Below are 57671 nucleotides of genomic sequence, written 5' to 3' on the forward strand. Positions count from 1 at the left end.
AACAGCGAGCAACCCTTGCCGATCTAGCGGCGATGGTGGTTGATGAGCTAGAGTTGCGGCTGGCTGCACACAAAATTGCTCAGATGGATGCTGCCCTCATTGAGGTGACGAAGGGAGTTTCGGCAGCGACAGGGGAGGCGTTTTTCTACTCCCTGGCGCAACACCTCACCAAGGCATTGGATGTTGATTTCGCTTTTATTGGGGAACTAGCGGGGAAAGACGAAGATAAAGTCAGCACGATTGCTCTCTATGCCCAGCATGAGATTGCAGACAATATTGAGTATTCACTGCTGAATACACCTTGCAAACAGGTGATTCAGCAAGGAAAGCTATGCTGCTATCCCCGCAATCTCCAAGCGCAATTTCCTGGTAATCTTTTGCTTGCCGAGATGGACGTTGATAGCTATATCGCAACTCCGCTTTTAGGCTCCACAGGGAGAGTGTTGGGATTAGTGGGGGTGATGGCTCGAAAACCGTTGGAGTATACCCATCTGGCAGAATCGCTGCTGACAATCTTTGCCACCCGTGCGACGGCAGAACTGGAGCGCAAGCGAGCGGAGGAAGAACGTGCCCGACTGTTGGCTAGCGAACAAGCGGCACGCGCCGAGGCAGAGGCGGCGAACCGTATGAAAGACGAGTTTTTGGCGGTACTTTCTCACGAATTGCGATCGCCCCTCAACCCAATTATCGGATGGTCGGGGATGCTTCGCACTCAGAAGTTGAATGCAGCAACGACTGCTCGCGCCCTGGAAACCATTGAGCGCAACGCTAAGTTACAAGCAGAGTTGATTGAGGATCTGCTGGATGTGTCGCGGATGATTCGAGGCAAACTTTCCTTGAATGTGTGCCCGGTTAATCTGATCTCAATTGTTCAAGCGGCGATGGAGACGGTGCATCTAGCCGCAGCGGCTAAATGCATTCGACTGGAATCTGTACTCGATCCCGCCGTTGGTTTGGTTGTCGGCGATCCAAACCGCTTGCAGCAGATTATCTGGAACTTGCTCTCGAATGGGATCAAGTTCACACCCTCCGGGGGACGAGTGGAAATCAAGCTCGATTGCACTGATTCTTATGCCCAGATTGAGGTGAGCGATACAGGCAAAGGAATCGAGGCTGACTTTCTGCCCTATGTCTTCGAGCGCTTCCGTCAAGCTGATAGTACCAGCACGCGATCGCAAACAGGGCTTGGTTTGGGTTTGGCAATTGTTCGTCACCTCACCGAACTACACGGCGGAACTGTCTGTGTTGACAGTCCTGGGGAGGGGCAGGGGGCAGTCTTTACGGTGAAACTGCCGCTGATGATGAAGACTGAGTTGAAAGGACTCAAGCCTGAGCTAGAAGCCCCAGTTAGTACACAGCCTTCATCAAGCTTCAGCACTGTACTGGAAGGGTTACAGGTGTTGGTTGTAGATGACGAGGCTGATAGCCGAGATTTTCTCGCGATCGCGCTTGAACAGTATGGAGCGAGGGTAACAGCAGTAGCATCAGTACAGGAGGCACTCTTAGCGCTGCAACAGGTAAAACCAGATGTCTTAGTGAGCGACATTGGGATGCCCGATGAGGATGGCTACACGTTGATCGGCAAAATTAGAGCAATGACGCCAGAGCAAGGAGGACAGATTTCAGCGGTAGCACTGACGGCGTATGCCAGAAGCGAGGATTGCGAGCGTGCGATTTTGGCAGGCTTCCAGCAGCACGTCACAAAGCCTGTCGAGGCAGCGGCATTCGCTGCAACAATCGCTAGCTTGGCTAGAAATTCTTTCAATATAGTCTCCTAGTTGGGGATGCGATCGCGTTGTAACTGAGGTCAAGGGCGATCGCGCATTCATGCAGTAAATTTTTGGGTTTTATAATGCCCCGGTGATCATTACTGACATCTTCACATTTCCAACATAATCCTCTGCAAGAAATGCCAGTGTTTATTCGGATGGCATAGTTCTGTGTTTATTCTTATGGTTTTGATGTTGCTGAATTAAATTCCTGTCGCCAATCTAAATTCTTATCAGGAAATATCTTAGCGTCCGAAAACCTAAGTTTAGGAGTGTTTCATGATCTTTGTTATACCGATTATTTTAGGGGCAGTTGCTTTAGCGACTGCCGCTTTCGGTGGAGTCAAAGCGGCTGAAGGCATTGGCAACATGAATGAAGCCAAGGAAATTGGTGAACGTGCCCAAAAACGTTATGAACAAGCTGTCAGTGAGTTGAAAGCAGACTGGGAAGCTACTAACAAGCTAGCAGAAGAGTATGGTCAACTTCAGCTTGATGTCATGATGCGTACAATTGGACGCTTTGTTGCTTTTATTGAGCGTATTGGTCAGCGGAATAAAAAAAGTGAAAAGGAATTTTTGGAGGGGTTGGAAGGAATTTCAATTCAACAACTCCAGGAGTATAAAACTGCGGCGATTGAGGCTCAGGAATTTTTCATCGGCGGCGCTAAGGCTGTTGGGGCAGCAGCAGCAGGATACGGCGGTGCAATGGGTCTTGCTACTTCTGTGGGAGTTGCAAGTACCGGAACACTTATAGGGGGGCTTAGTGGTGCCGCTGCTTGGAATGCGACTTTAGCATGGCTAGGCGGCGGATCGCTGGCGGCGGGCGGCGGAGGTATGGCTCTTGGTTCTATTGTGCTTGGTGGTATCACTGTTGGCCCAGCTGTCCTGATTGGTGGTTTTGTGCTGGCTGGTGAGGGTGAGAAAGCTTTGACAAAGGCACGGGAGTACGAAGCTCAAGTCAACAGTGCGATTGCAAAGATTAAGGCTGCAAAAGACTTTATGCAACAAGTCAAACGGCGAATTAATGAGTTAAGGAATTTGCTTGAATCTCTTAACAACCGCGCTGTTTTGAGTCTGAACGAACTTGAATCTCAATCATCATTTGACAAAAACAGAGATTCTGGCAAATTTCAACAGGTAGCACTTCTAGTCACGGCACTTGCAGAAATCATGAAAACCCCTGTCTTAGATAAGGAAGGGCATCTGAATCCTGCGACTGCATCTATCAGAGCGAAGTACTGTGCCCTTGGAGAAAACTAGCTATGTCAGTCCAAAAAATCGCTGTTGCATTAAACAAGGCAATAAATCCATCTGAATGCTTACCGCAAATCGTCTCTGAATGCTAAATCCATCTGAATGCTTACCGCAAATCGTCTCTGAATGCTTACAGCAAATTGTCTCAGGCTATACCGAATACAAGATTATTGCAGAGCAGGAACAGACTAAGCGCTGTGAAATCGAAGCTTGGGAAAAAGAAACAATAGCCAATATTAATGCCCAGCGCGACGTGCTAATGGCATACCTTGACCGTTCGTTTAATGAACGTGCAGAAAACTTTCGCGCTTTGTTCGGTGTCGTCGATCTAGCAATTACAACAGGCAATAACGAGCAATTAGCTCTAGCCTTGAACTCAATTACGGAAATAGCAAAGTCAAGCCCTTTTAAAGATATTGCCAACTTAGCTTCTGTCAAAGCAGCACTAAACGATCCAAACCATGAATGGTCGTTTTGATCGGGAGCATCCCAATGCTTGTAAAAAGGGCGAAAAGAATTCGCATTTATACAGACTAAACCCGACCGAAGCGGGTTTCAAAAGTTTCGCGTTGCTCGTACCAAAGGACGTTTGTGTAGCGTTTGTCGCCTTTTTGTAGCATTTTGAAGTATAGCTATCGCCAGTAGTTGTACAGCGACTTTTTATTTGACGTGGAGACATATTAGTGTCGTTAAAGAGTCAAAGCTTAGCCTGACTTGCTTTTTCGGCTCAATCTAAATTGGCAACGCTGATAGTCAAATGCTAGCTCATTGAGTAATTTTTCTGTGTAATCCTGCAATCGGGAAAGTTTTGCTCAGTGACACGAAATTGTCTCGACATCATTTAATTTGGCAGTGTACACAAACAGTCGTTTGTAAGGCAAAATCTTTTAGTCCCAATTGGAACCAAAACATAAAAAATACCCTGACTTTAAAAGCCAGGGTACCGGGTAGCATCGAAAATTAATCACAGTGAGTAAAATCAAACAATTACCTCTAATAATCTAACAATTACCTCTAATGAAGCTTTATTTGTATTTCTCTTCGACCCTAGCACTCATTGTCCTTTCCTCTTGCAGTTTACCGGGGATTCCACAGAAGCCACAATCTAATATGAATCAGGTGACTCAACCCCAACTTAGGGTGGTAACGTTGGATGAAAATAGTAAGATAGCGATGGGGCAAACTATCTATGTCCCTATCTATTCTCATATTTATTACGAAAACCAGAAGGAAGTTTTATATTTATCAGCCACTCTTAGTATTCGCAATACGGATTTGAGCAATCCCATCATTGTCACTTCAGTCCGCTACTATGATACAGAAGGAAAATTAATCAAGCACTATTTAGAGCGCCCTGTGGAACTTGGTTCTCTAGCTTCTACAGATTTTGTTGTAGCGAGAACTGACACCACTGGGGGGTTAGGAGCTAACTTTATTGTTGAGTGGATAGCTAAAAAGAAAGTTTCTGAGCCTGTCGTTGAAGCCGTTATGATTAGTGCTGCATCCAACCAAGGAATTTCTTTTGTCAGTCCTGGTAGAGTTATTAAAAGTCATAACAATAAGTAATTTGTATCAGTAGCTTTTTTTTGACACAAGGTTCATCGTCATGAAGATGGAATCGACCTAATCACGTCAATCATTAATAAATTTCGGTTTAATAGCTCCTTGCCGCCTGAGTTGAAACCATTCTGGAAACTCAGGAAATCTTTGCTCATCAATCACCTCTTCAACGTTGATGTACAGTGCCAAATTAAATTGCGTCGAGACAATTTCGTGTCACTGAGCAAAACTTTCCCGATTGCAGGATTACAGAGAAAGATTACTCAACGATCTAGCATTTGACCATCAGCATTGCCAATTTAGATTGAGCGGAAAAAGCAAGTCAGGTTTAGCTTTGCCTCTTTAACGACACTAATCCGATCTGTCTCCACGTCCAATAAAAAGTCACTATACAGCCTGTAAAAAGGGCGAAGAGAATTCGCATCTATACAGACTAAACCCGACCGAAGCGGGTTTCAAAAGTCTCGCGTTGCACGTACAAAAGGACGTTTGTGTAGCGTTTGTCGCCTCTATGTAGTATTTTGAAGTATATTGTATTCACCCAAAGGTGATGAGATGTACTGGTATAACGGCAACCTGATTGAGTCGGGAACCCTGGAGTTAGCGATTGACGATCCGGGGTTGCTTTATGGAGCGAAGGTGTTTACAACGCTGCGGGTTTATGAGCAGTCGTTGGAGAGTCCGCTGACTAACTGGAAGGGACATTGCGATCGCCTCTGTTGCAGCGTGCAAACGTTTGACTGGCAGCAGCCAGACTGGGAAAAATTACGACAACAAGCAGAAGCGTTAATCCCCCACTTCCCCGTTCTCAGAATTACCCTATTTCCCGATGGGCGAGAGTGGATTAGCGGGCGGTTTTTCCCGGATGATTTGACAGACAGACAAAAATATGGTGTTAAAAGTTGGTTAGCGGCAGAGCCGTTATTTTGCCGCTCAATTCCCGAACATAAAACGGGGAACTACCTGCCTGCTTGGCTGGCATTGGGAAAAGCTCAGCAGATGGGAGCGACAGAAGCAATTTTGGTCGATGATAAGGGAAATTGGTTAGAAACCAGTACGGGCAATCTTTGGGGATGGCGGGATGGTAAGTGGTGGACGCCGCCTCTAGATGCTGGAATTTTGCCGGGAATCGCGCGATCGCAACTGATCAACTGGCTGGCAAGTCAGAATCTAACCTCTGGGCAAGTACCTTGGGATGCTGACTTTGTGAAAGGATTGTCAGTTCTTGCTTATAGTAATTGCGTGGTGCAAGTCGTTCCGATCCATACCGTTCTTTGCCAAGAAGGTACTTTGACTTTTGACCCGTTACACAGCAGCCTAGAGCAATTGCAGAGCTTATTTCAGCGCTACCAAACCCATCAAGCTTCCCCCTGAGCGTAAAAAGCTCGACGACTGAAGTCGCGACTCCACAAACGAACCCTGTCTTTACAGGCTAGGAGACAAAGCCTGCGTAGGCAGGCTTTGTCTGTGTAGTCCCACCCTTCTAGGGTGGGGGACTATGTTGTGTAGCCCCATTTCTAGGGTGTGGGAGTAGATTGTTCCGGCTAGGATGGTTGTTTTTGTGGCGACGGTTACGATGAAGATAGATGACGTTGTTGAAGGTTTCTATGAACCAACCGTGTCAAGGAATTCTGAGACGGGTTAACATAAGTTAATACAAATAAAAATTCAAAGCGTCCCCATATCCTAGAGCTTAGGAGGAAACTCGGTGAACAAACGGTGGAGAAATGCAGGGCTGTATGCGCTGCTAGCAATAGTTGTAATCGCCTTAGGAACAGCATTTTTAGACAAACAACCCCAAAGTCGGGAAACCTGGAAATACAGCAAGCTGATTCAGGAAGTTCAAGACGGTCGGATTGAAAGAGTTGGTCTTAGTGCCGACCGCACTAAGGCGCTTGTTACAGCACAAGACGGCAGCAAGATTGTCGTTAACCTGCCTAATGACCCAGACCTGATTAGCATTCTGTCCACCAAGGGTGTAGACATTTCAGTTTTGCCCCAGAGCGATGACAGCTTCTGGTTCCGCGCCTTGAGCAGTCTCTTCTTCCCCGTTCTGCTTCTGGTTGGATTATTCTTTTTGCTACGCCGCGCTCAGAGTGGCCCAGGCTCTCAAGCGATGAACTTTGGCAAATCCAAAGCCAGAGTCCAAATGGAGCCACAAACCCAAGTAACTTTTGGGGATGTCGCTGGCATTGACCAAGCCAAGCTAGAGCTGAATGAAGTCGTTGACTTCCTCAAGAACGCCGACCGCTTCACCGCCATTGGAGCAAAAATTCCCAAAGGCGTGCTGCTAGTTGGACCTCCGGGAACGGGTAAAACGCTGCTCGCTCGTGCAGTTGCTGGGGAAGCAGGCGTGCCTTTCTTCTCTATCTCTGGTTCTGAGTTTGTAGAAATGTTCGTCGGTGTCGGTGCCTCTCGCGTGCGCGACCTGTTTGAACAAGCCAAGGCAAATGCTCCCTGTATCGTATTTATCGATGAAATTGATGCCGTGGGGCGTCAGCGGGGTGCAGGTTTAGGCGGCGGTAACGATGAGCGGGAGCAAACCCTCAACCAGTTGCTGACCGAGATGGACGGTTTCGAGGGCAACACGGGAATTATTATCATCGCTGCTACGAACCGCCCAGATGTACTTGATGCAGCACTGCTGCGTCCGGGTCGCTTTGACCGTCAGGTGGTCGTGGATCGTCCCGATTATGCCGGTCGCTTGGAGATTCTCAACGTTCACGCCCGTGGCAAAACGCTGGCGAAGGATGTGGATCTGGAGAAGATCGCTCGTCGTACCCCTGGTTTCACGGGTGCTGACCTCTCCAATTTGCTGAACGAAGCAGCGATTCTGGCGGCTCGTCGCAACCTGACCGAAATCTCGATGGATGAAATCAATGATGCCATCGACCGGGTGCTAGCTGGCCCAGAGAAGAAAGACCGGGTGATGAGCGAGAAGCGCAAAACCTTGGTGGCTTACCACGAAGCGGGTCACGCTCTCGTCGGTGCCTTGATGCCAGATTATGACCCGGTGCAAAAGATCAGCATCATCCCTCGCGGTCGTGCGGGTGGTTTGACTTGGTTTACACCGAGTGAAGACCGGATGGATTCTGGTCTGTACAGCCGCTCTTATCTGCAAAATCAGATGGCAGTCGCCTTGGGCGGTCGGCTTGCTGAAGAAATCATCTTCGGTGAAGAAGAAGTAACAACGGGTGCCTCGAATGACTTGCAGCAGGTGGCTCGTGTGGCGCGTCAAATGGTGATGCGGTTTGGCATGAGCGATCGCTTGGGACAAGTTGCTTTAGGTCGTCAGCAAGGAAATATGTTCTTGGGACGCGACATTGCCGCCGAGCGGGATTTCTCGGAAGCAACTGCGGCGACGATTGATGATGAAGTCCACAATTTGGTGGATCAAGCTTACCATCGTGCCAAAGCAGTGCTGGTGAATAACCGCCACATCCTGGATCAATTGGCTCAAATGCTCATAGAAAAGGAAACGGTAGACGCTGAGGAACTGCAAGAGGTTCTGGCGAATAACGATGTGAAGATGGCAGCGATCGCATAATTCGCTAATTGCTCATTGAGCATTAAAAAAATTGGGGCAGTTCTAGGATATTTTCTAGAACAGCCCCGATTTTTTTGTTTGCAAAGACGCTTTGGTTGCAAACAAAGATCGGCACCGCTTCACAGTTCCAGCAGCAGCGCGGCATAGATACCTGCACCCAGAGCGAAAGCCCAAAAGCGGCTATCGCGATCTTCCGGGAGTTCTTCCTTCAGCACGTTCAGGACGACTCCTCCGGCGAGGAAGGCAAACAAGACAGCGATCGCTGCCTCGTGAATTTCGGTTCCGCTGCCAATGACCCATCCCACGATAATCGCTGCCGCCAGTATCCAGCGCCCCTTCTTGTGATAGGCATCCTTATGGTGTTCGCGCAAGCCGTTGTCGTTGACCATGAAATGCAAAGCCATTGCGAAGAAAAACAGAAAAAGACTTTGAAAACCCGGTTCCTCCGGGTGGATTAACAGGTAGCCGATCAAAGCATTGTAAACGGCGAATGAAGCGATGTGCGGCCAGAAGACCCCAGCTTCTGTAACATCTCCATTTCCCGCCTTTTGGTTGCGCTGGCGCGACAGTGTAGCAGCTCGCTCCAGTCCATAAAACACGCTGACGCCTATGAGTGCCACCAGGTAAACGTGGTGTTCCAGAAAGGCAAACCCCCCGTCCAACGTCTCCTTAACTGTCTCCTGTGCCTGACTCAGTTCCGGGAGGATATGGACGAAAATGTAGGCGACAGATACGCCACTCCCGATAGAAAGCCAGATACTGCGAGGGGTGGCATCCAGAAAGCGCAGCTTACCGGAGTAGAGATGTACCAGAGCCAACGCGACTGCAAGGATTGCAGACAGGAAGCGTACATCAGGATTGAATACCGAAGACTCTGCAACTGCCAACAGCATCTTAGTTGAGAAGAGGGAATATTTTTTAGAATGAATATCTTGACTAAAAAGACACGCCACTCGTCAATAGCGGCTCTGAAATCAGTGCCCTTGCTCTTTAGCTTGATAGGATTTGGGCACTAAGGCGTCCTCCCCTTAGCCGATTTTTCTGATTCTTCAAGTTTTAAACAAGTTGATTGACCGATAAATTTTCATCTTTAGGCAAGGGATCGGTTCTCTCTCTAGGTGGGCGTATAACCAGAGCCAGTAGAGGTAGTGTTCTGGTGTGGGGTATCAGCTCCTTTTTGCAACATGAGACAGATATGCAAACTCACTCAGACACCCACTCACCTTCCCCAACTAAACAAAAAATCTCCAATATTTTTCGTCTGGTAGGCTGGATTGCCTTCTGGGTCGAATTAGGATTGGCAGTTGCTTCTGGCATCGCTTTATTATTTGCTATCTCTGGTCGTAACTTTGCCAATGAAGCAAATCCTGCCCTAGGAGTCGGTATATTTTGGGCAATTTGTGGACTTTTCGCACTGTTATTCGGTGTCTTCTTAGCTTTCCGCTACACTCGCATCGCTAAAGGTTTAGCAAATCCTAATTCGGCTGTGCATCCCTCCAAAGCCGATACCGTTCAAGTCCTGCGACTAGCGTTAATTACAGGTTTGGTGGGGATTTTGTTATGTCTGTTGGGTGGTGGAGCGAGTATGGGAGTCTTACTAGCAAAATCTGTATCCCAACCTCCAGGTGTGGCAATCACCGACCCCTACAAAATCATTCGAGCGCTTGATGTTTTTGTGGTGTTAGCGAATTTTAATGGGATTGCCGGTCACTTTGTAAATGTTGTCACTGCTCTAGGGCTGCTCAAGTGGGTGCATAATCAGTAAGAATTTCCCCCACCTCTGGGTCTTTGGTTTATTGCTGATGACTAATGACTCATGGCTTACAACTCATTAAAAATTTTTAACGGCGGCGCTTTGGCGATACTGATTGATCTTCGACAGTTGATTTTGGATGGACTCGCTCTTGTAGCGCCCACACGCTTACCAGTGCTGCCGTTAAAGCTCCAATGGTGTCCATAATCAGATCCACGATGGTGTCATCAAGGTCATTGATCACTTGCACCACCCATTCAAATATCTCCCAAAGAGCGCCGATGGCGATTCCGAAGCTAGAGATCGTTAAGATATACAGCAGTCGGTGGTAGCGGAACGGAGTCAGCATTGACTCATACACGAGAAAACTCAGCGCCAGCGTTACGGAAAAGGTTGTAAAGGCATGAGCAATTTCATCGTAGGGTCCCGGTGGGTAAAATAAACCCCAAACCCAGCCACCCGCATTGATCAAGGCTGCGATAACAAACAGAAAATCAAACAACGTTGGCAGTTGATTTTCGAGGGTCACAAACAGAAACGAAGCAGCCAGGAAGCAGGCGAGTGTAAATGAACCCACCCAGTTCCGGTGATACAATTCAACGGCGATCGCGATCGCGAGTAAAAACTGTCCAACCCAAGCGGCGATTCTATACCCTCGCCAATTGCTACTCAGCATTGCTTTTTCCTCATAAATGGGTCATGGGTAAAGAGAGTTTGCAGTATTGAGTTTTGAGTTAGAAGAAAGTTTTTTAATTCAAGACTTAAAACTTTTCCCCAATTAGTCATTACTAACAAACTATAAACGAAGCAATTAATTCAATTTCATATCATGCTTCTGGTTTCTGACGGGAAAGCGCCTGAATCTCAGCCCGCAATGCAACGATTTCTTCATGCAACGCGGCGATAGATTTAGCACCTGCTACTTCTGCTTGTTCGTCTTCCGCATCGCGTCCGACAAAGAAGGTGGCGAGGGTTGCCGTTACATAGCCAAACACTGCAAAAGCATATAACGATAGGATCAAGCAGAGTACCCGACCTTCTGGAGTCTGAGGCCAGTATTCCGACCCCATCGTTGTCATAATCATTGCTGTCCACCACAGTGCAGCACCGTAGTCATTCAGTCCGCGCCCATCAGGGGTATTGCTTTCAAAAGCATACATCCCTGCGGCTCCCACCAGCGTCACCACCAGCGTCAGCGCGATGATGTAGCCAAAACCACGACGACTCATGCTGGCTCGGAGCGATCGCATACCGCGATTCAGAGAACTGATGACACGTACCAGTCGCAGTCCCCGGCTGGCTCTCAGTAAGCGAAACACGCGGGTAATTCGGAAGACGCGCAACGCTGGCAACAGCAAGGAGAGAGCTGTGAGCCAGTTTTGCTTGAGATAGACAAATTTGTGAGGAGCCAGAACCAATCGTAAGGCGAAGTCTAGGATAAAGACGATCCAGATGACGTTGCTGATGATTGCCAGCAGGGGATTTAAGCCCCAGATCAGTTCGACGACCAATAATGCCAGCCACCCGAAGCCGAGCAATAGCATCGGTGTTTCTAGCCAGTCTTCCAACTGTTGCAGAAACTCACCTTGTTCTTTTTTGAGTTCCCGTTTTTCAGATGGACTCAGATTGCTCATAAGATTTTTAATGACTCCTACAGCAGTTTTGAAAGCGCTTGCCGTAAAGCTGAGCCAAGGGTACAGCGGTCAGACTGTGGGCAAATATCCAGGTGCATAGAAAACCCCAGCAGAGATTAGTAGAAAAGTAGTGAAATATGCCTCTAGCTAGAGAGCGAACTTCCATACTGTGCGAGATGGTACAAGGGACGCAGACTTAATATAGCCAGCCGCAATGCGCCAACTACTTGTACAGGTTCCCCGTGGGTATGGGAAAACAGTTCTGGATATCGCCCAAACTTGTGACGGAGCGAATCTTTCCCTGTTTGAAGCGACTGGAGCTGATGAATCGTTAGACGTGGTCATCGTTCACGTGCCGAATGGAAAGGTTGAGGAACTACTCGAACAGTTGCAATCGGTGCCAAAATTGAACGTCACGCTGCTTCCGCGTGGAGTCATCGCCTTGCAGCCACCGCCTTTTAAAGCAGCGCAGCAGGTGACAGATGTGCAGGCACGCAGTCCCATCGAAATTTTCCTTTCAGGGCTGCAAAGCGTTGGCTCGTGGAAAGGGTTTCTGGGATATGCCGCGGCGGCGGGTGTGGTGGTCTGGATCGGCTTGTTCACCAATACTAGCTATCTTCTCGTCGCTGCCATGCTGATTGCACCGTTTGCGGGGCCAGCGATGAATACAGCGATCGCTACGGCACGCGGCGATGGAGAACTTCTCGGACGGAGCCTTTTACGATACTTTTCAGCCCTGGCGGTAACAATCCTAGTCACTGGGGCACTCACCTTGATTCTGCGGCAGGAAGTGGTGACATCCTCCATGAACACAACCAGTACGGTTTCGGCAGTAGCCGTGCTGCTGCCACTGGTCGCAGGTGCGGCAGGCGCTCTGAATCTTGTCCAATCGGAAAGAAGTAGCCTTGTGTCTGGGGCAGCGGTGGGAATGCTGGTTGCCGCTTCACTGGCACCGCCTGCCGGAATGGTGGGGATGGCAAGCGCAATGGGTCGCTGGGATATGGCTGTAAACGGCGTCTTTGTGCTGTTGCTACAACTGGTTGGGATTAATCTATCCGCCTCCCTGATGTTCCGCGCCTATGGTCTGTCTGCTCAAGGTGCCCGTTATAACCGTGGCAAGCGCTGGATATTTCCATCTGCTTTTGCAGCGACTGCTGTAGCGCTCTTGGGCTTGCTGACTTGGCAGTTTTCCTCCTCCCCGGAACTTCAGCGCGGCAGCCGCGAACAGCGTGCCGTTGCCCAAATCCAGAAGGTGGTGAATGATAGCGGTTTGGCGAAACTGGTGGAAGCCAATGTTCGGTTCACCCCCTCGAATATCAAAGGTCAGAATACGTTGTTGGGTACCATTTATGTTCAGCGTCAGGCGGGTGTTACTGAGTCTTCGGAAGAGATTCGCTCTCGCATGACTCGCGCAATTCAAAGGCAATTACTTGGCAAAGGGTTTAACGTCACACCTTTAATTGATGTCAGCGTTCTGGAAGCGCCGCAATCGGAAAGTTAAGTTATTTTCAAGCTAAATTTCAAGCTAAATATGAGCAGCGTCATTTAAAACTCCTTTAGCGCTTTCACCGCTGCCAAATATCGCTCCTCAATATCCTTTCGGTCTAATTCCTCCGATACTTCCTCACAGCTACTGCGCTCGATCATTTGGGCATGACGTAGCAGCGCCGCCCGGTCTTTCTGGTTGCGGGTGTGGGTGGCGATGAGAGCGATCGCTTTGAGTAATCGAATTTTCACTGCTACATCCGATTTGCTGTACTGTCGAATCTGGTTAAAGGCAGCGTCAACTAACTCTGCAAACGTCACCGGATTTGCGATCGCTCGCAGGTTGTTGTCTTTGTCGTAGCGGTAGGGCGAGGGGAAATCTTTCTCCGCCAGACGGCAAAGTGCAGCGGTCATCTGGTTAATACACTGGATCGCCGTAAACGGATCGTTGATGCCAGGAGAAAGGGCGCGAGCGGCAATTTCAACTAACTGATCGATGGGAAATTCTACATCCTGTTGTTCGGTGCGTTGTTCGCCAAAAATAAATGCTTGGTTGAACTGCTGGGTGAGTTTTTTATTCACCCGTTCCCCAGGCCAAATCATCACCAGTTCGCTTCCTTCCACAATAAACTTGCCGGGGCGATATTTCAGACGCAGGAGGAGGTTTTTTGAGGTAGCGATCTTCATTAACAGCTCGTCATCAATTGCTTGAAGATAACCGCTTTCTTTCGCCAACATAGGAGCAGCTTCCTTCTCAAACCCGGCAGGGATTTCCGCCACCGACCGTTGCTTTGGTACTGATTTACCCTGCCCGATCTTCTGCGGAAACAAGCGATCGATGGCATTGTCCAACTCTCTGCCAACGTCTCTGATGATATGGGATGCCTGCATCGAGGTTGAGACATGATGGATAAAGTAGATCAGGACGCCAATACTGGCGAGCGCTAGCACCATGCCAATCGTGACGGAGATTTGCGGCACAAATACGTTGTAGTCATCTCCCCGCACGGTTCGCAGTACCAGCAAGCAGTAGATGAATGTACCGATAAACGTGCCCAGGACGACTTGATTGCCCGTATCCTGCATGAAGTTCCGCATCAGTCGCGGGCCGAATTGTGAGGAAGCGAGAGTAAGGGCAACAATTGTAATCGAGAAGGCAGTACCAGCAACGGTAATCATCGAACCAGCAACAGATGAAAGCAGCGTTCTCGCCCCATCTGGCCCGCCGGTGTAGATCCAGCCCAACGACTCTATGGGGCCAGATTTGGCTGCTCGATCGAGGCTTAACATTCCGAATGCCAACGCGATCGCGCTGAGCGCCATCAGGGTTGGCACAAACCAGTAGCTAGAGTGGAGCGAGTCCCACAGTTTGCCCAGCTTGATGTTTTTCATCAATTATTTTTCATCAATTATCGTCGGCAGTATGAGGGCGATCGGGGTTCTCGTCTCTATGGCTGCCATTTCCATCTCTTTGGGCACGCATTTCTGCTAGCTTCCGGAGGGAACCGCCGATACTGCGGGGTTTTGGCACTTCTTGTTTCCCCGCAGGCCATCCTTCACGCTGACGAGTGCGATCGCCATCTGTCTCTTCGGTTTGGTCGTGGAACAGGATTTGCTGCGTTGGGAAGGGCATATCAATGCCGTTAGCCGTGAGCTTATTCTTAATGGCAGCGAGAACTTGATCCTGCTTATCGAGAATATCTGCACGTCGCGGCGGCTGTACCCACCAACGGGCGCGGATATTCACCGTACTGTCAGCTAGATCCACTACAAGGGCGTCGGGAGCTGGATCTTCCAAAACACCATCGACGCTAGCGATCGCTTCCAGAATCAGTTGTTTTGCCCGGTCAATATCGTCGCCGTAACCAATACCCACATCGTACTGAAGGCGGCGGTTCTCGAAAGCAGTGTTCACAGTTACCGAGTTTGTAAACAGCTCAGAATTTGGAATCACGATGCGACGACCATCATAGGTTCTAATCGTCGTGGCTCGCGTCTGGATATTTTCAACCGTTCCTTCAAAGTCTTTAAATACGATTTGGTCATCGATCTGGAATGGCTCGGTCAACAGAATTAAAATACCAGCCAGAAAATTCTGGAGAATATCGCGGAACGCGAAACCAATTGCGACCCCACTAATCCCTAGCAGTTGAATTAAATCTCCGGCTTGAAATGTCGGGATAACGATGGATAATGCTACAAATAGACCAATTAAAATAATAATTCCCTGCGACAAACGACCTAACACCAGACCCAGATTCCGAGCTTGTCGATGCCTTCTGGTAAGCCGTCTGACCGTCGCCTTAATCGCTCTTGCTGCAAAAAAAAATAGTGTGAAGACGATTAGTGCTAATACAATATTGGGCAGCATGACAATCAGGCCATCGATCATTGCCTGAATTTTCCCCCATGCTGTTGATACCGATGTTTGAAAATTCATTCCTATTTTCCGCTTACAAAATGTTGTTGATTTTAATTAAAAATTCATAATTTTGACTCTGTCTATGGTCAGTATCTAGATAACACAGCTTCTATTATAAAAATAAATATATTCATAATTTATTTCTAAGGTTATAGCAATTCTCTATTGGATGTAGTACGGTTTAACCCCACCCCTGCCGCACCCCGTTCACAGGGAGGGGTTCAATATTCCTCAATATTCCCCCCTCTCCGTGAACGGAGAGGGGCTGGGGGTGAGGTTCCGAGTCTATACTGCACTCAAGTGAGAACTGCTATAGTTGATTTAGCGCTAAACCATGAATAATGATTTAACTTTTGAATAATTATCTAAATAGAGACAGATAAACTATAAAAAAATTATTTATATCTAGGAAAATATCGATAAAATACTGTTAACAAGTTCCTATAGTGCTAGATTGTAGCGCGATCGCACAAAGGAAGCCGATAAACATCTAATAGCCGCCCCCGCCAACACCCCCGTGAGTTATCGGGCATCTGCGACCGGCACCTGCCAAATTTTGATAGTACTGTCACCACTGCCAGTAGCAATCGTCTGCCCATCCGGGCTAATCACAATACATTTAACCCAGCTAGAATGCCCGGTAAGCGTGCGAATTTCTTCACCCGTTGAAAGATTCCAAATTTTAATTGTTTTGTCCGCACTGCCACTGACTAAAGTTTGTCCATCTGAGCTAATCACAACCGAATTCACATAGTTAGAATGCCGGGTGAGGGTGTGAATTTGTTTCCCAGTGTTTAAATCCCAAATCTTAATCGTTTTGTCAGCACTAGCACTGGCTAAAATCTGCCCATCCGAGCTAATCGCAACGGAATTAACAGGTTGAGAATGCCCCTGAAGTGTGCGGATTGCTTTGCCAGTAGAAATATCCCAGATTTTAATTGTTTTATCGGCACTAGCACTGGCTAAAGTCTGCCCATCTGGGCTAATTGCAACGGAATTAACAGGTTGGGAATGACCCTGAAACGTGCGGATTGCTTTACCCGTAGAAATATCCCAAATTTTAATTGTTTTATCGGCGCTGCCACTGGCTAGAGTCTGCCAATCAAAGCTAATCGCAACAGAATTAATAGGGTTAGAATGTCCCTTTAATCTATGGATTTCTTGACCCGTGGAGATATTTAAAATTTTAATTGTTTTATCGGCGCTGCCACTTATTAATGTATTTCCATCTGGGCTAATCGCTAGAGAATTTATGTAGCTATCATGCCCTTTTATGATGCGAATCTCTTTGGATGTAGACTTGTTCCAAATTCTAATTGTTTTATCTGCACTGCTACTGGCTAAAATTTGTCCATCCGGGCTAATCGCCAGAGAATTTACCTGGCTTTCATGTCCATGAAGCGTTTTAACTCCCGAAAGATTTTCATAAGCGATAACTTTGGGCGCGTCTTGGTAAGATAGTTGCCAAATTCCATATCCTCCTAATCCGACCAAGCAAGCAACGGCTCCCCCCACCAACCATTTATTTTTATTTTTCTTACTAACAATGATCGTTGGGGCTAATGAAGGCTTCCAAGGTGGAAGTATCCCAACAATTGCCCCGATACCAATCAGACTAAAATTAGGAGAAGGTTTATGTCTAGATAAAGACTGTGAAATTTTAGCGAGTTCATCTAAAATTTCTTGAGTATTTTTGTGCCGCGCTCCTGCGGTAGGAGCCATCAGTTTATCAATAAAATCTGCCAGTAAGGGTGAAATACCCGGTGCATGATTGCGCCAATTAAATTTATCTGTTAAAGGTTCATAAATTGCGCGATCTGTTGCTAGTTTGCCAGTCAGCAGATAAACAAAAGTTCTGCCCAAGGCATAGAAATCTGACTGGGGTACAGCATGACCTTTTTCTTGCTCTGGAGGTGTATAGCCAGCAGAACTAATCCTCGTGACACTGCCTGCGCCGCCGACTTCCGCAAGGTAAGTATAGGTCATCTCTCTGGCGGTGCCAAAGTCAATTAATACCAGATGCCCTGTGGAGCGCATCATGATATTTGCGGGTTTAATATCACGATGGAAATAGTTTTTTTGGTGGACAAGATGTAAAATCTCAGCGAGCTGTTTTAACCAGTCAAGAGCTAGCCGCTGATCGAGAGGGCGATCGCCCTGTTGTTGCATCCACTCTTTTAAGTTGGGACCATCAATTTTCTCCATGATGATGCCATATACTGGCTCTCGGCTGTTTCTGGGATAAAACTGAAAGTATCCATCAGGCTCAACTTTGGGGATGCCGGGATGATTTAGCTGGCTTAATACAATGGCTTCTTGCTGAAATAGCTCGACGACTCTGGCATTCGTGTTGTGATCTTTTTTGAGGATCTTCAGGATTTTGGGGGTTGCGCCCTCGTAGGCTTCATAAATATTGCCGAAGCCACTGTTGTCACTCAGTAGGCGCATGACCTGATAGCGCCCTTGTACCAGCAACTCTGAGCCACAATTGCGGCAAATACGGTTGTTGGCGTTGGCTGGATCGTTAGGTTTGGGGCAGCAGGGATTGATGCAGTAGCTCATAGATAGCTACAGAATTGTCATATCCCTAATATATGTTGAGAATTTTCAATCATCCACCCATTGCTGGAGGATGCAAGCCCAATAGTTGTTATCTATTAAGGCTTTTAGCTGACGACAAAAAAAAGAGGGACTGGTTTTTCTATCCTAAAGATTTAGTTTGAATTTATAGCATTTTCCGTTTGATATGCACCTCTTTGAAAAAATATCCTTGGCGAAGAGAACTTAAGAGGGATGCAAAGGAAGTCGGCTCTTGTCGCTCTCAAGGTATTTAAAAACCCCAAAATATCATATTGAATCTCAAAAAGGGGTAATTAGAGCAATTTTAGTTCATAAATGAATTAGGATTGCTTTAAAAGGATTGCTATCAACTAAACAAACTCGTTGATGCATAGCAGATGAAATTACGGCTCGTTTAAGTTTACCTGGAACGAGGGAAGCGATCGCAAGCAAGACGCTGTAATGACTAGAGAAGAAAGTCAAGCTGACATTTTAAAAAATATTTCATTGAGGCTTAACCCTACTCTATTACCCAGCCAACTTAAAGGGAATTGAAGCGATTGAAAAAGTATTGCCAGGTGTCCCTCAAGTGGTACTTTTTTATCGGGATATCTGCCCTAGATTCAGAGTGCAGTTGCAAAAGGCAACTAACGCGCTCAATTGGCGTTAGATGTCTATATCCATTCGCTTCTCAGGCACATTGGGGCGATGCTGACCCCACTCGGCAGTTTTGGGTTTAAAACTCGACTCGAAAAAATGAGCGATCGCCGATAGATGAAGACATTGCTAGCGACGAGTCAGCCATGCGCGTCTTAGTTGTGCAGGCACAAGAAGATTGGGCGATCGCTTACTACAAGTGCGGGCTAGAACCTGTCAAAAACAACCCTTGAAATACGCCAGTAGAGAAATTCAACAACTAAGTCAGGCAATTTAAATTGATAAAACTAACTTATCTCTACCTGTAAGAGCAGTAACGCCGCCTATTCCCATTAAAATCAAAGCAACTATAGCGTTCAATTGCTTGGAAGATACAAAGCCTCTGGGTTAAGCGTGGCATTGAGCGAATTGGGATTATCGCCGCACAACACCGTAGGCGTTGGCGATGCCGAAAACGATAGCGCCTTGCTGAACCTGTGCGAGTGTGGCGTCGCCGTCGTCAACGCCCTGCCCATGCTCAAAGAGATTGCCGATTTTGTCACGAAGGGCGATCGCGGTGCTGGGGTAATTGAATTGATTGACCATCTGGTGGCTTCGGATTTATCCGCACTTCAACCTTAGCGGCAATGACACAACATTCTGCTAGATAGCTCAGAAGCGGTCAACGTTTGTCTACCTGTCGTAGTCGATGGAGTCATTCCGCCTACCTTCTAGCTGCGGGGGCAGAAACTCAGAACGCCGTCTGTGGGATAAGGTTGGCGGAGGGGGCTGGATGGGGTGAATCACTTGTACTGTCCGGGGAGGACGCTGCTGTTGCGACAGCAACGCAAAGGCTGCTGCCAGCACAACCCCACTAATGACAGTGAGAACCATGCCTCCTACTGCCCAGAGGATGCCTGTCAGCATGGGATTTAGGGGCTGTTGCTCTTGAACAGGAGGCAAGGCTTGGGTTGGGTTGACCGGCGGAGGATAGACATTTGCTTTTGCCTGCGTAGTCAGAGCCTCAATCACCATTTGCTGATTCCGCAGCTGGGCTTTCACCTGCTCGGTTTCACTTTGTTGCTGTTCGAGCCGATCTTTTAGCCTTTGAGTTTCGCTCTGCTGCTGTAAGCAATAGGGAGTCGTATCCGGCGAGACACCAGCCGCAGTCGGAGGCGGAGGCGGCAGCTGCTGCATCGTGCCGTAGGGCTGTCCTGGCTGCGGTGGCGAGGGCAGGTAAGTCGGCAGGTTGGCTTGACTGGGATTCCCGCCAGTTCTAAGCAAGACGAAAGCTGCAATTCCGGCGAAGGCAGCCCCGGCCAGAAATGCTGTACTCTTTTCACTCATCGCTCTTGCTTTTCAACGGTAACTGAACCACAAATAGTCGCAACTGATGCACTCCGAGAATCATAACTTAACACCCTACTCAAATCGGGTTAACTTAGCAACTAAATTAGCAACTGAAGTAGATGGGATAGGGAGGCGTTTGTTACGACCTCGTATATGCTCTTACATTCAAAACCACATCATGTCAGTTGTCCAGCTAAAAAAAAATTGTAGAGATTTAAGAAGCGACGAATTGACATCCGTACTTTATAGCGGTTCTCACTCTGGCGTGCAATACACTTGGAACTTCGCCCTCAACCCCTCGCTATTCACCCAGCGGGGATATTGAACCCCTTTCTGCGGACGGGATAGAGTTAAACCGTAGTGCATCCAAACCAGAATCGCTAGATTTGCCACACCGCAGGGGTGAGATGCCTTCGTGTTTCTCTTGGGGTTGGGAAAGGCGTCGGGGAAAGTTAACTATAAGCAAAATTAATCGGTAGCTCTATAATAAAGCCGGTTTGACCCGATCCACTCTCAACCCAGATTTCGCCTCCTAAATGCTCTGTCAGTTTCTTCACAAGTGCCAGTCCCAAGCCAGTTCCGCCTTGCTTCCAGGGGTCAGCATTGGGAACTCGGTAAAATTTATCAAAAATACGGGTTAGTTCGCTCTGAGGAATTTCAGCTCCAGAATTTTTGACACTCAATTGAAGGGTTCCCGATTTCGCTTCGGCGGTAAGGACAATTTTTTCTCCTGGGGGAGTGTATTTACAAGCGTTGTTGAGCAACTCTGCGAGGATGCGTTCCAGACTAGATGAATCAGAGACTAAGCGAGGTAATTGAGAGGGGATGTCAACCTGCAAGATTTGTTGGCGGTTTTGGGCACGCTCTTGAAAAGGTTTTACAATTTGGGGCAACCAGAGATGAAGTTCGATGACGTCTAAATCCAAGGGTCGCGTCCCGGCCTCTAGGCGTTGTAAATCAAGCAAATCGTTGATTAAATCGGTTTCCCGTTTGCATTCCTTCTGCAATATCTGCAAGTAGAGACTGACTTTGCTGACCTCTGTAGGGGGTTTTGCTATTTTGGCATCCAAGACACCCTCGCGCTTGAGGGTGATTTCCAACATCTGAGCCGCCATTTTCATGTTGGATACGGGCGAACGTAATTCGTGAGAAACGGTGCTGAGGAATTCATCTTTGAGCCGATTGAGTTTTTCTAGTTCCTCTACTTGTGCCAGGGATGCTTGATAAAATCGGGCTTGACGGATTGCGATCGCGCATTGATTCGCTACTTGCTGCACTAGCCGGATCTCTAGTTTTTTGAAGGTATAGTCTGGGCGATGGAATAACCACAAATCCCCCAGCACTCCTTGATCGTCCAATATCGGGCAAGCCAACATCGCCACCTTACTCCGGACAAAGTCGGGACTGATTGAACAAGATTGGAAACATTTACCTTGTCGTAGAGGAGCGTAAATTTCCGGGAAGTCTGCCATTTGCATCACCTGACCCTGCGAGGAAGGCATTGAGGTGGCGTACTCGTAGCAAATTGTGGCAGTTTCTTGCTCCAGGTTGTAGAGCGAAGCATGACAGCTGCCCATATTAAATGAAAGCGCTAACTCTCGAACGGCTACCTGTAAAATCTGGCTTTCGTCGAGACTATCGCGGACTTTGTCGGTGATGCGTTTTAGCACGGCTTCAAAGCCAAGCGCTTTTTGCAGTTGGGTTGTGCGTTGTTGCACTTGGCGTTCTAAATTGGCGTTCAGCTGCTGCACCTGCTTAAACAGGGTGGATTGCCCAATCGCGATCGCTAGTTGAGCCGCGAAGGCACAAACCAGGTCTACCTCTGAGTCTTGCCAGTAGCGAGGACGACCTTCCATCGATAGTGTTAAGATTCCCCAGAGGTTTCCTTGAAAGTGTATCGGTACCAACAACCAAGCACCCGGATAAGCCTCTGCTAGAGGCTTATTCCCCTCATCCTCGATAGTCTGAGTATCGTGAATGGAAACCACTTGTAACTGCTTGAGTTGCCTTCCCAACAAATTGTCTACATCTGGAAATTCCATACCCAGCCTGCTCGACAAACTGGAACCTTGATAGTAAAGTGCCACATTCAGCCAAACCTGCCGCTGCGGAAGATATTGCAGGATGGAAACGTGGTCGATGTGCAAAAGCTGACCAATTTCCGTTGTGGCTGTGGCAAAAATTACTTCTAATTCTAGAGAGCTACGAATTTCAGAAATAGACCGATTCAGTGCTTGCTCGCGCTGAGCTTGCTGTTGCATTTGGTTGTAGAGTTCGGCTTGCTGAATTGCGATCGCTACCTGGGTTGCCAGTGAACAAAGCAAATCAATTTCCAACTGTTGCCACTGTCGGGGTTGCGAACAATCATGAGCAATTAGCAGTCCCCACAATTCCTCTCCTTGGAGAATCGGGACGATCAAGCTGGCTCTAACTTGAAGCCGATGTAGTAAATCGATGTGACACTGACTCAACTCGGCTGTATAAATATCTTCTATAGTTTTAGTGCGACCCTGTTGGTACTGGACATAGACTTGTTCAAAGCAAGGATCGTGGATTGTTGTTCCCAGGATTGGAGTCCAACCGTTGGCGACAGACTCCACTACCACGACTCCACTCCAGTCCGGCTGAAAGCGGAAAACGATCACTCGATCGGAGGCGAGAAATTGCCGGACTTCAGACACCGTCGTGTTGAGAATCTCTTCTAAATTTAAAGACTGACGGATGCGTTCTAGCATCGCCCTCAGCAGTCGTTCCCGCTCGGTTTGCTGTCTCAGTGACTCTTCAGCGGCTTTGCGATCGCTAATATCGCGCACAATGACTAAAACTTCATCTTCCCCACTGACAACTAGCCGCGCCTCGTAATCGTGCAAATAGCCATTTTTGGGAAGCTGATACTCGAAGATTTGGATTTCGTTCGTAGAAAGTGCTTGCTCCACATGGTATTTGGCTTTCTCAGCGACTTCTGTGGGCAAAACCTCGTCTAACTTTTTACCTAAGAATTCCTGAGCAGGTAAGAACGTATCAAAATCTCTTGCCGTTTTGACGTCCAAATAAGTGCTATCTTTGCTAATTCGGAAGATTAAATCTGGGATGGCACTTATAAGAGCGCGATTTTTTGCTTCGCTTTTGCTTAGTGCCTCTTCTGCCTGTTTGCGCTCGGTAATGTCAGTCTGAATCCCCACAAAACCGATTAGATTCCCTTGTGGACTCCCGATTGGGGAAAGATAGAGTTCGTTCCAGAAAAGGGTGCCATCTTTGCGATAGTTGCGTAAGGTGACATGGCATTCTCTCGCTTCCCTAATCGCCATTCGTAGCTCATCAAGTGCTGGCTGAGCAGTGTCAGCGCCCTGCAAGAAGCGGCAGTTGTACCCTATGATTTCCTCAGCAGAGTAGCCTGTTAAACGCTCAAAACTTGGATTGATATAAATAATTGGATTATCTGGTTGATTGGAGTCGGTAAGGACAATGCCATTGCAGCAATCACGGAGAACCTGCTCCAGTAAATGTAGACGTTCCTGTGCTTGTTTGCGCTCAGTTATGTCATCGCAAACCAGGAGGACAACTCTATCCGTATTCGTTCTTTGTACAATGCTAGCGGTAACATTTACCCAGAAAATGCTGCCGTCTTTGCAACAGGCGCGCAATTCCCAACTAGTAACCAAAGCGTTTGACTCGATCCCTGAACTCAACTCAAATGCTTCTTGAATTGCTTGTTGCAAAAACTGAGCAAACTCAGCTTTTAACTTTTCTCGCTCGTCAGGAGCAAAAGTGCTGAAAATTGTTTTTCCAACCAACTCTTGGACGCTATAACCAAGACGAGCCGCTCCAAACTGATTAACCCCAACAACGACTCCTTCTGAATCCAAAGTAAAGTGAATACAGGGAGTCTTGTTGTACAGTGTTCGGTATGCTTCTAGTTCAGCTCTCGTGTTCCGCAGTTCTTCCTCAAGTTGAGGACGTTCTACATCTGCACCCGCAATAGTTTGTTGTAACTCTCCAGAAGCACCTTCACCTTGTAAATAGTCATGCCCAATTGGCTGGTGATTTGCGTCCATTTTGTAATCTCTTACCCCTTTTTTTTATAGAGATAGAGGGACTAAATTTTTTATCTTTGTTTATCAAAAAACTAATTTAATGGACTAAATAGCAAGTTGTTTGATGGGTTTGAATGCCTCAGTTATGGCTATGTAATGTTAAATGCTATACTAACTCAATCGTTCGCTTTCTAAAAAGGCTATGTCTATCATAGATATTTGAGCCAGCAATTATAATAACTCATTGCAGCTCGATAAAAAACATTACCTCCTGAGAAAACCTAAGTAATGGCTCTTTTACGTTAGAATTTCCTAACTGATTTTAAAATTGGTTTTTGTTTATACTAAACAATATTTACTTTTAATCTCATAAAGAAATATATATTTATGTTTAATTTATTATAGTTGTAGAGCGGTCATAAAAGTAGCGAACCACGCTTTTCTCTACACTTTAACCATTATTTGCGAGAGAAGTGCTAGAAAATAGCCATTAAGAATAGACTAGGAACTGGAAATCAACCAAACTCTGCTAACCGTGAATGACTAATATGAGCGCACAAACAGAAGAACCAATTACCTACGAAGGCGGCTGTCACTGTGGCGCAGTCCGCTTTCGGGTAATCGTTGACGAACATAAGGCAGATGACTGCAACTGTTCCATCTGTAGGAAGAAGGGCTTTTTACATCTAATTGTGCCGTCCGAACGTTTTACCTTGCTAAGCGGTGCAGACTTATTGACAACCTACACCTTCAACACGGGTGTTGCTAAGCACACCTTCTGCCGTATTTGTGGGATTCACCCTTTTTATCGTCCCCGTTCCCATCCCGAATCTATTGATGTCAACGTGCGTTGTCTGGATGGGGATGTGGTGTCTCGCTTTCGCATTGTGCCTTTTGATGGGGTTAATTGGGAACAAAACGTACACCTAATTCGCTCTGAAGCATTGGACACGGATTAATAAATCCTCTTACCCAGCTTATCTATGATTGTAGGGTGGTTTGAGGTCATGTAGACGGAGTCTTCAAGAGAGAGTAACCCAACAAACACTAAGGGAGGTGTTGGGTTCCGCCTTTGTGCGAAACCCAGCCGGAAACTCTTAAGTGAGTGGTATTCAATTTAAGTAGCTACAATTCTGCGAAAAAAAGCATCTTGCCCTATTGACTACCATTTCTTGCAGTCCTCTCCAAACTATTGGGGAGAAAGCCAGCTTGGCGCTGAAATCAAGAGAATTGAGGAGCGTGAATCTTATCTGCCTGCATGAGGACAAAATAGGTAGGATTATTTTTATAAAATACGCTTATAGCTCCAAGGAAATTATTTTTAATTGTTAATTTTGTTTCAATATTGGCTGAATTATTAAATTGAAACTGTAAAAAGCTTAGCCGTCAACAAAGCCAGAAGAGAGTATAGAGTAACGTCTAATAAAAAATCCGAATTCAGGAGCAGACAAAAATTCTCATTATTCCTAGCAATGCGACCGATTTTAGCTTAAAAATCCTTCTTTTAGAGGAAAAACTAGAAGCAATGAGTCTATTTTTCTACTGTCTACTACCAACTTTGCCGTCTCTCCCCTCGCACGCTCAATTGCTAAAGAATCTGCCAACACCGAAACTAGCGATGAATGTACCTCAAGCGAAAGAACACGCAAAATAACCACTTAAGAAAGTTACCACCAAGACTTAAGTATGGTAAAGAAGGACTAGAGTGACAAAAGACTAAAGGAAAATAACCGAGCGATCGAAACGGCAGAGCGATACTCACAGTCAGTTACGAACACTAGAATGCAAATAGGGACAGGAGGCATTTATTTCTAAAAGCCATGCAGGCTTGAAGTGGCAAAAGCAGGCTGTTATCGGACAGCAGGGCTAGGGTAACGCAAGCAAATTTGTACGCTGTAAGTATTCCCATACGTCGTAGCGATCGCTTGTTAAGATCGGTAAGTTTTAACCATTCCAACCTTTTAATTAAGCTTTTTACTTTCTAACCTGACAACGTTCCTGTGATAGATCGGCTTTCAAAGGGGAATTTCCATACAGTGCGATCGCACCTAAGACGCACTGCTGCCTTAATCTTGGGACAACCAGCACTTGTGGTCAGTGTGGTGGTCTCCCTCTTAGTGCTGGGAGTCCGGCAACAAGGTCTGCTGGAGACGCTGGAACTAGGTGCTTATGACCAGATGATGCGGTTACGACCAGCCGAAGAGCCAGATCCCCGGATCTTGGTGGTCGCTGTCACCGAAGCAGACATCCAAACCTACAAGCAATATCCCCTGTCTGACGAACGAATGCATCAGATGCTGGCAAAACTGCTGGCAAACGAGCCGCGTACTGTCGGGCTAGATATTTATCGCGATTTGCCCGTAGAACCGGGTCATGCGGCATTCTCCAAGCTGATGAGTAGCGATCGCCGCATCGTTCCGGTGTGTGCCGTCAAAGACTCGGAAAGCCCCGGCATTCCACCACCACCCAATATTGCTGATGACCAGGCTGGCTTTGCCGATATCGGAAAGGCTGATTCTGATGGCGTTATCCGCCGGGGTTTGTTATTTGTCTCTCCATCCGTTTACAAACCTTGCCCTAACCCGAACTCCTTTAGCTTCCAACTGGTACAACGTTACTTACAAAAAGAAGGAATCGTTGCTTCAGACACCCCACCTCTCCGTTGGAACAACACTGTCTTCAAACCTCTAGAGGCTAACGATGGAGGATATCAAGGCATGGATGCGCAGGGGTACCAAATCCTCATCAATTACCGCTCTGCCAACCGTCCTTTTAACCAGGTAACGATGAGTCAAGTCCTCAACGGTCAGTTTGACCCTAGCTGGGTAAAAGACCGCATCGTTCTCATCGGGGTTACTGCTTCCAGCATTAAGGATGCCTTCTATACTCCCTACAGCGGCTCACAGAAGGGAAATCGGAAAATGCCTGGGGTTGTCACTCATGCCCATCTGGTAAGCCAGATGCTCAGTGCTGTCCTGGATGGGCGTCGTTTATTTTGGTTCTGGTCGGATTGGGGAGAAGCTTTGTGGGTATTGGGTTGGTCTGTAACTGGCGGGTTGATGGCTTTGCGGCTGCGGCATCCAGGGCACTTGTTACTGGGACAGGGAGCCGCGCTGGGTGTCCTGTTTGGGACGTGTTGGGTGCTGTTTACCCAGGCGGGATGGGTGCCAGTGGTTCCCTCTGCGATCGCGTTGGTGGGTACAGCTGCCGGTGTCGTGGCTTATAGCTCTCACCAAGCCGAACAAAATCAGAAAAAAATCGCGCTTCTGGTTCAGGAACAGCAATTCAACCTGGCGCAGATGCAAGCACTTCTCCAACAGAAGAATCAGGAACCACAGACTGAGGAAGAAGCAGAGGTAGCAACTGCGATCGCGCCAGCTCCCCTATCAGTTCTGCCTAATCGCGATGATTATGATGATGATGATGAGACTCAGCCGTGGCAGCCTAGCTTAGATGTAATTACAGAACCTGAGCGACTGGAGCGCCAGCGATTATTAGATTCCTCTCCCGTAAAGTACGGCGACTCCCTGCGACCATCTCTATTGATGGGACGCTACAAGATTCTTCGACCTCTGGCTTCGGGCGGGTTTGGTCATACGTATTTAGCCGAAGATACCATGCGACCTGGTAAGCCCCAGTGTGCGGTTAAGCATTTAATGCCTGCGCTTCGGGATGAAAAATTCTTGAAATTGGCAAAACGGCTATTTTTTACAGAAGCCGCCATTCTGGAAAGCTTGGGGCACCATTCTCAGATTCCGCAGTTACTTGCCTATTTTGAAGAAAACGAAGAATTCTATTTAATTGAAGAATTTATTAAAGGTCATCCGCTCACGGATGAACTATTGATAGATAAGCGCCTACCGGAAGCGCAAGTGGTGGAAATCCTGTGCGGGGTGCTGGAAATTCTGGTATTTATCCATGAAAACCAAGTCATCCACCGGGATATTAAGCCGAGTAATATTATTCGCCGAGAAAAAGACGGTCGCTTAGTTTTAATTGACTTTGGTGCCGTGAAACAGATTCAGCCCCAAGAAGAAAGCGAACAGGAAAACCGCACCATTGCTATCGGCACCCGTGGTTATACTCCGGCTGAGCAATACGACGGACACCCTAGGTTCAGCAGTGATATCTACGCCTTGGGCATGATTGGGGTGGAGGCAGTGACGGGGATACCGCCTAGTAAGCTGGAAACTGACCGGAACACCGGCAACATTAATTGGCGCGAATTTGCCTCAGTGCGAGACGAATTTGCCGAGATTTTGGATAAGATGGTGCACTTCCACTTTGTGACTCGTTACCAGTCAGCTACAGAGGTGCTACAGGAGTTGAAACGGCTTCCTAGCGCTCCCGCGTAAACATCATCCGGTAGTCAGGCGGTAGTCAGGATGTGGGTGCTACAGGTGAGGGGGGATTGACATCGTTTGAAAAATGTTTTAGACGAAGATTTGCCTAAAAAATGCGATCGCTTCAGAAAAATTGAACCCATGCCGTTTGGCAAAATACTGAATTCACTCATCTTCAATGGATTCGGAATTTTCGGTTCGGATGAAGCGAAAAGTGGCACAATGAAAGGCGGTGAATAATAAGATGGGTAACAATTCTGTGAGTCCGACAGCCTCAGCGTCCCCTACGGCACGCCGTGTCGTTTTTCCTTTCACTGCTATCGTGGGTCAGGAAGAGATGAAACTGGCCTTGCTGCTGAATGTGATTGACCCCTACATTGGCGGCGTGATGATTATGGGCGATCGCGGAACGGGCAAATCCACCACGATCCGGGCTTTGGCTGACCTGTTGCCAGAAATCGAAGTCGTTGCCGATGACCCCTTTAATAGTCATCCAAGAGACCCCGATTTGATGAGCGACAGCGTGCGCGATCGCTTGGCGAAACAGGAAGAAATTCCCGTCGCCCACAAAAAAGTGACGATGGTTGACCTGCCGCTCGGTGCGACAGAAGACCGCGTCTGCGGCACTATTGACATTGAAAAAGCTTTATCCCAAGGAGTCAGAGCTTTTGAACCCGGACTCCTCGCGAAAGCCAACCGGGGCATTCTCTATGTAGATGAAGTCAACCTACTTGACGACCACCTAGTCGATGTGCTGCTCGACTCAGCGGCAAGCGGCTGGAACACTGTCGAACGGGAAGGAATTTCCATCCGTCACCCGGCGAGATTTGTTCTAGTCGGTTCCGGCAACCCGGAAGAAGGCGAACTGCGACCTCAACTGCTCGACCGCTTTGGAATGCACGCAGAAATTCGCACGGTGAAGGAACCAGCGCTGCGAGTGGAAATTGTAGAGCAACGGGCTGAGTTTGACCAAAATCCCCCGAAGTTTCTGGAAAAATATCTTCCGCAGCAACAAGCATTGCAACAAAAGCTCGTCAGCGCTCAAGAACGCCTGTCCTCGGTGACGATGGACTATGACTTGCGGGTGAAAATCTCCGAAGTTTGTTCGGAGTTGGATGTAGACGGCTTACGGGGCGATATGGTTACGAACCGAGCCGCTCGCGCGATCGCTGCCCTAGAAGGACGCACTGAAGTCACCGTAGACGATATCCACCGCGTCATCACCCTGTGTCTGCGTCACCGGCTCCGCAAAGACCCCTTGGAGTCCATTGATTCCGGCTACAAGGTGGAAAAAGTGTTTGGTCGCGTCTTTGGACTGGAAGCGTCCTCAGCAGAAACCAACACAGCTACAGCGAATGGAGTTCGTCAGGGTGTTCGGTAATCAGGACTGAGAGTGTGTTGAGTGTTGAGTGATTAGAGAGTTTTTCGATTCAACGCCCATAAATTAAAATTAAAAGTTTTAATTTATGAGCGTTGAATTTTGAGTTATAAAAGAGTTCTTTAATTCAAAACTCAAAACTCAAAACTTTTTACCAATCCGCAATCTTTCTATGGCAGAGCCACTCATCGAACTAAAGGGAATTTCTAAATCCTTTGGCAACAATGTCATCTTAGATGGGGTCGATCTGACAATTTATCGGGACGATGCGCTGGCAATTATTGGCCCCTCCGGGACTGGTAAATCGACGATTTTGCGGATTATTGCGGGACTTCTGGCTCCTGATTCTGGTGAAGTTTATATCCTGGGAAAGCGACGTCGCGGCTTAATCGAAGATGCCGAAGATCCCCTTGGAATTGGGATGGTGTTCCAACAAGCGGCTTTATTCGATTCGCTGACGGTGGAAGAGAATGTCGGCTTTCTGCTGTTTCAGCGTTCTAAACTGTCACGTCGGCGGATACGAGAATTGGTGGAGGAAAAGCTAGAGATGGTTGGGTTGCCAGGGGTTAGCGATCGCTACCCCTCGCAATTATCGGGTGGAATGCGAAAGCGGGTGAGTTTCGCCCGTGCGATTATGTCCAATCCAGACCATCCCCAAGACAACCCAGAAGTTTTACTCTATGATGAGCCTACTGCTGGTCTTGACCCCATTGCTTCCACAGTGATTGAAGATTTAGTTCGTCAGTTGCAGCAAATACCAGACAGTTGTAGCAGTTATGTCATGGTGACGCACCAAGAAAGCACCATTCGCCGCACTGCTGACCGAGTGATATTTCTCTATCAGGGACAGGTACAGTGGGAAGGTGCCGTCAGCGAGATTGATACCACCCAAAATCCTATCGTTCAACAATTTTTTAGTGGAAGTGTAACCGGCCCAATTCACGTCATCGGCTAAAATCAATTAAAAATTAAAAATTAAAAAAGGCAGAATTTTTAATGTAAGCATTTTTAATTCTTAATTGTTAATGGTATGAGGAGAACAGATGCGATCGCGAACGGTTCGAGAAGGCTCCGTCGGTTTGTTAATCCTGCTGTCCCTTTTCTTGTTTGGGGGTCTGATTTTGTGGATACGCGGGATGAACCCCGGTAGCCGTAGCTACACAGTCGTGGCAGAATTTGTCAATGCTGGCGGGATGCAAGCTGGCGCACCCGTCCGCTATCGCGGCGTCAATGTTGGGAAAATTACTGCCATCAACCCAGGCTCGAATGGCGTCGATGTGGTCATGGAAATTGCACCGGCTGACTTACTGATTCCCCGTGATGTCGTCGTTGAAGCCAATCAATCCGGTCTGCTCAGCGAAACTTCGATTGACATTACTCCCCTGAAGCCCTTCCAGCCAGACGCGAAGGTCGCCAATCCGCTCGATCCGCAATGCCAGTCTAGCCTGATTGTTTGTGACGAGGATCGCGTGCAAGGTCAAATTGGTGTCAGTTTTGATGAACTGCTTCGCAGCACTACCCGCATCGCCAATCTCTACAGCGACCCCGCATTCTTTGCCAACCTCAACTCAGTTGCTAAAAATACCAGCGTCGCCGCCGTTGGGGTATCTCAACTTACCCGCGAACTCACGGGTTTGAGTCGCTCAGTGCAACAAGAAATTAAAAACTTCTCAGTCGCAGCCAATTCAGTGACGAGTGCTGCCAATCAAACCAGCAATCAAGTTGCTTTGGCAGCCAATCAGATTTCTAGGACCGCGAATCAATATAGCGGGACTGCGACCCAGGTAAATCGGCTCGTCGATAATATGAATAGTCTGGTCGTAGGCAACCGTTCGACTCTCGTCAGTACCTTGAACAACTTTAGCCAAGCCAGCGAACAGCTGCGCCTGAGTGCAAGTAACCTAACAGGGCAAGTCAACCAGTTTGGAGGTGGACAACTACGGCGTAACTTAGAACTCGTGTCTGCAAATGCGGCGCAGGCGTCCATCAATGCAGCGCAAGCATCTGCTAACTTTCGCGATCTTTCCACCGCTCTTAACAGTCCAACGAATTTGGTTGTATTGCAACAAACTTTAGACTCAGCGCGGATGACGTTTGAAAATGCTCAGAAAATTACATCTGACCTGGATGATTTGACAGGAGATGAAGCTTTCCGTAACAATTTGCGAAATTTGGTGAATGGACTCAGCAATTTGGTGTCTTCGACAGAAGACCTACAGCAGCAAGTTCAAGTGGCTGAGGTTCTAGAACCTGGATTGCCAGCAGTCAATCAGGGAACCGGGATCGGAACGCAGCAGAATAATTCTTTGCTCCCCCTTGCATCGCCTTCCTTGACACCCATCGCCCAAAAGAAGCAGTTAAAGTCTGTACAGCGCGAACCAATGGGAAAGGCGTTACCTTCTGCTTACTGGGAGGAAGAATCTATTCAGCCACTAGCTGACTCTGAAAATAAGAATTAGCAAGCCTCAGTTCCATGCTCTCGCCTGGAAGGAGAGAGGCTTTCAATGATTCCCCGTCCTTACAAGGCAATGCATCACCTACACCTGTTGGAATTATGTAGGGGTGAAGCATTCGCGCAAAAACATTTGGGTTTTAAAGATACTGTATCCAAACGAGATTTGCTCTAGCACGCTAATTCCAATCTTCTTCATCTTGCCGCTTGCTGCGACTTTTATAGACAATACTTGTGGCATGAATCTGACGAGTTTTTTCAAAGAGTGCATCTTCTGTCAAGTTCCACTGGCGGAGAATCATATCCAGGTCTTGTTGAATCTCCCTTGCCCCTGGAAAGCCACGATAGCGAATGCGTAGACGGGCGAGTTCCGCCAGATTGAAATCATTCATTTCCCCGGTTAAGAGGCTGTTAACGAGTTGGCGATCGCGTCCTTGGAGAGGATGCTGTTGATCTTTGTTTCCTGTCTCTGCCATATAATCTCTAATTTTTAGTTTTTAAGTGTTTGAATTTCCACTTCGTCTCCCACCTGTAAAATATTACCGGCTTCCGATTCAGGGATGCGCGTGTTTACCGAGAGCCGGTAAAAGTGATTAAATCGAGATGAATCTACCCAACTGGGCAAAGTTTCTTTCCGCGCTTGCACAAATAACTTTTGAAAATTAGGGTAAACCTCGCCCATTAGAGAGTCTCGTGTCGGCACCACACAACGCTGACAGGGATTGACCCCATTTATCTGCACATCTCGCACCAGAAACGGCACCACATCCTCTTGCGCCCCAAACAGCCGATCTTCCCAAAATGCCGGGACGCCTCCAATTTCCAGATTTGCCCGCAGGCGTCGCCGCAATTCATCCCCCGTCAGGGTAGGAAACCAGGAGGCGACTGTCTCCAGCGTGGCGGTACTGATGACTGTTGGCCCGGAGGCATTGGTATCATCTGGAAAGCCAGAGACTAAGTTCTGGCAGAGTTTTACGGGAAAGTCGAAATAGTTGCTCAACCAAGCTTCTAATTCAGTCCGTTCCCGATCGATGTGAAAAATGTGGGTTTGTTCTGTTCCTTGGACTTCTAAGCAAACACGAGTAATCTTCTCAGTATCCGTATCAATGTCAAAAGAAGTCCGCAGTAAGTGAACTTTCGGATTGCGCTTGGCATTCACGAATCGACCTTGAGCGTCACAAATAGAAAACTCTCGGTCATACTGTAATGCACCACTTTTAAGGATGGTTGCTTTGGTAACGGAAACACCATCTAGAGATTTGATTGGATAAACCAGAATGCGGGCAAGGTAAGACACGGTAATCAATTAGAAATTAAAAATGCTTGTATTAAAAATAGACAACTCTTTTTCAATAGAATTTTTGCTTTCATTAGACATTCCGAAAGCTTACCCTATCTTTCGGGAAACGGGAAGCCGCTTCGCTTCTACATCTGAGTTCATCTGTGTTTGAAAATTAAAAGTTCGGTATTTTTGTAAGAAGCCTATTGTTCATTTTTAATCTTTCTTGAAATTAGGCAATACTCTAATCAAACGCCCGCTACATACAAAAACGGTAGAGAAACTATTGCTTCTCTACCGTATAACACTAAAAATTAAAAATGAATCATGACAAATTCATTTTTAATTTTTAATCTTTAACTTTCAGCCGCTTGGGGAAGCAATTCTCGCTTCTGACCTTGCAGCACTTTCACTTCCTTCGTGGTTTCATCGACATCCACAATTGCCGTGTCTCCATCTGAGACGCGACCGCTGAGGATTTCTTCCGCCAAGCTATCCTCTAACAGGCGCATGATGGCGCGACGCAGCGGACGGGCACCATAGCTGGGGTTGTATCCTTCTTCCACCAGACGATCCTTGAAGCGTTCCGTAACTTCTAAGATAATTCCCTGTTCGCTCAACCGTCCGATCACCTCTTTGAGCATGATGTCGGCGATTTCCTTCACCTCGTCCTTCGTCAATTGGCGGAAGACGATGATCTCATCGAGACGGTTTAAGAACTCTGGGCGGAAGTATTGCTTCAGTTCTTCGTTCACCAGCGAGCGAATGCGGGTGTATTGTGCCTCTGCTTCGTTCTCTTGGGTATCGAAGAAGCCAAGCCCCGTTCCACCTTTTTCAATCACTTTAGAACCGATGTTGGAGGTAAGAATCAAGAGCGTGTTCTTGAAGTCTACTGTGCGTCCCTTGGCATCGGTCAGGCGACCGTCTTCCAAGATTTGCAGCAGCATATTGAATACATCCGGGTGGGCTTTTTCGATTTCGTCGAATAGTACCACGGTGTAAGGACGACGACGTACTGCTTCGGTGAGCTGACCGCCTTCGTTGTAACCGACATAGCCTGGAGGCGAACCAATCAGTTTGGAAACCGTGTGGCGCTCCATGTATTCGGACATATCCAAGCGAATCATCGCTTCTTCCGAACCGAAGAAGTAAGTAGCCAAAGACTTTGCGAGTTCCGTCTTACCTACACCCGTCGGCCCTGAGAAGACAAAGCTGGCAATCGGTCGGTTGGGGTTCTTTAAGCCGACTCGTGCCCGACGAATGGCTCTGGAAACTGCTTTGACGGCTTCTTCTTGACCGATCAGCCGATTGTGCAGTGTGTCTTCCATGTGCAGAAGCTTCTCAGATTCGGATTCGGTGAGCTTGTTCACCGGCACTCCAGTCCAAGAGGCGACAATGTGGGCAATGTCTTCCTCGGTGACGACGGGGGAAACATCATCGCGTTTGTCGGATTCGGTCTTTTTGCTTTGAGCGATCGCGCGAATTTCGGCTTTGATTTCCATTTCGCGATCGCGCAGTTCTCCTGCCCGGTCGAAGTCTTGACTCCGGACTGCATCATCCTTATCCTTGAGAACCTGACGCAGTTCTTTATCCAATTCCTTCGCTGCGGGGGGCAACTGAGAGTTGAGCAGGCGCACGCGGCTTCCGGCTTCATCAATCAGGTCAATCGCTTTATCCGGCAAGTAGCGGTCGGAAATATAACGATCTGAAAGCTTGGCAGCAGCTTCCACGGCTGTATCGGAGATTTTTAGCTTGTGGTGTTGCTCGTAACGTTCGCGCAATCCATATAAAATCTCAATCGTTTCGGCAACCGTCGGCTCACCCACCATCACCGGCTGGAATCTACGCTCTAGGGCGGCATCCCGCTCGATGTGCTTGCGGTACTCATCTAGTGTGGTTGCACCGATGCACTGCAATTCCCCTCTCGCCAAGGCGGGTTTCAGGATGTTTGCCGCGTCGATGGCACCTTCTGCGGCACCTGCACCAATTAGGGTGTGAACTTCGTCGATTACTAGGATGACATTTCCGGCGCTGCGGATTTCATCCATAATTTTCTTTAAGCGCTCTTCAAATTCACCCCGGTATTTGGTGCCCGCTACCAGCAAGCCAATATCCAGCGTGACTACGCGCTTTTCTTCCAAGATGTCCGGTACATCGTTGTTTGCGATGCGACTCGCCAACCCTTCAGCGATCGCGGTCTTACCAACTCCGGGTTCCCCAATCAGCACTGGGTTGTTCTTCGTGCGGCGTCCCAGGATTTGGATGACCCGTTCGATTTCTTTCGCCCGACCGACGACTGGATCGAGTTTGCCTTCTGATGCCATCTGGGTCAGGTTGGAGCCAAACTCATCTAATGTCGGGGTCTTGGTGCGCCCGCTACTTTGCCCCGCAGAGACTTCTGCCGTCTCTCCCAGCATTCTAATCACTTGCGTCCGCACTTTCGTGAGGTCAACCCCTAGGTTTTCCAACACTCTGGCAGCAACCCCTTCTCCTTCTCGGATCAGACCCAGTAGCAGGTGTTCCGTCCCTATGTAGTTATGCCCTAGTTGGCGAGCTTCTTCTAGAGATAACTCCAGGACGCGCTTGGCTCTGGGGGTGAACGGAATTTCTACCGCCACAAAGCCAGAACCACGACCGATAATTTTTTCCACCTCAATCCGAGCATCCTTGAGGTTGACGCCCATAGATTTCAGGACTTTGGCGGCGACGCCGGTTCCTTCTCCAATTAGACCCAGGAGGATCTGCTCCGTACCGACGAAGTTGTGTCCCAGGCGACGAGCTTCTTCCTGGGCCAGCATGATTACCTTAATGGCTTTTTCTGTGAAGCGTTCAAACATGGCGGATTTCGTTTCCCCTGCTGCGTGCCTGTAATGGTGATTCTAGCATAGGGTTTTTATCCGGCTGTCACATTGAAGATAGATGAAATCTATCCCGCGAGATTTTTCTGACTTTGTTAGTAGAACTCAGCGATCGCTAGTCTCTCGCTACTATCTAAAGTTAGAAACTTGACGGGGCACAAAAGTGAGTAAATTGACACATTGGCAAAAAACGCCAGTTGAACCACCATGTCCCCTACAACCTTATAACCGAACCTTATAACCGTCAACCTTCTATCCTTTAACTTCATCGGCTTCCAAGAACTGCCGATGAGAGTAACGGAAGCGATCGCCAATTGAGGAATGCCAGTCGCTTAAGGTTTGCGGAAATTCGGGTGCTTGAAGACCGCTACGCCACAAAATCAAAGCATCTTCGCCCGTATCTTTGTAATAGCGCCGACGCCTACCAACTTCCTGAAACCCAAATTTCTCGTAGAGAGACTGGGCAGGTCGATTCGATGCTCTCACCTCCAGCGTTGCCCACTCCAACCGGCGCTTCCAGGCTTTTTTGAGCAAGGCATAAAGCAGTGCCTGCCCCAAGCCCTGACCCCGATAGTTGGGATGCACTCCCAAAATCGTAATGTGTGCCTCCTCTAAGATTGCCCAGAGACATCCGATGCCCACGAGCGATCGCTCTAGAGGCGGATCTCCTTCCGGACTCAATGCAGTCGGGGCGGCGTTTTCCCCCACGTACTGAGTGGATTGACCGATTACCTCTGGTTCCTTGCCGCTAAATTCTTCTATAACTAGCAAGTCACTATTGGGACTTTCTAACTCTCGCTTGTAACCGTCTAGAGTCCAGAGTTGACCAAAACACAGTTGGTCTAGTTCCACTACCGCCAAGAGCTGCTCTGCTGTCAGCGGCTGAAGTTGCAAAAAAGTCACAGTTTTCAATTGTAGACTGAAAAACAAGACGCATTCACGCCTGTTAAGCATCCAAGGACAACTATTAGATCATGTTATCGACTCAACCAGTCGGGGTTCAAAATTCTGGACGGCAATATTTACCGCTTACGCCTACAACCCGTACAGACGCAAATCATCACGTCAGTGTAGATCGCTCACCCAATCAGGAACTTTTGCCCCTGACGTCTGGGGTTAACAGCCGCGACTGCCTGGAAATTGGTGGTTGTGACGTCACGAAACTCGTGCAGCAATTTGGTTCGCCCCTTTATATTTTGGACGAAGAAACGCTGCGGACAGCTTGTCGTCAATATCGGGATGGTTTAAGCCGCTATTATGGCGGTGAATCTCAGGTACTGTATGCTTCTAAAGCCTGGAGTTGTCTAGCCGTTTGCGCGATCGCTGCGAGTGAAGGCTTGGGGATCGATGTCGTCTCTGGTGGCGAACTCTACACGGCGCTGCAAGCTGGCGTCAGTCCCGACAAAATTTATTTTCACGGCAATAACAAATCCCGTGAAGAACTGACTTTAGCGGTTGAAACCGGCTGCACGGTTGTAGTGGACAACTGGTTAGAGCTACGCACCCTCGCGGCTTTGGAATCGGGACAAGCGCCTAAGGAATCAGAGGTTAACCCCTCTAATCATCCAAAATCCAAAATCCGGATCATGCTGCGGTTCACCCCCGGCATTGAGTGCCACACTCACGAATACATCCGCACCGGACACCTCGATAGCAAATTTGGCTTCGATCCTAACCAATTAGAGGAAGTCTTTGCTTTTATCAGCCAGCAGTCAACTTTGGATTGTATCGGGTTGCACGCCCATATCGGTTCCCAAATCTTTGAGCGCCAACCCCATCACGATCTCGCAGGGGTTTTGGTGGAGTGGTTTAAAAAAGCAGCCACCAATGGATTGCCCGTCAAAGAGTTAAATGTCGGGGGTGGCTTAGGAATTCGTTACACCGAATCAGACGATCCTCCCAGTATTGACGAGTGGGTAAAAACTGTCAGCGATGCCATTACCGCAGCCTGCCAATCTCAACAAATCCCCTTACCTAAATTATTGTGCGAACCAGGGCGATCGCTCATTGGGATTGCCTGCGTCACCGCCTACACCGTAGGCTCATCAAAGGTCGTTCCAGACATCCGCACCTACCTATCCGTTGATGGCGGAATGTCTGACAATCCCCGTCCCATCACCTACCAATCCCTGTATCGAGCCGTTGTTGCCAACCGGATGTCGGCACCCTTGACAGAAACTGTCACCCTTGCCGGTAAACACTGCGAATCTGGAGACATTCTGATCAAAGAAGCATCGCTACCGAAAACTGAGCCGGGAGATATTCTCGTCGTCATGGGCACAGGTGCCTACAATTACAGCATGGCTTCTAATTACAATCGCCTGTCTCGTCCAGCAGCGGTTTTAGTAGGTCGAGGAGAAGCTAATCTGATTTTGCAGAGGGAAACCTACCAGGATGTAATTCGGCAGGATCGTCTCCCTGAGCGATTAGTAGTTAGTTAGATTGGGAATTTTTTGCACCAATGCGGTCAACTAAAATCCCTGCCGCTTAGTCTCTTCTCACTCAAAGGAGGGAGGCTTTTCTCCCCTTTCGTCAAGGGGGGCAGGGGAATACATATACATAGCCCTCATGTCAAAGAGCATGAGGGCTATGTAGGGGCGCACAGCTCACGCAAACGCTCTTACCATGTGTGTTGAACGCAATGGAAAACCGCTTATATAGTCGATTGATGGAAGATGTCAGTTATCGGAAAATCCTACGACTCACTACCTAATTCGCTACTACCCAGGGGGGCGCTTCAGCTAAAATCGAGCTTTAAGGGAAAAAGAAAGTAAAAAATAGAAGCAGTAATTAGCTATTAACTGTTTAGCTGGGACGTAACCACAGGTACACTAGATTTAGACTCTAAACAGTTAATTCAAGCCAATAGCTAACTGCTCTCCTTGTTTTTTACATTCTTGCCTTCTGCCCTTAAACTCGCCCGTATCCAGCAAACTTCAGCAAATCTGATAAGGTTCAATGAATTTGGGTCCCGGTCAAGACCCTCCCGGAACTTCGACCTTGTTGCTTCAAAGCATTGATATTGTTTTAGTTCTCATCCTCACGTATCTGGTGCTACTCTTTATCGGGGAGCGTCGCACATTGTGGATGGTACGGGGTTTGATTGTCTTAATGCTAGCCTCAGCCGTGAGTAATCGCCTGGGGCTGGTACTGTTGAGTTTTGTCCTGGAAAAGTTGGTAGTTGGCTCGGCTGTGGCGATGGCTGTCATTTTCCAGTCAGAATTTCGTCGGTTTCTGGAACAATTGGGCAGGGGAGAACTGATGCAGTTGCTGCAACCCTCCCGACGAGCGATTCCCAAAGCAGATAGTGTTATTGATGAAATTGTGGATGCGGTCAAAGAATTGTCTCAAAACCGCACGGGTGCTTTGATCGTACTGGAAACGACCGGGCCAATTGATGAGCGGGATTTTTCCGTTCAAGGCGTCAAATTAAATGCTGAGGTTTCTAAGGAAATCCTACAAACTATCTTTCAAACATCTACGCTCCTGCACGACGGCGCAATATTCATTAGTGGCTCCCGCATTGTTGCCGCTGGGGTGATTTTGCCCCTTTCTGAGCGGACGGCATCGCGACAGCTGGGGACGCGGCACCGGGCAGCAATGGGAATTACGGAGCGGGTCGAAAATTGCCTATGTATCGTTGTATCTGAAGAAACCGGCTCTATTTCTTTAGCGGAGAGGGGGGGACTGAATCGCCCCCTAACCAGCAGTAAACTGAAAGAACTCTTAGAGACGCGATTCTCCACGTCAAGCGAAGAGAGGGCCGTCGCCCCCGGTCTACGCAGTTTGGGACGTCAGATTAGCGATCGGGGAAAGGCACTGGTTTCGCGTTTGCTTCGTCTTCCACCACCGGGTTCTCGTGACAAGAAATGACTTCAAAATCAACTGTCTTACAAAATTTGCCTGCTGACCTCGATCGAGACCGCCTGCCCAAACATGTGGCAGTAATCATGGATGGAAATGGTCGATGGGCCAAACGCCAAGGGCTACCTCGAATTATGGGTCATCGGCGGGGGGTCTATGCGCTGAAGGATTTACTGCGCTGCTGTAAGGATTGGGGAATTCCAGCGCTGACTGCTTATGCGTTTTCTACGGAAAATTGGAAACGACCGTTGGAAGAGGTTGATTTTTTAATGACCTTGTTTGAGGGGGTGTTGCGGCAGGAACTCCGGGAAATGGTGCAGGAGAATGTGCGAATCAACTTTATGGGAAATTTAGCCGATTTACCGCGAAGTCTCCAGGTAGAAATTGAGCGGTCAATGGCTGAAACTCAGCACAATGCCAGCATTCAGTTTACTGTGGCAACTAATTATGGGGGACGCCAGGAAATTCTGCAAGCTTGTCGAGCGATCGCGACTCAGGTGCAGGAAGGGGTTTTACAGCCTAATGAAATTGATGAAGCTTTGTTTTCACGCCACCTCTATACTGCTAAAGTTGGCGATCCCGACCTGCTGATTCGCACCAGCGGGGAAATGCGCCTCTCGAACTTCCTGCTGTGGCAATTAGCTTATGCGGAACTCTATATCACAGAGACACTGTGGCCTGATTTTGACCGGGCGGAGTTTCACCGGGCTTTGTGTGCGTATCAACAGCGCGATCGCCGTTTCGGCAAAGTATAAGTAAATTTGTAGAGACGCGATAGCTCGCGTCTCTGTTTTGACTGATTTCTCGAATTGAAGATTCAAAACTCAAAACTCTTTCTAAGGGCCTGCAAAGACGGCGTCTTCTACATCTTGGCGAGTCAGAGAATATTTGAAGGAGCGCAGGATATCTCGTCCGCCTTCACCCGCTTCTAGATAGCGCACGGTTAGCTCCTCCACATCTAGAGACAGCTCTGCTTTCCAAAAAGGTCTAGCAATGTGCCAACAGTGCAGCTGAGTTCGGTCTTGTTGACATCCCATCTTTTTGAGCCACTGTTCAATATCAGGTAAGGGATGGTTATAGAGGGGTGTATCAGCAGTGGGAAGAGTCATAGGTCGTTTTAATTCGGTTAGGGGCGGATTGTCCCAAATTATCTGTCATCCGGCAAGTAGATTGAATTAACTCGCTTGTTTTGAGGGATGAGTGGGGCAAGGCGCGACCCAGATGCCACAGGTTTAAATAGATGATGAGGATGAACAGGAAGATGAGGAGTCGCCTGCTGCTCGACTGGTTGCAGGGTTTGTAACCCGGAAACCTGGAAGGCGGCTTCTCCTCGCGTTAAGCCAATGGCGATCGCTAACAATAGGCAACCCACAAAGGTTAAACCCATAATGAATAGGACAAAAATCTCTCCAGGAGAGAGGGGGCGATCGGTTGGATCTAAATAGGCTGAGGAAGAATATGCCTTTTTGGGTTGGGACGGAGAATTCAAGTTGGGCGGTGCTTGAATTACGCTAATGCGGGAATAGCCAATTTTTAGGTCATAAGCCAGTCGCCGTTGTGGATTGCTGAGAGTGGAATAGGCTTCGTTTAGCTGCTGGAACTTAGCCGTTGCTATGTTAGCAGGCAATTCTGTGGTATCAGGATGGTAGAATTTGCTTAATTCTCGATATGCCCGCCGGATTTCGATTGGCGATGCCGAAGGATGCAGCCCTAGCAAAGCGTAATGACTGGTCGCTAAGGTTGTTTGATACGGCATCCTGCGACCTTGACTATTCAGATTTTCCCTGTTTTGAGTCACCGTAGCTTCACTCTGCTTGGTTAAGAGTGGTTTTCAATTATTCTAAGCGATCGCATAGGACGCCCCACATTATCTCGTCACATCAAATACTTGCCGTTGCGGGGTATACAAGGAGATTGGGAAAGAATGCGATCGCCCTTCTCCTGTGCTGCGGTAGGTGCTAATCAGTGTTTAACTAATCAGTGTTTAAATGGTTGCTATTTATCCGATGAAGGACGCGCAGGGCATCCACAAGATGGTCGCCCCAATGAACAATAAAATGGAACTTCCAATGCCAGATTGCATAGTTAACGTGACCTCGCTCGAAGGCAACAAAACCTTCTTTGAGATATCGATATATATCCCTTAAATCGTCCCTTAAATCGCCTACAACAACCTCATTTTCCTCTAACAGATTAAAATTTTCAATAACAATTGTATTGACCCAGCTTGCTTTGAATTCATTGATGAATTTTAGGTACATCTTCGGTAATTTTAAAACTATCTATCATTTCTGGTTCATCAGTAATAATATTAACCAACTCCATAACTGCTATGTAATTTTTTGCAAGTGTTTTAGATATTTGCCTAATAAACTGAATGTATCTCTATAGCTTCTTGTTGCTCAATTAAGGTGCAAAATTCTGTTCCAATTTCGACAAAGTTAGTAATTATTTCTTGTCTATTAATATAGTTATAATTCACGATCGTGATTGCTCTATAAAATTAGTAGCGATCGCTCTCTTTTGATAAACTGCTCCGCAAATGGCTGCTAATAGCAACCATCCCAAGGTATTCACCCGTAAATCAAATATACTTACATCTACTACATTAAATAATGTACAGGCACCAAAAGCGACTAAATAACTGAAAAGAATTAACCTATTTTGTGGAGACGAGATTAGTCTCATCTCTGCCAATAGTAGGGCAGCTTGAACCATCACCCAGCCAACTAAACCGCAGAAGAAAATGGTTGCCGGGATGCCAGTTTCAGCCGTTAGCATTAACAGCAAGCTGTGAGGATGTCCCAGCCAGACTTTCATCTGTGCCTCGTAAAGTGGCGTAAAATTCCTTAAACCCCAGCCAGTCCAGGGACGTTGCTGAGTCATCGACCAAGCAAACTGCCACTGAGTTGTCCGTAACAACGCCACGGGTCGATCTGGATACATTTGGTCGGTGAGTCGCGCCCAAAAGTAATAGGGGACAATCGTGCGAAGCCATTCGCGCACGGGTGAAGGGCCAAAAGCTGCCCAGAGGATGCTAGTAGCGATCGCCCCCACTCCGGCGATTAGCCAACGCCAACCTTGGTAGAAGGCAAAGGCAAGGCAGCTAAGAACGACAATCGCCCAAGCATTGCGGGAATTCGTCAAAATCAGTGCAGCAGCATTTCCAATTACCGCTACACTCAGAAACCCAATTCGCCAGGTAAACGGAAAGGGAAAAATATATTTTGTTTTAGCTTTTGCTTCCGCCCTTTGTTCTAGCGTGGCGGTGCGTAAGCGGGGAGATTGGGGCGATCGCTTTTTGCTTTCTTCAATCCACAATCCCAGCGCCAGAATAAACATAATTTGTAGATAGGCTGCCAAAATATTGGCGTACATAAACACCGAAGCCATTCGCCCGATGGGATTGCCTTTAGGTTGCAGCGCCCAACCTACGATACCTTCCAATAGCGCTGGGCTAGCCCAACCCAACAATATCTGTCCGAAGCCGAGAATCACCACGGCTACAGAAGGCACCACCAAAATCCAAGCTAACCGTCGCAGTTGTGCTGGTGTCTGAATGAGTTCGCTATAGGCAGCAAAAAAGATGAAAAAGGGGAGGAAATTAAACAATCCCAGCAAGGCTTCTAAAGGAAAAGGGGCGAAGCTAGCTGAAATAATTACCCAGGCGCAAAAGATAGCGAATCCGCGATTGAGAGGGCGTCGGATAATTGTGGGATATTTTTTTCTCCAGGTGCCAACTAATCCAATAAATATTCCGACAGCACCCAGAATAGGAATCAAGGGAAAAATCAGAAACCCCAGCTGAGCATAGTGCCAAGAGGCTTGCAAGCTGGGGTCAGGATGCCGAGTTAAAAATGGGAAATTAAAAATTAAAAACGGGGATTTCTTCATTTTTAATTTTTAACTTTTGACTCCTAAGCAGGTTCCCAGCATTCGGCACGAGTTAGGCGAATTTGCGCTAAGGCAACGATGATAGGGATAATCCGACCGTAATTAGTCGCGATCGCTCTCCAGCCCAAATCAGCAAAAAACCACGCCCACATCGCGGGTCCCACTAATGCAAATACACTGCGGATGGCACCATAACGGGCGGCACTCATAGCCATCCCACGCTTAGCTGTTTGCAGCACCACGTAATTTTGGAACTGTGCAGCAGCCGCAGCGCTGCCTTGGATAACCGTTTCTTTGGCAACTTGATAGCTAGCAAAATGAATCGCAAACTGACGGGCAAGTTGTTGTAGCAGCAGCGGCTGGACAATCGAACTGACGGCAAGGGCGCTACCGCCCTTAACGAGTAAAGCCATTGGGTCGTGCTGCAACTGCACTGGTAGGGGTTCGGAGAGTTGAGACTTTGCTAGCGATCGCTGTACTCTGGCGGTTAACGCTTTCTGTTCGTGTCGTGGCATTTGTTTCCATGCCCGACCCATCAGGTTGAGAAATACTTCTGCTTCTAAATCAGTCGTTGAAAGTTTTGCAGAATAGGGAATTTTCAGATATCGACAAACTTGGATCAAAATTTGTCGATAAGTGACTTCACCCGTGCGTCCTCGCAAAACTGTCACTCCATCCGCCGCTAAAAAGCGAAATCTCTGCTCGATCGCATCCAACCAATCTTCGTGATCTTGGCTTTGAATGTCGATCGGGTCAGGTGTCTGAACGTAATCTAAGGGGTTAAATTTGCGGCGAAATAGAATATCTGTCAGTTGCTGTAACTCTTCTTCTGTGGCTAATTCCAGCGCGGCTCTCAGCTCGTCCAACTTCAATTCCTCCCAGACCCCAGATTCGGTGCTGTCCCTTATTCTACTTCTATATACTTGAAGACTGAGGGTTATCCGTAGTGTTTGATGTCGCCGTAATTGGTGCGGGTATCGCGGGACTGACCGTTGCTCAACAGTTGCACCAAGCTGGATATAAAGTAGTCGTCGTTGACAAATCTCGTGGCGTTGGGGGAAGGGTGGCAACGCGCCGATTGCAGGGGACTTGTGCCGATCATGGCTTGCGTTATTTAGAACCCCAAGGGCAGTTAACTGAGAAGTTTATTGATGTTTTGCGGGTGAAGCAAAGCGATTTTGAAGGAAAGCCGGGGATTGTTCAAGCCTGGACGAATCCTGTTTGCCGGGAACCAGCAAAGCCGAATTTATCCTCGATCCGTCCCCGTTATGTGGCACCAATGGGGATGAATGCGATCGCTAAATTCCTCGCCACAGGTTTAGAAATGCGTCTGAATCAACGGGTTCAAGAAATTAACCCAACTGATGAGAAAACTTGGCATTTCACTTTTGAGCCGAAAGCCGACCCATTAATTGCTAAAGCTGTTGTCGTGGCAATTCCAGCGCCTCAAGCTTTGATGCTACTGGAACCCTTAGCCAAAACCATACCAACTCAATTTCTAGATAGTTTACGCGCTGTGGAGTTTGACCCCTGTCTCAGTGTAATGGCGGGTTATCCAGCTTCTCGACAGCAAGATTTAAGTAATGCAGAGACGGTAAATTTCCCGTTACACCTAGATGTTACACAGGACTCTGACTTAGCGTGGATTGGTTTAGACAGCAGCAAACGTCCCAATCCCCAGATGCCAGTCTTTGTTTTACACAGCACTGCTGAATTTGCCAAACATTACTTAGACGCCGAAGATTTAAACCCAGTTGCACGCCAGATGTTATCTCGTGCTGCACAGTTACTCGTTCCGTGGCTAGATTCTCCCGAATGGTTTCAAATCCATCGCTGGCGCTATGCTTTTCCGAGTCGTCCTTTGCATCAAGATTGCCTGGGCGCTGGGACACCGTTGCCTCTAATTTGTTGTGGCGATTGGTGCGGGGGAAACTTGGTAGAAGGGGCGATGAATTCTGGATTAGCCGCCGCCGTCAAGATTAATCAACAGATGGAAATGCGAAGCTTGCCGGGGGAAAGTTTTTTAGAAGCCCTCCAGCAAATATCCGGTAGGAGCGATCGCTAAGGAGTTAATTTAAACCGATGGAAGATTTGATCCAAGTGGTTGATTACGATACCAATTGGCCTATCCAATATCAGCAGGAAAAACTCCAGATTCTCCACGCCCTCGGTGATGCTGTCTTGGACATCCACCATATTGGCAGTACCTCAGTGCCAGGATTAGCAGCTAAACCAATCATTGATATTCTCGTAGGCTTGGAGGAGTTACCACCCAGCGTCGATCAGATTACATCTGTCGAAACACTCGGCTATCTCTACCAAGGTGAGTTGGGTGTTCCAGGACGGCACTTCTTTCGCAAAGGGATGCCCCGCACTCACCATCTCCATCTGGTGAAACGAGGAAATCAGGTTTGGGAAAACCAGCTGATCTTCCGCGATTTTCTCAGGGCGCACCCAGAGAAGGCGAAGCAATACGACGCTTTGAAGCGCGAGTTAGCGGTACAATTCCGGCTAGATCGAGAGGGCTACGTCCAGGCAAAGGCTCCTTTGATTGAGCAGCTACTCTCAAATGCTAGGGCATGGCGGCAAATTATCTAAGATAAGCAGCGATCGCTACCCGGAGAAAGTTTTTTAGCAGCGATTTCTTAGCATTGCCCGATTTAACGTTACATAGCCAAATACAACTCTGTTGCGGCAAAAGAGCAAATTGCCCAAAGTTGCGATCTCTGCTTGTCTGCCATTAGCTGCTAGTGATTTTCAAGGCGAGAGCGTTCATCAAACACCAGTATTTACAAACCGTTTCATAACATTTGGGGGATGTAAATTGCCATCAACCCTAGACCCTGTATGAATAAATCCGATTCTTGGCAGCCTTAGATGGTGCGATCTCTGTCTCCCCCAATGTAAAGAAAACTTTACATTCTGTAATGTTTTGTTATATGTTTTAAGACAGGAGACAAAGATTCGTAACCCAGAAGTTTCTGGATTAATAGTTTTAACGAATCTAAATAATGCATCCATGACTTCATCCACGACTTATACGATTGAGTCCGCACAGGGCATTTTCCCTGGAACTCAGATTGCTAATGCGGTTCCAGCTACCACGGAAGCTTTCGATAAGCTCAGCGTTGACGATCAACTGGCATTACTCTGGTTTGCCTACACCGAAATGGGTGTTTCAATTACTCGCGCCGCCACAGGAGCCGCCCGCATGATACTAGCGGAAGGTTTACTAGCCCAAATTAAGCAGATGCCAGCTGCCGCCCAAACGAAAGTGATGGAGGATCTTGCTAACCGTGCTGACACTCCCATCAGCCGTTCCTATTCTTCTTTCAGCGTCAATACCAAGTTGGGTTTTTGGTATGAGTTAGGAGAGTTGATGGCACAGGGTATTGTCGCTCCCATCCCAACGGGATATCAAATGACCCCGGAAGCCGCAGCAGTGCTGGAAACCATCAAGAAACTCGATCCGGGTCAGCAAATCACAGTTTTGCGGAATACCGTCATCAACATGGGATTTGATCCGGCTCTCAACGATTACGCAAAACCCGAAGATCCCTATATAGCACCCACCGCCCTAGCTTCCCGTCCGAAGATCAGTATTGATGGCATCAGTGAGCCTACAGTGCTGAACTATATTCAAAACATGAACGCATTTGACTTTGAGGCGGCTGTGTCTCTATTTGCGGAAAAGGGAGCATTGCAACCGCCCTTCCAGAAGCCAATTGTCGGTCGTGCAGCGATTTCTGCATATATGCGCGAAGAATGTCAGGGACTCAAGATGATGCCACAGAAAGGCGTCTCTGAGCGCATAGAAGATGGCTATACCCAGCATAAAGTCACAGGGAAAGTAGAAACTCCTTGGTTCGGTGCCAGCGTTGGCATGAACATTGCGTGGCGGTTCTTACTCGATCCTCAAGGCAAAATTTTCTTCGTGGCGGTTGACTTATTGGCGTCCCCGAAAGAACTCCTAAACCTAACTCGTCAGTAGGACGTTAGGTACAGTTGCTTAGATAAGGCAAGGCACAAATAATCGCCTTAGCAACAAGAACTGTAGGGTGCTGCTCCTAGCACCCTACATTTTTGCTTGAGTCTGCAAGACATCAAATTTTTCACCAAACCACTCATAACACCCAAATAATTCTCAAAAAGTATTGTAAAAGTTTTACGGCTCTTCCAGTAGTTGCGAAACTAATTTTATGGCTTCTGCGGGGGTAGAGATTTTACCTTCAGCGCGTGCGATTCCAATCGCGGTGAGAAATTTACCAACTTGTGGACCCGATGGGAGATTGAAAGTTTGGATCAAATCTTTACCGCTGACGAGGGGCGCGGGATGAGCAACTGGGTCGTCAGGAGTCAGATAGCGGTTGATGAGGGGTGTCAATTCTGCGACAGATATCCCAGTGGCTACAGCCAGAACGACGATGGCGGGAAAAACCTGGCCTGCCTCCCGAAAGAATAAATACTGCTCTCCTAAAGACATCTGGGATGGTTGCAGCTGCGGCAATAATTTGAGTGCAGTGGTAATGGCGCGAATTTCAGCGCGGCTGTATTTTAAATTCAATAATTGAGTTTCAGCAGCTTCCGGCACGGGTGACAACAATATCGCCAGCTTCGCAATGCCCAACCAAGAAGTTTTTAAGGTATCGCCTACCAAGCTAGATAAAAAGATTGCTAACTCATGCCATGTTTCTCCGAGCATTACAGCGGAACTTTCAACTGCTGGCAAGATTGTAGAGACATTTTCGGAACCTCTCCCCCAAACCCCCTCCCCCTTGACGGGGAGGGGGCTAAGAGGTGGAGTTATTAACCTCGCGATTGTTCCCTCCGTTTGCAGGGGAAGGTTCGGGAGAGGTTGGGGACTTGAGGCACTGGGAAACCAAGTTGCGAGTAAACCATCCTCAACGGCAGTAATTATCCAAGGAGTGCCTTCAGAAGTGTTAAGGAGATAGGCAAACTCTGCTTGCACTCGTTCTGCCGATACTTGCCCCAGTAAAGGTGCAAGTTGTCGAATTGCTGCTTGGGTATCCGTCTCAAGGGTAAAACTGAGTTGGGCGGCTTGGCGGTACGCTCTTAATAGCCGTAAAGGGTCATCTTGCAGATTTTTGGGGGAAACCATCCGAATGATGCCCTGTTGCAAATCTGCATAGCCACTAAGAGGGTCGATGAGTTCGCCAGTGTAGGGATTGTATGCGATCGCATTCATTGTATAGTCGCGCCGCTGCAAATCGATTTCTAAATTTGACCCTTCGGCTTGTGCAATATCAACGGTTGCTTGCTCAAATACGACTCTGGCAATCTGTCTCTGGGCATCTAACAACACAAACCCCGCTTTGTAGCGACTGGCAATCTTCCGCGCTGTTTTTACCGCATCCGCCAGTAAGACAAAATCTAGATCCCGGTACTCGCGGCGGCGTCCCAGCAAAGCATCTCGCACAGCACCCCCCACCATATAAGCGGGTTCCGGGAGCAATTCCAGGCTAAAAGGCCAAGTTTTTGGCGATAGGGTAGAGGTGTCTGTGTTTAAGTGCATCTGTATACTTACCCCATTTAGATAATTTTCCGAGTCCACGCACAGGAACAAGCGTTTGTGTGTCTGTGAATTTATTCGCCTCAAAGACACATTGCAATAAAAATCAACCCAATAGGTAATTAATAGACGTGTTGACTGAGCTAGATTAACAGAAAAGCCTCTGGAGGCTGTCCTATGTGTATTTGTGTTAACTGCCAATACGTAGACCGCTGCACCACCTATCATGCGGTAGAAATGCAGCATCAGGTGCCTCATCTAACTGAAGACCCCGATTTTGAAGCCACTGAACCCACCATCAATGTCAATATCCGCACCGAGGGGGAAATGATTGAGATGGAATGGGATGTTGTGGGTTGTCTCAGCTTTAAGCGGGAAACCGGCAAATGGGCGCGGTTGCGTCCCGGCGAGTTAGTGCCAACCTGAAAATATCTAAGTCAGATTGCGCTAAGCTACGCTGTTTTACAAACTTTAACGCGACGGCTACTGCTTGCCTCAGTAGCCGTTTTGTTGCATTTAGGCAATTCAGGCGACTGCATAGAGTCGAACTTACTCAGAAAAATCGTTGACTTGTCAATAATTGCTCAGATACAGACGACCCGCGTAACAATTGGCTAAGAATCTGAGCTGTTTTAGAGTTATTGCAGTAATTAATAAACTAATGCTTTTTTAGCTTCTTGCAGCAATGATCCCTTAGCAAGTAGGCAAAAATGAAGAGAACTGGTGAGAAACGGGTGGAGATGGTAGTAGGGATTAGGTAAGCGATCGCTCTAAACCACATTTCTTAATAATTAACATATTAATCTGAATTAATTTATGAAATATTAGCCATGATAATTAGGAATCTTTAATATTTCTTATGCCTTTTTAGTTTTGCGAAGATACATATCATCTTACCTATCTCCCCGCCCTCACTCACCACTACACTCAAAAAAGGGGAGGTAATAAGAAGTCCAGTTTGTGAGTAAAGCGACTGGCTCTAACAGAATTTATCTGGCTCAACATCAATCAAGAAAACCAAGCCGTAGTTATGAATTTAAGTCCTTATCTCCCAAAAATAACACCGTTTTACGCCCGAAACAAAGCCGCTTTTGGACTAAGTATTTTAATCGCCGCCGGATATTTAGGTAATTATTTCCGTTGGTCATTATTTTTCGATATAGATTTCCTATTTGGCAGCATTGCCGTTTGGATTATAGTATTTTTGTACGGTACAGGTTGGGGTACTTTTGCAGGCTTCATTTCTGGCATTTGTACCTATTTTATTTGGCATCATCCCTACACGGTAATTACCTTTACCGCTGAAGCATTCTTTGTTAGTTTATTGTTTCATCGTCTACGTCAGAATATCGTGCTGCTAGACGGAATTTTCTGGCTGTTCATCGGGATGCCTCTCATTTGGCTATTTTATGCCATTATCTTGCACGTAGATACTACACAAGCGTTGATTATCTTGTTAAAGCAGCCTGTAAACGGGATTTTCAATGCTTTAATTGCTAGCTTGATGCTGACTCATTTACCGATTCATAAATGGCTAGGTCGTCCTCAAGCAGTTAGCACGCTTTCTTTGCAACAAACTGTTTTTAATTTGTTAGTAGCTTTTGTCTTCTTTCCTACTCTAATTCTTATGGTTTTAGACAGCCGCCGCGTAATTGATAACATCAAGACAACAGCTAATGCAGAACTCAAGGCGGCTTCTATAGATTTAGTTGTTGAAATGCGTTCTTGGCATCAGCAACATTTAAAGGCAGTTCAAGAATTTGCTCAGATTGCTGCTGATGAGCCTACCAAATTGGATGCATTGCAGTCAAGTATAGAATTTGCTAGACGGACATTTCCAGATTTCCATGAGATTTATGTAGTCAATGCCGAAGGTAAAGCAATTGCATCTTCACCACGACAGAATGAAGCGGGAGAGTCCACTATTGGATTGAATCTTGCTGTTAAACCCTACTTTAAGGAAATAAATAATACTCTGCAACCTACTCTATCGGATGTAGTGAACGGACAAAAGGTAATTCTCAGCGTACCCGTGCTAAGAGATAATCGCTTCCGTGGTTTAGTCATTGCAGAACTCGATTTGAACGGTATTGACGAACTCCTAAAATCAAATGTTGACGAGCGGGGACTGCAAATTACTCTCGTCGATCGCAGAAAATCTGTAATTGCTAGTACTCTGTCTGAGCGAGTAGCAATGCAAACATTTGATCGTCGTAAGGATGGTGAAATTCGTCCAATTGCGCCGATGACTTATCAGTGGCTACCGATAAGTGGCAGTCGGCTTGTCATGGTGCGTTGGAACAATTCGTTCTTTGTGCAAGAGACTCCGATTGATAGCCAACTTCCTTGGACTCTCATTGCAGAATTGTCTGCGACACCAGACGTCCGCCATATAGAGCGCGTTCATACCAATAGTTTAGCGATTTTGATGCTAATTTCAGCGATCGCGCTCATCTTTGCAACCCTTCTAAGCCGCAGCTTAGTTAGCCCCCTCTCAAAACTAGCGCAAGTAACGACAAATCTGCCTCATAAACTTTCAGAGCAAGAATTAATCGATTGGCCTAATAGTTCGGTGACAGAACTGGACGCTCTAGTTCGCAACTTCAAGTCAATGGCTGCGACCCTTAATCAAAAGTTTTGGGAAATCAAAAGCACCAATGAAATGCTCGAAGAACGGGTGCAAGAACGTACTCAAAAATTATTAATCATTAATACAGAGCTTGAAGCTGAAATTGCCGAACGACAGCGAACAGAGGAAAAATTAAAAGCTTATACCTTCAAATTGGAACAAAGCAACCGGGAATTGCAAGACTTTGCCTTCGTCGCTTCCCACGACTTGCAGGAACCATTGCGGAAAATTCAAGCCTTTGGCGATCGCCTCAAACTCAAATACGGGGAATGCCTAACTAATGAGGGGAAGGACTACCTGGAGCGGATGCAAAAAGCGGCGCAACGGATGCAAACTCTTATTAATGACCTCCTAGCCTTCTCGCGGGTGACAAGCAAAGCTCAGCCTTTTACTCGTGTCAATATCACCAACGTGCTACAAGAGGTCTTGTCTGATTTGGAGGTGCATATCCAGAAGGTAGGCGCACAAGTAGAAATTGGCGAGCTGCTAACGATTGATGCTGATCCGTCGCAGATGCGGCAATTATTACAGAATTTGATTAGCAATGCGCTGAAGTTTCGGCGTCAGGAAGAAGCACCCGTCGTCAAGATTTGGAGTCAATTACTAGAGAAGGACGAGCAGCTTTGGACACAAGACTTATCAGCTCGTCCCATGTGTCAAATTATGGTCGAAGATAATGGCATTGGTTTTGACGAAAAGTATCTGGATCGGATCTTCACAGTTTTCCAACGCCTACACGGTCGTAACGAGTATGAAGGAACGGGAGTTGGTTTAGCGATCTGCCGTAAAATAGTCGAGCGTCATGGTGGTACTATCACAGCAAAAAGCATATTAGGGGAGGGGGCGACATTCATTGTCACGCTACCTGTTAAGCAATCTAGGTGATAAATTTTGGAATTTTAAATTTTAGATTTTTGCTGATCAATCTCAGAAAGCAAGCCTTTTTTCGCGACGGCAAATTATGCGAAAGTACTGCAATTTGGTGTGAGTAAAACGCTGTGAATAAAGCTGGAAAATTAATTACCATCTTGATGGCTGACGATGATGAAGACGATCGGCTGCTAGCAAAGGATGCATTAGAAGAATGCCGACTCGCTAACGATCTACACTTTGTTGTAGATGGTGAGGATCTGATGGATTATCTTTACCATCGGGGTAAGTATACTCAGTTAAGAAAATCGCCCCGTCCAGGTTTAATTCTGCTGGATCTGAATATGCCTAAAAAGGATGGGCGGGAGGCTCTCCAGGAGATTAAAGCCGATCCCGAACTGCGACCTATTCCAGTCGTCGTGCTGACTACATCAAAGGCTGAGGAAGACATCTATCGTTCTTACGGTTTAGGCGCAAACTCGTACATTGCTAAGCCAGTCACATTTGAATCTCTAGTTTCTGTGATGAAAGCTTTGGGAAAATACTGGTTTGAGATTGTTGAATTGCCACTAAAGGAAAATGAAGCGGAAAACTCAACACTATAAAATATAGTTTTGCAGAATGCCTAGTTAGGTTTCGCCTTGGCAAAACCTAACATTAAGCAATACTAAATTTCAGTCATCTACTCAGCGCACATAAGATTATTGAGGTTTTGCAAAGATTGAGGCAAAATAATTGAAATCGGTGGTAAGCTGCTGTGTTGTAACAATTAATTCTTTTGCTGACTCTTGAGTTAAGGGTTTAGCGAAAAAATATCCTTGCCCATATTCGCATTCCATTTCTCTCAGTTGAGAGAGTTGCTCGGCTGTTTCCACCCCTTCTGCTGTTACATTTAACTCTAAAGTATGAGCCAGGGTCACGATAGCACGGACAATTTCTAAACTGTCGTCTTTCGCCCCAATTCTACTAATAAAAGAACGATCAATCTTTAACTGATCGATGGGAAACCGATGCAGATAGCTTAAGGATGAATAGCCAGTGCCGAAGTCATCAATATGCAGATGCACGCCTAAAGCTTTTAGTTGGAAAAGCATTTTGATTGCCGATTCTGCGTTTTCCATAACTGCACTTTCAGTAATTTCTAACTTCAAACTTCGCGCATCCAGGCGAGTCTCCCGCAAAATTTGATCGATTTGCTTGACTAAATCTGGTTGTAAAAACTGTTTGCTGGAAAGATTAACACTGATTGTTAATAGTAATTCTGGATAAAATTGCTGCCAATCATACATTTGGTAACATGCATTGTAGAGTACCCACAGCCCAATGGGAACAATTAAACCTGTTTCTTCGGCAATGGGAATAAATTCCGCTGGAGAGATTAAACCGCGCTCCGGATGCTGCCAGCGTACAAGCGCCTCGAACCCGTCAAGCCTGCCAGTTGTCAATGACACAATGGGTTGATAGTGAAGCTGAAATTCATCCCGCTCGATCGCACGCCGCAAGTCGTTTTCCAGTTGCAAGAGTGCCACCGCGCGGGTATGCATGGTGGTATCAAAGACTTCGTGACGCGCTCTCCCCATTGATTTGGCACGATACATTGCGGTGTCAGCATCGCGCAGGAGATTTTCCGGACAGTCATATCCGATTGCTGGGGCGCTTTGCGAACCGCCCCCGATGGCAATGCCGATGCTTGCTGTCGTGAATACCTCTTGCTCGTTAAGGCTGAAAGGATGCATAAGTTCTAAGTGGATGCGCTCGGCAATGTCAGTGGCGTTATTGATATTTTTGACATCGTCGAGCAGGATGGTGAACTCATCTCCACCTAACCGTGCAACTGTATCTCCACCCCGCAGGCAAGCTTTCAACCGCTGCGCGATCGCTACCAGCAATTGATCGCCAATCATGTGTCCCAAGCTGTCATTAATCACCTTGAAGCGATCAATATCTAGAAAAAGGACGGCGAAGAAATAGTCACTGGTTCGTTTTGACCGTTCAATTGCCTGTCCCAACCGATCCCTAAACAAGGCTCGGTTTGGTAAGCCTGTCAACACGTCATGAAAAGCATCATGGAGGAGTTGTTTCTCAACTTGCTTGCGCTCGGTGATGTCAGTTTGAGAGCCAGCCATGCGAGAGGCTTTCCCATTCGTGTCTCGTACAGCCATCCCCCGGATTAGCATCCAACGGTATGTTCCGTCTTTGTGTAGTATGCGATGTTCGTTCTCAAAATGGGGGGTCAGCCCTTCCAGATGTAAAGAAATCTGCCCTTTCAACTGCTCGATATCCTCAGGATGCACTCGCTCAAACCAGGCATCAGGCGTATTGCTAATTTCGCTCTCCTCGCAGCCCAGCATGGATTTCCAGCGGGGAGAAAAATAAATTTCGTTTGTTTTTAAATTCCAGTCCCAAAGTCCGTCGTTAGCACCAGAAACGGCGAGTTCATAACGTTCTTGACTCTCACGCAAAGCCTCCTGGGTTTGGACAGCCTTGGTAGCTGCCCCTACGCGCTCGGTAATATCTTGGAAGGTAACGACTGCACCCACCAACTGACCATTTTCTCGAATGGGGGTGCTCATGTACTCAACGGGAAAGCTCGTACCGTCTTTTCGCCAAAAGACTTCTTCTTCTATTTGTTGAACTGTGCCATCCTTAAAGGCTGCATAAATTGGACACGCTTCTCGCGGATAAGGAGCGCCATCGGCTTTTGAATGGTGGCAAATAAAATGCAAGGGTTTGCCAATGAGTTCTTCAACTTCCCATCCCAGCATTCTCGCAGCAGCTGGATTAACAAAGGTGGCGTTTCCATGAATATCCAAACCATAAATTCCTTCACCCGCTGAGTTGAGAATTAGTTCGTTTTGGTGGCGCAGTCGTTCAATTGCCTCTTCGGTTTGCTTACGAACCGTGATGTCGTTCTGCAACCCGATGAAGTTGATGAGTTTCCCTTCGTTATCAAAAACTGGGTTGATGGTGAGTTCATTCCAGAACGGTGTCCCATCTTTGCAGTAGTTCAGGACTACACACATAATCGGTTGCCTTGATGCGATCGCTTCTCGCATCACTTTCACAACAGTGAAATCGGTATCTTTCCCTTGTAGAAAGCGGCAATTAGAACCCATCACTTCCGCCGCCGAGTAGCCGGTGATGGCAGTAAAAGCAGGATTGACAAAGATAATTGGATTGTCAGGTAAAGTTGGATCGGTGATTGTAACTCCAGTTGTCAGGTTAGCGATCGCCGCCGCTAGCTGGCTGTTTTCGCGCATAGCTGACCGCAAGGCTTCTTCTGCCTGCTTGCGTTTGGTAATATCGGCAGCCAAACCATCGATTCGGATGACATTCCCATTCGCGTCACGCCCTAGATGAGCGCGATTGCGAATCCAACGCTCTTCCCCGTCCGGTCGAAAAATACGATACTCTTCGTCTGCTGCACCGACTTGGAGTAACGCTTGCGTCATAGCTTCTATTCGTTCTCGATCCTCTGGGTGAATCACCTCCAGCCAGAGGTTCGGGCGCTCGAAAAACTGGGAGACTGGACGACCATAAATTTCCGCCGCCGCCGGACTGATGTAAATCGGCTCCCTAGTGATGGCTGAAACCGACCATACGCTGTCATCAAGCGAGCCAAGAATATTCTCTAGCCGCGATTCACTCTCCCGCAGCGCCTCTAACGTTTTGACTCGCTCGATCGAGTAGCGGATCGCCCGCTCTAATAGCGGCGCGTCCATCTTCCCCTTAACTAAGTAATCGGCAGCTCCCGCTTTCATTGCTGCAAAGTCTACTTCCCGATCTCCTTGCCCGGTCAGCAAGATGATCGGCGCTTTACAATTAGTTGAAATGGCTTCTTGTAACAATTCCAAGCCGTTGTGTGCGCCAAGACGATAGTCTACTAAATAGACATCATGTTGATGCATCTGAATCTTTTCTAAAGCAGCATCATAACTATCTACCCATTCGAGATCAAACTTTTCTCGCTCAATTTCTGAGAGGAGATCGCGCGTCAGAATATAGTCATCCTCGTCATCCTCAATTAAAAGCACTTTTATTGAGTCTTTAGACATAAAATAATATTAGAAACAAAATACCTCTATCTTAGAGTTCCTCTCCTCAAGGGTAAAGCTAGAGAAGTCCTCACTCAGCCACAGTTGCAAATTCACTCACAACTGGTTTTTGGTTTGAGTCCTCACGAGCATTACTTTTTAACAGTCTTAATAAGAATAAAATTAAAATTTGGCATCTGTCCGTCGGTATACCTGCTGAAAATGTTTTTTTAAGGCAAAGCAGCAAATCGAAAAAGACGTAAACTCGCCTGTTTAATCCTTATTTCCTCAAGAAAGATATTGGGCTGCCTATTTGCCGATGAAGAGGAGTGCGATCGCCCTTGAGTGCTAGGGGCAAAATCCTCGCCCGTAGCCGTCTCGATAACAATCTCAAGATTTGCCGCCCTGATTGACACCCTGAGCGGATCGAGCCACTATGATAGAAGTATGAATCTATGTAAAGACCCAGATAAATGTCTTTAGAGTTTGTATCTGTAGAAAATATCAAAGAAATTGCCCACCACTACGGTTACTGGG

At 47.4% G+C, this 57671-nt stretch carries 45 protein-coding genes (2 of these 45 cut by a window edge); 25 read left to right on the top strand and 20 right to left on the bottom strand.

Annotated elements, in window-relative coordinates; all coding sequences use genetic code 11:
• The 6 genes from NDA03_RS19370 to ftsH3 all read left to right on the top strand — a co-directional run.
• Positions 1-1778, top strand: the 3' portion of a protein-coding gene (locus tag NDA03_RS19370) for an ATP-binding protein (protein ID WP_348238882.1). Its footprint begins 427 nt before the window's first position; the window shows 1778 of its 2205 coding nt (coding positions 428-2205); its start codon lies beyond the left edge, outside the window; the stop codon is at positions 1776-1778.
• Between the two features lie 270 nt (positions 1779-2048).
• Positions 2049-3029: a hypothetical protein gene (locus tag NDA03_RS19375; RefSeq protein ID WP_348231584.1), complete on the top strand. Its 981-nt coding sequence runs from the start codon at positions 2049-2051 to the stop codon at positions 3027-3029.
• A gap of 79 nt (positions 3030-3108) precedes the next feature.
• Complete coding sequence (locus tag NDA03_RS19380) at positions 3109-3501, top strand: hypothetical protein (RefSeq protein WP_348238883.1); 393 nt, start codon at positions 3109-3111, stop codon at positions 3499-3501.
• Positions 3502-4040: 539 nt separating this feature from the next.
• Positions 4041-4589 carry a DUF3124 domain-containing protein gene (locus tag NDA03_RS19385; protein ID WP_348238884.1) on the top strand — a complete coding sequence of 183 codons (549 nt, stop codon included), beginning with the start codon at positions 4041-4043 and terminating at the stop codon, positions 4587-4589.
• 549 nt (positions 4590-5138) lie between these two features.
• Positions 5139-5957, top strand: a complete 819-nt coding sequence (locus tag NDA03_RS19390; RefSeq protein ID WP_348238885.1) for an aminotransferase class IV — start codon at positions 5139-5141, stop codon at positions 5955-5957.
• 334 nt (positions 5958-6291) lie between these two features.
• Complete coding sequence (gene ftsH3 / locus NDA03_RS19395; protein ID WP_190412024.1) at positions 6292-8130, top strand: ATP-dependent zinc metalloprotease FtsH3; 1839 nt, start codon at positions 6292-6294, stop codon at positions 8128-8130.
• 119 nt (positions 8131-8249) lie between these two features.
• Here the strand turns inward: ftsH3 and NDA03_RS19400 are convergent, their stop codons facing one another.
• Entirely contained in the window at positions 8250-9023 is a 774-nt protein-coding gene (locus NDA03_RS19400; protein ID WP_190817394.1) for a hypothetical protein, read from the bottom strand.
• A gap of 302 nt (positions 9024-9325) precedes the next feature.
• Here NDA03_RS19400 and NDA03_RS19405 point away from each other — a divergent pair, with 302 nt between their 5' ends.
• A complete protein-coding gene (locus NDA03_RS19405) occupies positions 9326-9895 on the top strand; it encodes a DUF3611 family protein (protein ID WP_190412026.1) in 570 nt (189 codons plus the stop codon).
• Positions 9896-9971: 76 nt separating this feature from the next.
• On the opposite strand, the gene NDA03_RS19410 is transcribed toward NDA03_RS19405, so the two are convergent.
• Both NDA03_RS19410 and NDA03_RS19415 read right to left on the bottom strand, forming a co-directional pair.
• On the bottom strand, positions 9972-10559 hold the full coding sequence (locus NDA03_RS19410) for a hypothetical protein (RefSeq protein WP_190429030.1): 588 nt from the start codon (positions 10557-10559) through the stop codon (positions 9972-9974).
• A 151-nt stretch (positions 10560-10710) separates the two neighbouring features.
• Positions 10711-11517, bottom strand: a complete 807-nt coding sequence (locus tag NDA03_RS19415) for an ion transporter (RefSeq protein WP_348238886.1) — start codon at positions 11515-11517, stop codon at positions 10711-10713.
• Between the two features lie 214 nt (positions 11518-11731).
• On the opposite strand from NDA03_RS19415, the gene NDA03_RS19420 reads away from it, so the two are divergent.
• Positions 11732-13018: a DUF389 domain-containing protein gene (locus tag NDA03_RS19420; RefSeq protein WP_348238887.1), complete on the top strand. Its 1287-nt coding sequence runs from the start codon at positions 11732-11734 to the stop codon at positions 13016-13018.
• Positions 13019-13062: 44 nt separating this feature from the next.
• Here NDA03_RS19420 and NDA03_RS19425 read toward each other — a convergent pair whose 3' ends face one another.
• The 3 genes from NDA03_RS19425 to NDA03_RS19435 all read right to left on the bottom strand — a co-directional run bounded on the left by NDA03_RS19425 (position 13063) and on the right by NDA03_RS19435 (position 17986).
• On the bottom strand, positions 13063-14394 hold the full coding sequence (locus NDA03_RS19425) for a DUF2254 domain-containing protein (RefSeq protein WP_348238888.1): 1332 nt from the start codon (positions 14392-14394) through the stop codon (positions 13063-13065).
• Between the two features lie 13 nt (positions 14395-14407).
• Complete coding sequence (locus tag NDA03_RS19430; RefSeq protein ID WP_348238889.1) at positions 14408-15442, bottom strand: mechanosensitive ion channel family protein; 1035 nt, start codon at positions 15440-15442, stop codon at positions 14408-14410.
• A 504-nt stretch (positions 15443-15946) separates the two neighbouring features.
• Entirely contained in the window at positions 15947-17986 is a 2040-nt protein-coding gene (locus NDA03_RS19435) for a serine/threonine-protein kinase (protein WP_348238890.1), read from the bottom strand.
• Positions 17987-19000: 1014 nt separating this feature from the next.
• Here NDA03_RS19435 and NDA03_RS19440 point away from each other — a divergent pair.
• A complete protein-coding gene (locus NDA03_RS19440; RefSeq protein WP_190438850.1) occupies positions 19001-19261 on the top strand; it encodes an HAD hydrolase family protein in 261 nt (86 codons plus the stop codon).
• A 51-nt stretch (positions 19262-19312) separates the two neighbouring features.
• On the opposite strand, the gene NDA03_RS19445 is transcribed toward NDA03_RS19440, so the two are convergent.
• The 3 genes from NDA03_RS19445 to NDA03_RS19455 form a co-directional block, all read right to left on the bottom strand.
• Positions 19313-19966 carry a heterocyst differentiation related protein gene (locus NDA03_RS19445; protein ID WP_190412034.1) on the bottom strand — a complete coding sequence of 218 codons (654 nt, stop codon included), beginning with the start codon at positions 19964-19966 and terminating at the stop codon, positions 19313-19315.
• Between the two features lie 258 nt (positions 19967-20224).
• Positions 20225-20362 (bottom strand): hypothetical protein, encoded by a 138-nt coding sequence (locus NDA03_RS19450; RefSeq protein WP_348238891.1) that lies wholly within the window; start codon positions 20360-20362, stop codon positions 20225-20227.
• 59 nt (positions 20363-20421) lie between these two features.
• Complete coding sequence (locus NDA03_RS19455) at positions 20422-24024, bottom strand: GAF domain-containing protein (RefSeq protein ID WP_348238892.1); 3603 nt, start codon at positions 24022-24024, stop codon at positions 20422-20424.
• A 527-nt stretch (positions 24025-24551) separates the two neighbouring features.
• Between NDA03_RS19455 and NDA03_RS19460 the strand changes: the two genes are divergently transcribed.
• The 6 genes from NDA03_RS19460 to NDA03_RS19485 all read left to right on the top strand — a co-directional run bounded on the left by NDA03_RS19460 (position 24552) and on the right by NDA03_RS19485 (position 32183).
• Positions 24552-24962 carry a GFA family protein gene (locus tag NDA03_RS19460; RefSeq protein WP_348238909.1) on the top strand — a complete coding sequence of 137 codons (411 nt, stop codon included), beginning with the start codon at positions 24552-24554 and terminating at the stop codon, positions 24960-24962.
• Between the two features lie 1041 nt (positions 24963-26003).
• Positions 26004-28358, top strand: coding sequence for a CHASE2 domain-containing serine/threonine-protein kinase (locus NDA03_RS19465; protein WP_348238893.1), 2355 nt, complete (start codon positions 26004-26006; stop codon positions 28356-28358).
• Positions 28359-28424: 66 nt separating this feature from the next.
• Positions 28425-28586, top strand: a complete 162-nt coding sequence (locus tag NDA03_RS19470) for a hypothetical protein (protein ID WP_190675947.1) — start codon at positions 28425-28427, stop codon at positions 28584-28586.
• Positions 28587-28605: 19 nt separating this feature from the next.
• Positions 28606-29727 carry a magnesium chelatase ATPase subunit I gene (gene bchI, locus NDA03_RS19475; RefSeq protein WP_190531894.1) on the top strand — a complete coding sequence of 374 codons (1122 nt, stop codon included), beginning with the start codon at positions 28606-28608 and terminating at the stop codon, positions 29725-29727.
• A gap of 169 nt (positions 29728-29896) precedes the next feature.
• A complete protein-coding gene (locus NDA03_RS19480; RefSeq protein WP_190429226.1) occupies positions 29897-30679 on the top strand; it encodes an ABC transporter ATP-binding protein in 783 nt (260 codons plus the stop codon).
• A gap of 88 nt (positions 30680-30767) precedes the next feature.
• A complete protein-coding gene (locus NDA03_RS19485) occupies positions 30768-32183 on the top strand; it encodes an MlaD family protein (RefSeq protein WP_348238894.1) in 1416 nt (471 codons plus the stop codon).
• A 172-nt stretch (positions 32184-32355) separates the two neighbouring features.
• On the opposite strand, the gene NDA03_RS19490 is transcribed toward NDA03_RS19485, so the two are convergent.
• The 4 genes from NDA03_RS19490 to rimI all read right to left on the bottom strand — a co-directional run bounded on the left by NDA03_RS19490 (position 32356) and on the right by rimI (position 37216).
• On the bottom strand, positions 32356-32652 hold the full coding sequence (locus NDA03_RS19490) for a DUF3288 family protein (RefSeq protein ID WP_190412039.1): 297 nt from the start codon (positions 32650-32652) through the stop codon (positions 32356-32358).
• A gap of 14 nt (positions 32653-32666) precedes the next feature.
• Positions 32667-33473, bottom strand: a complete 807-nt coding sequence (locus tag NDA03_RS19495) for an MOSC N-terminal beta barrel domain-containing protein (RefSeq protein ID WP_348238895.1) — start codon at positions 33471-33473, stop codon at positions 32667-32669.
• 338 nt (positions 33474-33811) lie between these two features.
• The gene (locus NDA03_RS19500) at positions 33812-36292 is read right to left on the bottom strand and encodes an ATP-dependent Clp protease ATP-binding subunit (protein ID WP_190438830.1); all 2481 of its coding nucleotides are present in this window, start codon (positions 36290-36292) and stop codon (positions 33812-33814) included.
• 273 nt (positions 36293-36565) lie between these two features.
• Positions 36566-37216, bottom strand: a complete 651-nt coding sequence (gene rimI, locus NDA03_RS19505; protein ID WP_348238896.1) for a ribosomal protein S18-alanine N-acetyltransferase — start codon at positions 37214-37216, stop codon at positions 36566-36568.
• Positions 37217-37287: 71 nt separating this feature from the next.
• On the opposite strand from rimI, the gene lysA reads away from it, so the two are divergent.
• The 3 genes from lysA to NDA03_RS19520 all read left to right on the top strand — a co-directional run bounded on the left by lysA (position 37288) and on the right by NDA03_RS19520 (position 40932).
• A complete protein-coding gene (gene lysA / locus NDA03_RS19510; protein ID WP_348238897.1) occupies positions 37288-38754 on the top strand; it encodes a diaminopimelate decarboxylase in 1467 nt (488 codons plus the stop codon).
• Between the two features lie 517 nt (positions 38755-39271).
• Positions 39272-40186 (top strand): diadenylate cyclase CdaA, encoded by a 915-nt coding sequence (cdaA, locus tag NDA03_RS19515; protein WP_190412044.1) that lies wholly within the window; start codon positions 39272-39274, stop codon positions 40184-40186.
• Positions 40183-40932: an isoprenyl transferase gene (locus NDA03_RS19520; protein WP_190412045.1), complete on the top strand. Its 750-nt coding sequence runs from the start codon at positions 40183-40185 to the stop codon at positions 40930-40932. Before cdaA ends, NDA03_RS19520 begins: the two co-directional genes overlap by 4 nt.
• Before the next feature lie 81 nt (positions 40933-41013).
• Here the strand turns inward: NDA03_RS19520 and NDA03_RS19525 are convergent, their stop codons facing one another.
• The 5 genes from NDA03_RS19525 to NDA03_RS19545 all read right to left on the bottom strand — a co-directional run bounded on the left by NDA03_RS19525 (position 41014) and on the right by NDA03_RS19545 (position 44937).
• Positions 41014-41286, bottom strand: coding sequence for a DUF3143 domain-containing protein (locus NDA03_RS19525; protein WP_190412046.1), 273 nt, complete (start codon positions 41284-41286; stop codon positions 41014-41016).
• Positions 41287-41324: 38 nt separating this feature from the next.
• Positions 41325-41933 carry a J domain-containing protein gene (locus tag NDA03_RS19530; RefSeq protein ID WP_348238898.1) on the bottom strand — a complete coding sequence of 203 codons (609 nt, stop codon included), beginning with the start codon at positions 41931-41933 and terminating at the stop codon, positions 41325-41327.
• Between the two features lie 217 nt (positions 41934-42150).
• Positions 42151-42438, bottom strand: coding sequence for a DUF5063 domain-containing protein (locus NDA03_RS19535; protein WP_348238899.1), 288 nt, complete (start codon positions 42436-42438; stop codon positions 42151-42153).
• A gap of 217 nt (positions 42439-42655) precedes the next feature.
• Positions 42656-44071 carry an O-antigen ligase family protein gene (locus NDA03_RS19540; protein WP_348238900.1) on the bottom strand — a complete coding sequence of 472 codons (1416 nt, stop codon included), beginning with the start codon at positions 44069-44071 and terminating at the stop codon, positions 42656-42658.
• 23 nt (positions 44072-44094) lie between these two features.
• Entirely contained in the window at positions 44095-44937 is an 843-nt protein-coding gene (locus tag NDA03_RS19545; RefSeq protein ID WP_190412048.1) for a YaaW family protein, read from the bottom strand.
• An 80-nt stretch (positions 44938-45017) separates the two neighbouring features.
• Here NDA03_RS19545 and NDA03_RS19550 point away from each other — a divergent pair, with 80 nt between their 5' ends.
• From NDA03_RS19550 to NDA03_RS19560, 3 genes are all read left to right on the top strand, one after another.
• The gene (locus NDA03_RS19550; protein ID WP_348238901.1) at positions 45018-46136 is read left to right on the top strand and encodes an FAD-dependent oxidoreductase; all 1119 of its coding nucleotides are present in this window, start codon (positions 45018-45020) and stop codon (positions 46134-46136) included.
• A 17-nt stretch (positions 46137-46153) separates the two neighbouring features.
• Positions 46154-46669: a GrpB family protein gene (locus NDA03_RS19555; protein ID WP_348238902.1), complete on the top strand. Its 516-nt coding sequence runs from the start codon at positions 46154-46156 to the stop codon at positions 46667-46669.
• A gap of 421 nt (positions 46670-47090) precedes the next feature.
• Positions 47091-48062, top strand: coding sequence for an orange carotenoid protein N-terminal domain-containing protein (locus NDA03_RS19560; RefSeq protein WP_190438806.1), 972 nt, complete (start codon positions 47091-47093; stop codon positions 48060-48062).
• Positions 48063-48236: 174 nt separating this feature from the next.
• Here the strand turns inward: NDA03_RS19560 and NDA03_RS19565 are convergent, their stop codons facing one another.
• A complete protein-coding gene (locus tag NDA03_RS19565) occupies positions 48237-49604 on the bottom strand; it encodes a CCA tRNA nucleotidyltransferase (protein ID WP_348238903.1) in 1368 nt (455 codons plus the stop codon).
• A 174-nt stretch (positions 49605-49778) separates the two neighbouring features.
• Between NDA03_RS19565 and NDA03_RS19570 the strand changes: the two genes are divergently transcribed.
• The 3 genes from NDA03_RS19570 (at position 49779) to NDA03_RS19580 (ending at position 53705) form a co-directional block, all read left to right on the top strand.
• Positions 49779-50027 (top strand): Ycf34 family protein, encoded by a 249-nt coding sequence (locus NDA03_RS19570; RefSeq protein WP_190438801.1) that lies wholly within the window; start codon positions 49779-49781, stop codon positions 50025-50027.
• A gap of 604 nt (positions 50028-50631) precedes the next feature.
• Positions 50632-53115 (top strand): ATP-binding protein, encoded by a 2484-nt coding sequence (locus NDA03_RS19575; RefSeq protein ID WP_348238904.1) that lies wholly within the window; start codon positions 50632-50634, stop codon positions 53113-53115.
• Between the two features lie 146 nt (positions 53116-53261).
• Positions 53262-53705: a response regulator gene (locus NDA03_RS19580; RefSeq protein ID WP_190430075.1), complete on the top strand. Its 444-nt coding sequence runs from the start codon at positions 53262-53264 to the stop codon at positions 53703-53705.
• Positions 53706-53801: 96 nt separating this feature from the next.
• Here NDA03_RS19580 and NDA03_RS19585 read toward each other — a convergent pair whose 3' ends face one another.
• Positions 53802-57155 carry an EAL domain-containing protein gene (locus NDA03_RS19585; RefSeq protein ID WP_348238905.1) on the bottom strand — a complete coding sequence of 1118 codons (3354 nt, stop codon included), beginning with the start codon at positions 57153-57155 and terminating at the stop codon, positions 53802-53804.
• A 452-nt stretch (positions 57156-57607) separates the two neighbouring features.
• Between NDA03_RS19585 and NDA03_RS19590 the strand changes: the two genes are divergently transcribed.
• A protein-coding gene (locus tag NDA03_RS19590) for a DedA family protein (protein WP_190412055.1) crosses the window boundary here: on the top strand, positions 57608-57671 show its 5' end (the start). The gene runs 569 nt beyond the window's last position; only the first 64 of its 633 coding nucleotides appear in the window; the start codon lies at positions 57608-57610; the stop codon falls past the right edge of the window.

The organism is Trichocoleus sp. Lan, assembly GCF_039961855.1.
GTDB lineage: Bacteria > Cyanobacteriota > Cyanobacteriia > Cyanobacteriales > FACHB-T130 > FACHB-T130.

Coding starts and splice junctions, on each gene's coding strand:
- NDA03_RS19435 (WP_348238890.1), bottom strand. CDS start 17,986: ATGAGCTACTGCATCAATCCCTGCTGCCCCAAACCTAACGATCCAGCC.
- NDA03_RS19540 (WP_348238900.1), bottom strand. CDS start 44,071: ATGAAGAAATCCCCGTTTTTAATTTTTAATTTCCCATTTTTAACTCGG.
- NDA03_RS19490 (WP_190412039.1), bottom strand. CDS start 32,652: ATGGCAGAGACAGGAAACAAAGATCAACAGCATCCTCTCCAAGGACGC.
- NDA03_RS19535 (WP_348238899.1), bottom strand. CDS start 42,438: ATGTACCTAAAATTCATCAATGAATTCAAAGCAAGCTGGGTCAATACA.
- NDA03_RS19385 (WP_348238884.1), top strand. CDS start 4,041: ATGAAGCTTTATTTGTATTTCTCTTCGACCCTAGCACTCATTGTCCTT.
- NDA03_RS19580 (WP_190430075.1), top strand. CDS start 53,262: ATGGCTGACGATGATGAAGACGATCGGCTGCTAGCAAAGGATGCATTA.
- NDA03_RS19480 (WP_190429226.1), top strand. CDS start 29,897: ATGGCAGAGCCACTCATCGAACTAAAGGGAATTTCTAAATCCTTTGGC.
- NDA03_RS19430 (WP_348238889.1), bottom strand. CDS start 15,442: ATGAATTTTCAAACATCGGTATCAACAGCATGGGGGAAAATTCAGGCA.
- NDA03_RS19420 (WP_348238887.1), top strand. CDS start 11,732: ATGCGCCAACTACTTGTACAGGTTCCCCGTGGGTATGGGAAAACAGTT.
- NDA03_RS19520 (WP_190412045.1), top strand. CDS start 40,183: ATGACTTCAAAATCAACTGTCTTACAAAATTTGCCTGCTGACCTCGAT.
- NDA03_RS19585 (WP_348238905.1), bottom strand. CDS start 57,155: ATGTCTAAAGACTCAATAAAAGTGCTTTTAATTGAGGATGACGAGGAT.
- NDA03_RS19530 (WP_348238898.1), bottom strand. CDS start 41,933: ATGCCGTATCAAACAACCTTAGCGACCAGTCATTACGCTTTGCTAGGG.
- NDA03_RS19525 (WP_190412046.1), bottom strand. CDS start 41,286: ATGACTCTTCCCACTGCTGATACACCCCTCTATAACCATCCCTTACCT.
- NDA03_RS19555 (WP_348238902.1), top strand. CDS start 46,154: ATGGAAGATTTGATCCAAGTGGTTGATTACGATACCAATTGGCCTATC.
- NDA03_RS19400 (WP_190817394.1), bottom strand. CDS start 9,023: ATGCTGTTGGCAGTTGCAGAGTCTTCGGTATTCAATCCTGATGTACGC.
- NDA03_RS19560 (WP_190438806.1), top strand. CDS start 47,091: ATGACTTCATCCACGACTTATACGATTGAGTCCGCACAGGGCATTTTC.
- NDA03_RS19375 (WP_348231584.1), top strand. CDS start 2,049: ATGATCTTTGTTATACCGATTATTTTAGGGGCAGTTGCTTTAGCGACT.
- NDA03_RS19410 (WP_190429030.1), bottom strand. CDS start 10,559: ATGCTGAGTAGCAATTGGCGAGGGTATAGAATCGCCGCTTGGGTTGGA.
- NDA03_RS19575 (WP_348238904.1), top strand. CDS start 50,632: ATGAATTTAAGTCCTTATCTCCCAAAAATAACACCGTTTTACGCCCGA.
- NDA03_RS19390 (WP_348238885.1), top strand. CDS start 5,139: ATGTACTGGTATAACGGCAACCTGATTGAGTCGGGAACCCTGGAGTTA.
- NDA03_RS19415 (WP_348238886.1), bottom strand. CDS start 11,517: ATGAGCAATCTGAGTCCATCTGAAAAACGGGAACTCAAAAAAGAACAA.
- NDA03_RS19500 (WP_190438830.1), bottom strand. CDS start 36,292: ATGTTTGAACGCTTCACAGAAAAAGCCATTAAGGTAATCATGCTGGCC.
- NDA03_RS19485 (WP_348238894.1), top strand. CDS start 30,768: ATGCGATCGCGAACGGTTCGAGAAGGCTCCGTCGGTTTGTTAATCCTG.
- NDA03_RS19455 (WP_348238892.1), bottom strand. CDS start 24,024: ATGGACGCAAATCACCAGCCAATTGGGCATGACTATTTACAAGGTGAA.
- cdaA (WP_190412044.1), top strand. CDS start 39,272: ATGAATTTGGGTCCCGGTCAAGACCCTCCCGGAACTTCGACCTTGTTG.
- NDA03_RS19565 (WP_348238903.1), bottom strand. CDS start 49,604: ATGCACTTAAACACAGACACCTCTACCCTATCGCCAAAAACTTGGCCT.
- NDA03_RS19425 (WP_348238888.1), bottom strand. CDS start 14,394: ATGAAAAACATCAAGCTGGGCAAACTGTGGGACTCGCTCCACTCTAGC.
- NDA03_RS19405 (WP_190412026.1), top strand. CDS start 9,326: ATGCAAACTCACTCAGACACCCACTCACCTTCCCCAACTAAACAAAAA.
- NDA03_RS19380 (WP_348238883.1), top strand. CDS start 3,109: ATGCTAAATCCATCTGAATGCTTACCGCAAATCGTCTCTGAATGCTTA.
- NDA03_RS19460 (WP_348238909.1), top strand. CDS start 24,552: ATGAGCGCACAAACAGAAGAACCAATTACCTACGAAGGCGGCTGTCAC.
- lysA (WP_348238897.1), top strand. CDS start 37,288: ATGTTATCGACTCAACCAGTCGGGGTTCAAAATTCTGGACGGCAATAT.
- NDA03_RS19445 (WP_190412034.1), bottom strand. CDS start 19,966: ATGAGTGAAAAGAGTACAGCATTTCTGGCCGGGGCTGCCTTCGCCGGA.
- NDA03_RS19570 (WP_190438801.1), top strand. CDS start 49,779: ATGTGTATTTGTGTTAACTGCCAATACGTAGACCGCTGCACCACCTAT.